The organism is uncultured Caldilinea sp. (genome assembly GCF_937128415.1).
Lineage (GTDB): Bacteria > Chloroflexota > Anaerolineae > Caldilineales > Caldilineaceae > Caldilinea.
The window spans coordinates 1-50,989 of sequence record NZ_CAKZMJ010000089.1 but is presented as its reverse complement, the minus strand read 5'-3'; the positions used below and the strand labels follow the sequence as shown (position 1 = coordinate 50,989).

The window sequence follows — 50,989 nt, the reverse complement described above, 5'->3', positions numbered from 1 at the left end:
GGAACCGTGCAAGCCCCTGGCTTGAATTCAAAACGATCGATCTGCTGACCACCCTTGGCCTGCACTCTCATCACCGCATTCGGGTCAAAAGTTCCTGCGATCGTATACACGAACAGGTCTGACTCACCGTTGGCAATGCCTGCGCCGACCGTCTCAAACTTAATGCTATAGAAGGGATTGTTGGTCGGGTTTTCGACCTTATACTGGCGGCCTGTCGCCGATGTGTAGATAGCTCCATTTGCCGGCGCGATTGCTTTCGATTCTTTCGACAGCTCAAAAGCCACGTGGCTCAGGCCGAATTTGCATCGATTGGTCACGCGCCAGGTCAGCGTCGTCGTGTTCTCCGAGGCGTTGTATAGGACGCTGACCAACTCGACTGTGTAGCATTCCCCCTGGCATCCCGCTGCATCGGGGACGAGGGCCTTTAGCTCAGCTGAGGACGCGGTTTGCACTAAACTGAAAGCTGTCGAGGCCCCGGCGTTTACGAGCGGCAAAAAGACATTTGTCGTCGCCGCAGCCTCGCGCACCGCTGTATCGGCGGGAGACGCCGGAGCATTTGTCACCGCCTGCGCTGCAGCAGGCGTCAGCATTGCCCACACAGCGACAAAGAATAATACTATAACCAGAACAAATGTTCTAATCATTTTTTCAGACACGCGCATACCTAAACCCTCCTGCCCTTTCATTCCAGCAGCCTGGACTAAAACTTACTTATTGTTTTGTTTGTGAGTATGGATGGAATTGTCGCGATGAACGGGCTACAGGGGCGGCGATGAACTCGGCGATGTTTTCCCGCAAATGGTTGGACTGAGTCGTTTCTTCACCATAACTTGACCGTTTACCACCTTACTCAAAATTTATCTACTGCCAGTTTACAAAAGAATTGGGTGAAGATAACTTTCAGCTCCCTGTCACGTTTTCTATTAATTTTTGCTTTCTGCGCGTTATCGGCGTCGCCACTCGAACCATTTTTTGAAGAGTTTTGCCACCAGCGGCGTCAGCCGCGTGCGATTGTAAGCGTCGGCCACTTTGCGGATGGCTTCCGCTTCGGTGGGATAAGGATGGATCACCGTTGCAAGATGGCGCAGGCCTAGCCTCCCGTGCATGGCGACGGTGATTTCGCTGATCAGCTCCCCGGCATGACGACCGACGATCGTGGCGCCCACAATGGCGTCACTCCCTTTCTTCACATGAATCTTGACGAAGCCCTCGACCTCGCCGTCGGTGCGGCTACGGTCGGTCTCTGCGAAGGCGTGCGCAAAAGTCTGCACGCGGGCGCCGGCTTTTTCAGCCTCCCAGTCGTACATGCCTACGTGGGCCACCTCGGGATCGGTGTAGATCGCCCAGGGAATGATGAGATCGCTCAACTTTTGCTTGGGGCCGGGGAAAAGGGCGTTCCGCAACGCCATGCGCGCGGTGGCGTCCGCCATGTGCGTGAATCGATGCGGGGAAGCTACATCGCCCGCTGCATAGATGTCTGGATTGGTGGTGCGCAGCGCGTCGTCCACTTCAATGCCTTGTTCGGTGTAGGCTACATTGGCCGCCTCCAGGTTCAGCCCTTCCAGGTTGGGCGTTCGTCCCGTCGCCACCAGGATTTCATCGACAACCTTCACGTGCGTTTCTCTATCGAGTCGATACACCAGCTGTCTGCCATCATCGACGGGAGCGATCTGGAGGATTTCAGCGCCCAATGCCAGCGCAATTCCTTCGCGCTCGAAAACGCGACGAAGCAACGCGGCGACGTCCTTGTCTTCGCAGCCTGACAGTCTCGGCAGCGCGTCGAAGAGCGTCACTTCGCTGCCGAAGCGACGGAAGGCTTGCGCCAGCTCCGCACCGACTGCGCCTGCGCCGATGACAGCAAGGCGCGATGGCAGGTCGGTGAGGTTCCAGATCGTTTCGTTGGTGAGATAGCCGGTCTCGGCCAGCCCCGGGATCGGCGGCGCGGTCGGTCGCGAGCCGGTGGCGAGCAAGGCTTTGCTGAAGGTCAATGTCTGCCCACTCACCTCGACGGCATGCGCTCCTGTAAAATGCGCTTCGCCGAAGAAGACGTCGACGCCTAGCCTGGCCAGGCGATGCGCCGAATCATGTTCGCCGATCTCGGCGCGCACGCGACGCATCCGCGCCATCACCTGGGAAAAATCGACGCGCACTTCTCCCACCTGCACGCCAAAGCGAGGAGCGCGGGCGATCTCTCCCGCCACCCTGGCCGACCGGATCACCGCCTTGGAGGGCACGCAACCGACGTTGAGACAATCGCCGCCCAGAAAACGCCGCTCGATCAGCGCCACTTTAGCGCCTAGCCCCGCTGCGCCGACGGCGGCCACCAGCCCCGCCGATCCACCGCCGATGACGATGAGATTGTATTTGCCGGAAGGTTTGGGGTTTTTCCAGTCGGGCGGACGAACGTTGGCGAGCAGCCGGCGATCGGCGTCGGCTGCTGCAGCTCCATCAGGATGCCCGCTGTAAGTATGTGGGATGTGATGCATGAAACGCTCCGCGCCAATCAATATGGATGACGATGTCTGCGTCAACCTGGTCTGCGTAAACGGTGAGGGGGCATGGTTTCACCCGTTCAAACGATACGTCAGTTGTTGGATGTGCTCTGTGGGGGAGTCTACGGAGCGGGCAGTGGAAGGGAAGCAAGGGGCCGGGGGCAAAAGCGAGCGTCTCGGAGAAGCCGCCCTCAGAGGAAATCAACTGCTCCACCATCCCTGTTTGCGCTCCTGGAAAAGAGATGCGTGCTTGGCAAAGGGACGGGAAGGCGATACGATATAGGCAGTCCGTGTTTTGGCGCAAAGGGGGAAAAGATGAAAGACAGATGCGCGCATCGCAGGTTGCTCTTGTGGGCTTTTATCGTCTCTATCTTGCTGCCCGGCTTTGCGTCGGCGTTCTCTTTCTCGAGGTCGAACAGCCCGATGTCGTCCGATGACTTGATCTTGCCGAATTCGCTCGATCCCGCCCCAACGCCTGTCCCACATCCGTTGCGCGATGGAATGATCAATCTTGCGCATCTGCAACACCTGACCGAGATCGTGGAGTGGAACGGTGAGCCGATCGCGCTTGTGCACATTTACTCCGAGGCGCCGAACTACGGGTGGGTGGACGCATCCGGCGAGGGGATCGCCTGCGTGGACGACGTCGCCCGCGCGGCGTTGGTTTATCTCCTGCACTACCGGCGCACCGGGGATGCCCATGCGCTCGAGCTGGCGCGTGCGGCGCTCAACTTCGTGCTCTACATGCAGGCTGAAGATGGAGAGTACTACAACTTTGTGCTGGACCGCAGCGGCGCCATCAACCGCGACGGCCCCACCAGCTTCAAATCCTGGAGTTGGTGGGCGGCCAGAGCGCAGTGGGCGCTGGCGAGCGCCATCTCCGTCTTTCGAGCGCTTGACCCTGACTACGCCTCGCGCTTGGAAGAGGCCTACCTGCGCGGGGAGGCTGCGCTGGCTCGCGCCATCGGGCCGGTCGGCGCCTATAATCAACTGCACGGCGTTCCCGTCCCCGCCTGGTTGATCGGCAACGGCTCCGACCTGAGCGCGCTGGCGGTGATCGGGCTGGCGACCTATTACGAAGTCAACCCGAACATTCGCACCCGCCACCTGATGACCAACCTGGCCAACGGCATCGCCAACTATCGTCTGGGCGACAACCGGCGCTACCCATTCGGCGCGTTTCCCTCCACGACCACCTCCACTGCGCTTTGGCACGCCTGGGGAAGCCATCAGGTGCATGCGCTGGCGCTGGCCGGTCGCCTGCTCGGTCGCCAGGATTGGATCAAGAGCGCCCAGGCGTCGGCGGATGGCTTTTATGTGCGCCTGCTCGCCACCGATTTTCTCAACGAGATGCTGCCGCTGCCGATGCGCCGCGGCCAGATCGCCTATGGCGTGGAGGTAATGACCGCCGGCTTCTGGGAGCTGTTCCAGGCCACAGGCGATGAAAAATATCTGCGATACGCCGGCTTGAGCAACGCCTGGTTTTTTGGCAACAACATGGCCGGCGTCGCCATGTATGACCCGGAGACAGGACGAACGTTCGACGGCATCGACGGGCCGACGCCCTTCCGCGTCAATCGCAACGCCGGCGCCGAGTCCACCATCGAGGCGCTGCTTGCGCTGCTCATGGTGGAGGATCATCCGTTGGTCACGCGCTATTATCAGGCCAGGCCGCAGCGTTCGCACGTCGGCCAGATTGTAGAGGCAGAAAACGCGCGTCGCATTGCCGGCGCCCCCGTCTACGGGCGTCGAGGCTGGACCGGAGAGGCGCGCTTTTCCAACGACCGCTTTTATGCGCTGCGCCGCGGGGATGCGATTTCGGCCACGCTTGAAATCGAGGAGGAAGGGCCGTACATCTTCTACGCATCACACCTCGTGCGCGCTGCGCCCAAACCGGAGCGAGTCGTGCAGGCAGCCCACACCGTCCAGCCCATCCAGATCGATGGCGACCTGGCCGAGTGGTCGGAGGCGCAGTGGGTGAGCGTCGACCGTCCGGAGAACATCCTGCGCGGCGCGAGCGCCTGGCCCGGAGCGGAAAAGGCCAGTTTTCGGCTCGCTTTTCTCTGGGACGAGGCGAATCTGTACGTGGCCGCCCAGGTGTTCGACGAGCAGCACGTCCAGCCGGAGGTCGGCCCTTCGGTGTGGCGAGGGGATGCGCTCTGGCTCTATTTCAACCTGCTCGGCGACCGTCGCAGCCTCGACGCCAAGCTGACGCTGGCGCAGACGCCGATGGGGCCGCAGGTCTGGAACTGGCGGGCGCAGGCGTTTCAGCCGCAAGCCAGGCTGGCCTGGGCGGAAACGGAGCACGGCTATCGCTACGAAGCCGCCATCTCCTGGAAGAGCCTGAACAACTTCGATCCTGCAAAGCGCTCCCGGCTCTATTTCGACGCCGGCATGGGATTTGGCCTCAGCGGTTTTATCAACTGGTCTGGGCTTGACCCCGATACGCCGTCCAACCTCCTGCCGCTGGAGCTTGTGACGAAGGTCGATCCGCTTCAGGCGGAAGCAAGCGCCCGAACTGTTTCTCCGCTGGACGTCGCCTTTTCAGTCGCTCTGACGCCGGCGGGGGAGGCGTCAGCGCAACCGCTTCATCAGGCCATCGTCGCTCAGGCCACCTCGCCCGATCGCGACTACCTCTGGCTTGACTTGGTGTTCGATGCGCCTGTGGACTTGAAGGCGGGCAAGTATGACCTGCGAGCGGCGTACGCCGGCCTCAGAGACGAGATGGAGGCCGTGCTCGACGCCTTCTGGGTGCTGCCTCGCCGCGCATGCAAGGTCTTTGATTTCCCCGCCGAACACGATCTCCGCACTTTGCGCCTCTGTCATGACTTGTGGGACGGCGAGACGCAGTGGGAGGAGCAGTAGGTGCCCTTACAGCGCAAAACAGGCAAAGCCTGGATAATCCAGGCGATGATGCGTTCCTCTTGGTGGGTCAAGCACCGACGAAAAGTGGCGGTTGCAGCCATTTGGGGCGGCGCGCTGGCTGCGTTGCTTTTTCTCATGCGCGCAAACGATCTGAATCTTGCTGAATTGGCGCTGAGCGTCGTCCTGTGGGGACAGGTCAGCCCGTTGGCGCCATGGGTGTATCTTCTCCTTTACGCCCTGCGTCCGTTGACGTTGTTTTCTTCGGTGGCGCTGACGCTTGCAGGCGGCTTTCTCTTCGGTCCGCTGTGGGGCGTCTTCTGGACGGTGATCGCCGCCAATCTTTCTGCGACTGTAGCCTTTTTTATCGGGCGCGCTTTGGGGCAGGAACTCCTGACCGAGGCCGCCACGGAGGGGATGATGCAGCGCTATGCGTCGCGCATGCGCCAGAGCAGCTTTGAAACGGTGTTGATCATGCGCTGCGTCTTTCTTCCTTATGACCTGGTGAGCTATCTGGCCGGGTTTTTGCGCATTCGCTACGGGCCTTTTTTGCTGGCCACGGCGCTCGGCTCGATTCCAGGCACCCTCGCTTTTGTGTGGATGGGCGCTTCGCTTGCGCCGGAGGACCTGTCTCGTCTTTTCTTGAACGGTGAGCTGCCTGGCCTCGACTGGCGAATGGTGGCGCTCTCCGCCGCGATGTTTGTAGTCAGCGTGGGCGTTTCTAAGCGTTTCAAGGGACGTGAAAGGTGGAATGCGTCTAAGGTTGTTTGACAAACTGTCTCGAAAATGGTTTGAAAATTATGCCGATGCTTGAGAAAAATTGCCAGTGTTTAATGTATGTTTGCAATGAAGGCATCACTCGTAGCAAAAAACAATTTATCTATGCAGCGCCTGAAGTCGTGTAATAGCGCGTTGTAAACTTGGAGCGCTCAATTTCGCCCGTTCCACATCCCATGTTTGGAAGACAAACTTTTGCAGCGCCGCTACATATTCTGGTCCGACGAGCGCAGACACACCCTTGGCTGGCGTCAACGCTGCACGCACAGATTTCTGGGGCGATTTACGGGCGAGATTTACCAACGCTTGTTTAGGATTGATTAAAGTTTCAGGCATCGTTGGGAGCAAGGTGGGTGAAACGCCGAGAAAGGCTGCTAATCCCTCCCGATCGGCCAGCAGCCAGCTTTCAATCATAGGGACAACGACGCGGAGCAGCAGGTTGGTGCAAGGTTGAGGAAGCCAAGTTGTCACCACCGCAGGCGGACACTCCAAACCAGTGTCTTTGAAGTCTACTAACATCAAAATTGGGTTTCCATAGCGCGCTTTCACCCCGAACCCTTGAGCTTTTAAGCGAAGATAATTGACGCCTTTCTTCCCAAAACTGTGTCCTGGTGTGTGTCCACAATGCTCGATTAACCGACGAGCGACGGTTTCATCTAATAAGCCTTCGACTAAAATGTCAACCACCAAAGTCATGGAAATTCGAGCACCATTTGATGTGCGTTGGCGGGCGCTGTTTTCGGCATCAGGACATCGGCTGCAGTCAATCCTGCGCTCATCGCTTGACGGTCTGCTTCATCAGCATGACGTAGCAACGTGCCTTGGGCGCTTGGCTCCAAACGGAGCACTTCTTCTGGAGCGATGCCAGGATCGCGGAGAATCTCTTCGGAGTGCGTAGAAATAATAATTTGACGCGGCGTCTTGCGGTTCCGGTTAATACGGTGAAAAATGGCCGGCAACTGACGCACCACTTCGGGATGTAGAGAAATTTCCGGCTCCTCTAGTAACAAAGGACCATCCCCTTCAAAGATGGTCCATAACAACCCAAGCAAACGCAGTGTGCCATCGGAGAATTGGCTTTCATTCTGTTTGGCTGCATGAATCCGCCAATGAGAATATTTCCCAATAAGATGAGGCGCGCCGGTGTCATCCATTTCAACGCTCAGATCCGTAAGCTGAGGAACGGCATGACGTAGCGCTTCGGCAATTTTGCGTAGTCGCGAGTCGCGCGTTTTCGATGGAGTTCGCCAAAGGCGCAATAAAAAGTCGCGACCAAAGGGGTCGTCCTGAATCGGAAGCGGCGAAAAACTGCGCGGGTCGCGCACAACCTGAGGCAAAAGATGCTGATATGAAATGGACTTGAAGAAAACAGCCACTTCGCGAAAATCCTGATTTGCCGAAATCTGCTCCAGTGCAGTCTGGGTTAATAACTCAGGATCTCGCTCATCAGCCTCATTGGGGCGCTGAGTAATGACTTTCTCATGGCGTTTTACGACTTCTTCACGCACCACCGGGCGACGGTTGTTGTCCTGATTGAACGAAAGGCGATATGTCCAGATCGGTTGATCTCGCTCCGCCAGTTGCATCTCGATATCTATGTTACTGTAACGCGTGGCAGCCAGGCAACGAATCATCGAAACGCCGCCGCGTTCGTCATCGACAGCTTTCCTTAGTCCATCGGTGGCCACATCGCGCAGGAACCGAAAGGCATCGAGCAAGTTTGATTTGCCAGATGCGTTTGGTCCGATGACAAAAGTGCGCAGCCTGAGGTCGGCCTCAGCTTCTTTGAAATTTTTCCAGTTTCGTAGTTTGACGTGACAGACATACATACGCAAAGCATATCATATCATATAATGAGAGTAACCACGATCTCACAGCACACCCGGAAAATCTAAGGGAGGTGGGCGCCTCATATAGGAGTCAAAAAGATATAGGGTTGATTAGACAAAACTATCTCATCCGATTATTATCGACATGTGGTCGATTTTCGTAAGCACTGGCTTCTGTGGGTTGCATTCGCCATCTTCCTGACGTTTGCAACCGGTCTGTTTTGGATGCAACAACGCGCCGCACGCGTGGCGATCGGCCCCCCACAGACGGTGCAAACCGTCAACCCCAAAGCAGGCGTTCATACACGGCTGACCGACGAAGTAGAAGAGTGGAAGATCAAACGCACGTTCGAGATGGTGCGCGAAATGGGCGCTCCCTGGATCGTCGAGTATTTTCCCTGGGCCTACATTGAAAGTGAACGCGGCCGCTACCACTGGGCGCACGCCGATATGGTGGTGAGACACGCGCGTCAGCAAGGGCTGCGCATCATCGCCAGGCTGGGGTTTGTGCCGGAATGGGCGCGACCGAAAGACACGACGCCGCTCTATCTGGATGAAGAGCATTTCGTCGATTTCGGGAACTTTGCTGCGAAGTTCGTTGAGCGCTATCGCGGCGACATCGAGCATGTCATTCTCTGGAACGAGCCAAACCTGGCGCTGGAGTGGGGCTATGCTGCGCCGGATGCGGTAAAATACACGCAATTGTTGCGCACCGTCTACCCGATGATCAAAGCAGTGGCCCCGGAAGTTCAGGTGTTGGGAGGCGCGCTGGCGCCCACGCTGGCGCCGCCGGGCAGCGAGTTCGGCGTCAACGACCTGTTTTTCTTGCAGGCGATGTATGACGCCGGCGCCAGGGACTATTTCGATATTCTGGCGGTTCACGCCTATGGGTGGCACTTCGATCCAGACAGCCCACCTCATCCGGAGGTGGTCAATTTCCGCCGCACCGAGCTGTTGCGCGCCATCATGGTCGAAAATGGCGACGGCGAGAAACCGGTCATGATCACAGAAGGGGGCTGGAACGACCATCCGCGCTGGACGCGCGCGGTTCGACCCGGGGAGCGGATCGCATACACATTGCGCGCCTATGAGATCGCGCAAGAAGAGTGGCCCTGGCTGGAGGCGCTCTGTTTTTGGGTCTTTCGATTTCCCTGGGATCAAAATTCCTATCAAGATTATTTCACCTTCGTGCGCACCGATTTTGAACCAAAACCTATTTATCGGGAGGTGCAACAATATCTGCGCGCATTCGCCCCTTGATGCAGCGAGGGCGCATCCTGTTCGTCGTGGCGGGCGTCGTCCTGGCGCTCGCGCTTGGCGGCGTTTGGTTGAATCAAGGCGTGCAAGAGGCGTTGCTCTTTTCTTTCTGGCGCAGCGACGGAACCTGGGAAGCGATTCAGCAGCGCGGCGCCTGGCGGGTCGGGCTGGATCCCAGTTTTCCGCCGTTTGAAATGTTGGACGCCTCCGGAGCGCCCATCGGCTATGACGTGGAGCTGGCGCATGCATTGGCGGCCAGCTGGGGCGTGCGCGCCGACATCGTCGCCGTCGGCTTCGACAGCCTGCCCGACGCCCTGAAAGCCGGCAAAATTGACAGCATTGTGAGCGCTTATCCCTACGACGAGCGACTGACTCAGGATTTCCTCTTTTCCACGCCTTACTTTGACGCAGGCCTACGAATTGCCGTGCACAATCGTTCAACAATCAACGAATTGTCCGATTTATCGGGAACTCGCGTGGGGGTAGAATGGGGAGGACTGGGTGATATGGTCGGGCGGCGTCTTCAGCGCGATGGGCTTGAGCTGACGCTGCACCCCTTCGAGACGCCGGAGGAGATGATCGCAGCGCTGGTCGAGGCGCACAGCGTGGAAGCGATTCTGATCGACAACGTGATGCTGCGGAAGGCGCAGGCTGCCGGCCTGCCGCTGCGCGCTGTGAATGCACCTCTGGAGAGCATCCCCTATGTGATCGTGATGCCCCGCAGAGCCTATGAATTGCAACGGCAGCTTGAAAACTCTCTCCACCAATTCAAGACCGATGGCAAACTAGACGAACTGGAGCGTCGCTGGTTTGCCGATCATGCGACGGAGGACGTTGCACCATGAGCAATGGCGCAGAAGTAAAGATTGGACTCGTCACCGACACTCATTACTGGCAACGCGACACGCCATATGTCACTTCTGAAGGGGCCGTACAACTTCAACCCTGGTCGGAGCAAATTTTGAACGCCTTGTTGGACGCTTTGCGCGCAGCGCAACTCGATCTGGTTGTGCACCTGGGCGATCTTGTCTGCGGCGGCGGAGGTTATAAGATGCCGGGCGAGGAATATGAGCAGGCGATGCGCTACGTTCACCGGCGTCTCCATGAACTCGACGTCCCCGTCGTCGCCTTGCCCGGCAACCATGATCTCTATCCAGGCAAGGGCGATCTTCGCGAATTTTACGGCTTATGGCAATATCAGGAAGGTCTCGGCAAAACGATCGATCTGCCGCAGGCGCAGCTTATTTTGCTCAACACCATGGGGCACTCGCCGGAGCAGATTCAAAGCGCCCCGGACGGCGACCCGGTCTATGGCATGGTCTCCCAGAGGGAGCTAAGACGTCTTGAGGAGCTACTGTTTTCATCTGACAGCCGACCGGCGCTGCTCTTCACGCATCAGGTGCTGTTGCCCTGGAACCATCGGAAGAGCTGGAAAGACTATTACGGCGTGCACAATGCGCAAGACGTGTTGAGTCTCATTGGCCGCTCGAAGCGCGTACGCGCCGTTTTTCAGGGACACGCGCATCGTCTGAATATTCAGGAATATGCTTTGCATTCAGGTCGCCGTTGCGTTTTTGCAACGTTGCCTGGAACCATCGAATACCCGGTGGCGTGGATGCTGCTCTCGCTTCGGGACGCAGAGGCGCGCCTTCAGCTTCAACGCCTTCCGCTTCCCGAGATTTGCGCCATCTCCGCCCGCAGCGGCGACGGTCAGCACTGGCGCGAAGGAGAGCCCGACTGGTGGGACTATCGATTTGCACTGTCGGTTTGATCGATAGTGATATAATAATAACGAGCAAAGAGATACAGCTGGGCGCCTTCCAGAAAGTTCCAGACTTTCTGGAAGGTTGTGTTTCACAATTAAAAATTATCCATTCACTGCCACCTTGCATGATGGAGAGGAGCAACCATTGTCTCCCATAAATCCTTTGTCTCCCGAAGCCTTAAGTCGTCGTTGCAACCCGGAGGAATTTCCTTTTGAAACAACAGAGGATCTGGACGGCGTCGTCGCCTTGATCGGGCAGGAGCGCCCGGTCAGCGCCTTGCGTTTTGGCGTCAAGATGCGCCGCCAAGGGTACAACATCTATGCACTGGGCCCTTCTGGGGTGGGCAAACACACGCTGGTGCGCCGCATTATCGAAGAGCGCGCTGCTCAGGAGCCGCCCCCTTCGGATTGGTGTTACGTCAACAATTTCAGCCAGCCCTACCGGCCTCGCATCCTGCGGTTGCCGCAGGGGCGGGGGCGAGAGTTCAAGCGCGACATGGCGCGCCTCGTCGAGGATATGCAGACTGCGCTCTCCGCGGCTTTCGAGAGCGAAGAATATCAGGCGCGGCGGCGCGCGATCGAAAGCGAATTTCAGGATCGACAACAAGCCACGCTCATGCAGCTTCAGGAACAGGCGCGCCAACGCGGCCTGACCCTTCTGCGCACGCCCGCCGGACTGGCCTTTGCGCCGTTGAAGGGCGACGAAGTGTTGACGCCGGATGAGTTCGAGAAGTTGCCTGAAGAGGAGCAAAAACGCATTCGCGCCGACGTCGAGGTGATGCAGGAGGAGCTGCAGAAAGTCATCTCGCAGGCCCCGCGTTGGGAGCGCGAGCTGCGCAATCAGGTGCGCGCGCTCAATCAAGAGATCGCCAGCATTGTGCTCAACGATCTGATCTCTGAACTTGCCGGCTCATACGCCGACATGCCTGCAGTGCTGGAATATCTTCAGGAGGTGCGGCGAGATGTTCAGGAGCATCTGAGCGACTTCTTGATGGCGGGCGAAAAACAGCGTCAGGCCTCCGATGGCGAAAATCCGCTGGCCCTCCTCGATAGCGTCTCCCCGCTGCGTCGCTATCAGGTCAATCTTCTGGTGGACTCCGCCGACGTCAAGGGGGCGCCTGTCGTCTATGAGAGCAATCCCACCTACACCAATCTCAACGGTCGCATCGAGCAGATGGCGCAGATGGGCGCACTGGTCACCGACTTCATGTTGATCAAGCCAGGCGCCTTGCATCGCGCCAACGGCGGCTACCTCATCCTGGACGCGCTGAAGGTGCTTTCCAACGCTTACGCCTGGGAAGGGCTGAAGCGCGCGCTGGAATTCGGTGAAGTGCGCATCGAATCCGTCCTCCAAATCCTCAGCCTCACCAGCACCGTTTCGCTGGAACCTGAGCCCATGCCCTTGGATGTCAAAGTCGTTCTTTTGGGCGACCGGCTGTTGTACTATCTGCTCTCTCAGTACGACCCGGATTTCAACGAGCTTTTCAAGGTGGCGGCTGATTTCGCCGACGAGGTGGAGCGCACGCCGGAGATGCACCTGGCCTATGCGCAGTTGATCAGCTCTATCGTGCGCAAAGAGGGGTTGCGGCCGCTGAACCGCTACGCCGTCGGCGCCGTCATCGACCACGCTGCGCGCCTCGTCAGCGACAGCGAGCGGTTGACGGCGCAGATTCAGGCCATCGTCGATCTGCTGCAAGAGGCCAACTACTGGGCGGCGGAGGCCAACGCCACAGTGATCAACGCCGAACATGTGCAACAGGCCATCGACGCCCAGATCTTTCGCCTCGACCGCGTGGCAAAATTGATTCAAAGCGAAATCCTGCGCCGCACCATCCACATCGACACCACCGGCGAGGTCATCGGGCAGATCAACGGCCTTTCCGTGCTGCAGCTGGGCAACTTCACGTTCGGCCAACCTTCGCGCATCACCGCCACCGTACGGATGGGGCGCGGGGACGTCGTCAACATCGAACGCGAAGTCAACCTGAGCGGGCCGATTCATTCTAAAGGCGTGCTCATTCTGGCCAGTTTTCTCAACGCCCGCTACGCGAGCGAACAGCCGCTAGCGCTTTCCGCCAGCATTGTCTTCGAGCAATCGTATGGCGCCGTCGAAGGCGACAGCGCTTCTTCGACCGAACTGTACGCATTGCTCTCCGCCATCGGCCGCATTCCGATCCGGCAGGGGCTTGCGGTCACCGGCTCGGTCGACCAATACGGACGCGTGCAGGCGATCGGAGGCGTCAACGAAAAGATCGAAGGCTTTTTCGATCTCTGCAAGGCGCGCGGCCTGACCGGCGATCAGGGGGTGTTGATTCCGGAGACCAACGTTAAGAACCTGATGCTGCGCAACGACGTGATCGAAGCCGTCGCCGCCGGCAAGTTTCACATCTACCCGGTTTCGCACATCGATGAAGGCATCGAGCTGTTGACCGGCATGCCCGCGGGCGTTCCCAACAAGCAGGGCAAGTATCCAAAGGGAACGGTCAACCGCGCCGTCATCGATCGCCTGGAGAAAATGGCGAAAAAACGCCGCGCGCTCGAAAGCAAAGAACAGGCGCAAAAGGAAGCCAAATCCGGCGCCAACGAGGAGACGCCCAAGTTGGAGTGAGAGGTGCTCAAGTGAGCTCTGGTCATTTTTTAGGAGTATACTGGATGAGCGGGCAAGAACGCGGCGAAACATCGTCGCCGGGATATATACTCGTGGCATTGGACGCCTCGCCCTACAGCGCAGCGGCGCTCGCCGCCGCCGCCGAAATTGCAGCCGCGTTGAACCTGGAACTGCGCGGCATTTACGTAGAGGACACCGATCTCCTGCATCTGTGTGGGTTGCCGTTTGGTTTTGAAATCGGCTCTTTCACCGCCAGGCCCCGCCGATTGGTGCAGTCTCATATCGAGCGCGAATTCCAGCTGCGGGCGGCGCAGTTGCGCAAGATCATGGCCGAGATCGCCGGCCGCCAGCGACTCTCCTGGTCTTTTAAAGTCGTGCGTGGGAGGGTGACCTCGGAGTTGCTCTCCGCCAGCTCCGAGGCGCACATGGTCAGCCTCGGACGCGTCGGCACGACGCCGGGCAAACGCATCGGCTCGACGGCCCAGGCCGTGGCGCGCAACACGCAGCGGCCCGTGCTCGTGCACGCACAGCAGCCGCTGAGCGGCCCATTCACAGTCGTTTACTTAGGAGATGCAGCTTCCGATCATGCCGTTCAGCTGGCTGCGCAGCTGGCGAGACCGCGCGGGACGAGCATTCGCATCCTGGCGTTGCCTCAATTTCGTCCGCAGGCCGACGAGTTCGCCCAAGAAGCGACTGCCGGCGGGCTTGAATGCAGCGTCACCACCGCGCCTTCGGCCGAAGCAATGATGACGTTGCTGGCGCAGCTCGAAAGCGGCGCCGTCATCCTGCCCGTTTCGGTTGCGCCGTGGCTGGACTCGCTTGCAGTGACCGCCATCGTGACGCCCTGAAGGGAACTTGTCACTCGGGCGCAAACGTCGCAACTCGCACCTGGCCGTCTCCTGCGAGAACAAGCCCGGCTGAAGTCACCGGCAAACGCAGCGCGCCCGCGCTCGCCGATTCATACAATCCGACCCAGACCTCATAGTCGCCCGCAGAGAGCGAGTCGGGCAGTGCGATTTCAAATCGGCTCAGGACGCGGTCCCCTGCGCGCCAGCGATGCGTCGGAAAGCGGTCGCCTGCGGGCGTCTGATCATATCCGCCCACGCGCTCTCCTTTAGCGTCGAGCACATGGACGAACGCCGTGTAGTCTGTCGCCGGCTGCCCCAGCGCCTCCCAGAGCAATTCCACGATCAACGTGCGGGTCTCGTCCTTCCACTGCACGGCGACTTGATCCAGTCGGATCACGCCGCCGAACTCGCTGCCCACCTCCTCCGCCGGCAGGCTGAGCTCCGGCGCGGTCGGCGGCTCCACCGTTACGACGCCGATGAAAGGCGTGATCTCCTCACCGGCAGAGTTGTATGCAGGCAGCGGCAGATAGGTTCTCTCCGCTTCAGTCGCCGGGTCGATGAAGCCTACGTAGAGCCGCGCCGCTAGCGGCGCCCACGAGTCGATGCGCCTGGTCACGCGCAGCAGATAGGCGTCGGCGTAGATGGCGCCGGGCGTCCAGAAGGTGGTGGGATTGCGCCCCCAGCCTGGATGGGTGGTCAGATTGGTGATTTCAACGCCGTTTTCATCCAAAAGCTGCAAAAAAAGCTGATAATCCTGCTCTAACGGCGCAGTGGTTTGCAAATAGAGCGTCACAGGCAGGCTCTCGCCGACGCGCACCCGCTCGGCGTCGAGGCGTAGGGCCAGCAGGCGCAGCCTTTCCTCGTCGCCGTAGCGCACGTCGAGCTGCGTTGCGCGGGCGTCGATGGTTGTCACAGGCGGTGGTGCGTAGTAGGCGTTGGGGAGCAGCCAGCCCAGCGCGTAGATCGACATCGCCCCCAGCACGCCCGTCACGCCGATGAGCGGCGGGCGTCGCCACAGCGCGGGCAGCCAGCGCAGCCAGAACTCGATCCCGACGACCAGGAGAATGGCGACGGAAGGCAGCGCCGGAAAGAGCAACCGCCCCTGGCTGCCGGTCGCCTGCAAAGTCCAGTAGAGCAACAGGACGGCCATCATGCCCAGCCACAGCCAGAGGAGAAGCAAGAGGCGGGGACTGAAGGGCGAAGAATGCGAAGCTGCATTGCGCAGCGATGCGACGGTCGCCAGCGCTGCGCCGCTCAGGCCGATGACCGTCACGACGTCCATTGTCCTGTAGAACCAATCCGGCAGCAGGATGTTGAACCAGCCGAAGACGCCCCAGGCCGAGTAGCGCAGGCCGTCGAACTCGGGCCAGAAGTTTTTCCAGGTCAGCGGCTCTTGACGTCGGCCGTTGATCTCCATCAGGTGCGAAAGCCCGCTCCAGTCGCCGTAAAGCGCAATGTTGCGCGCATACCACCAGCCTGCGATCAAGAGCGCCGGCAGGCCAGTGAAGAGCAGCGCCTCGAGCGCAAGGCGCGGCGTCCTGCGTCGCCAGGCCAAAAAGAGCGCAACCAGGCCGCTCAGCGGGATCAACCCCAGCCCCTGCAACTTGCTCAGCGCAGCGGCGCCCAGCGCAACGCCGAGCACAACCCACTCCCGTCGTCGGATCGGCTCCTTCTCCGCCTTTACGAGCAGCCGCGCCAGCCAGAAGAGGGTGAAGGCGCTGGCGGCAATCACGGCGTTGTCGTTGGAAAAGGAGGCGCTCAGAAAGAGAAACTGGGGGATCAGGGCGGCCAGCGCCGTCGCGCCTAGCGCCAGCGTCTTGTTGTGGGCGAAGGTGAAGGTCGCCAGACGATACAGGCACCACAGCGTCAACGCGCTCATGAGCAGCGACAGCCAGCGACCCACATGCAGCGCAAGATTGGCTCCCGTCAACGCACGCCAGCGGCCGGAATGGAGCATGAAGTTTTTGTTGCCAGGATAGAGCGGGTCGCCGATGTTGGCGCGCGGGTTGGGGATGGCGATCGCCTCGAAGTCGCTCTGGTCGATGGGCGCCGTCGCTGCGCCGGTGATCAGATAGTAGAGCGGCGCCTGGCTGCCCTCCTGCGCCCAGGGGCCGGGCGAACGAGGGTCCTGCACCGGCAGGCCGTTCCCCTGGGCGATATGGCGGGCGAAGGCGTAGTGAAATGGTTCGTCCGGCGTCTCGAAAGCAGGGACGACCAGGCTATAGGCGACGCCCAGGAGCAGGAAGAGCGCAAAAATGAGTCCGGTTGTTTTCATGGCGCCTCCGCCGGAAAGCGCGCCGTCACGCCATCCGCGCCGATTTCGCCGCCTTCGATGCGGGTGACCGGCAATTTCTCCCACGTTTCAGCGTCATAGACCTGTAAGGTGTAAAAGCGACGGACTCCTCCCGCGCCCGGTTCAGAGGGCGGAAACTCGACGAACTCCATGATCGTCTTGCCCGGGTCCCAATAGAGCGTCGGGATGTCGCCTTCGTATGGCTCTCGCTCCACCATGGCCAGCGTCTGCTCGGCGCCGGAGGCGTCCTCCTCGACCAGCCGCCAGATGTAGCGATAGCGGCGGTCGGGCTTTTCCAACACCTGCCAATAGAGGCGCACTTGCCAGGGCAGCCCCACCGCCGCCGGGTCGACGTTGACGTCATAGCCGGCCAGCCGGATCAGGTCGCCAAACTCGGCGGTGATGGGGTGTTGCACGGTTTCGGGCAGCGCCTCGAACACCGGAATTTTGGGCAGATAAAGATGGATGCGCAGCGAGGACTGGCTGAAGAGCTCGACGTCGCGCACGCGCAGGAAGTGCTCCAGCAGCCAGCGCTCGACGTCGCCCTCCAGATCGAAATAGGGGTGTGTGGTCGACTTGATCACCCAGATGCGGTCGAATTGCTCGCCCAGCTCCGCCAGCCAGGCAAAGGTGTCTTCCATGGGGCGGTTGAGCAGCGGCGCGCCGTAAACGCCCAGGCGCGCCCCGTGCGCAATCGCTTCGTGCACCGGCGCCATCGGCAGGTAATACTCGAAGATGCGCCACGAAGAGGGCGGGTAATAGAGCACCGCGTCGCCGGGCATGATGCGTCCGTCCATGATCTCGCCCAGCCGCGTATAGTCGTCTTTGTCATACTGTTCGAGTGTGTGGTAGCTGAGCGTGCTCCAGCCGACGCCGGCAAACAGGAGCAGCGCCAGCGGCCAGGGCGCCCATAGGCGCAGGCGACCGAGCGCCGCCAGCCCGGCGCCGACCAGCAACGTGTACGGCCCGACCAACATGCCCAGATGGCGCGAGTTCATGTACAGCGGTTGAAAGCGGCTCAGCGTCAAAATCAAAAATATCGGCGTCATGAGCACGACCGGCGTCACCCAACCGCCGCGACGCAGAGACTCCCATGAGCGCAGCCCCCATCCTGCGCCGATGACGGCGAGCGCCGCGAAGAGCAGGTCGAGCGGCCAGGCCAGCGCCAAATCGGCGCTCGGCCCCAGGCTGAAGGCGTTGACCAGGTCAGGGACGACGATGCGCGCCGTGATTTTGGGAAAGTTTTCGCCTGCGCCTTGACGGACGGCGTTCCACAGCGCGTAGCCGCCCACGACTGCACTGGCGAACGCGACGACGGCGATCGCAATCATCCCGGAGCGTACGCGATGGCGGAAAGACCAGGCCGCCAGGATGAGGAGATGGATGGCGATCAAAAAGACGGCGTAATAGTGCGTGAGTGCAAAAAGCAGCTCGACCAGAAGAAAGCCGAAGAGATGGGGGCGGCTCAATCTTTCCTGCTCCGTCGCCCTCAGCAGCAGATAGGTGGCGAGCAGCGCCAGCGCCGCCCACAGCGCGTAGGGCCGCGCCTCCTGTCCGTACCAGAGCAGGAAAGGGTTGACCGCCGCCAGCGCCGTCGCCCACAGGGCCGTGGCCGCGGGCGCAAGCGCGCGGCGCTCCATCCAGCGCGCCCAGAGATAGACGCCTGCGGTGAAGAGCGTCGCCGCCAGCGCCGAGCCGTAGCGCAGGACGAAGACGCTCTCTCCCGCCGTGCGGATCAACAGCGCCTGCAGCGCGAAATAGAAAAACGGATGTTGGTCAATGGTCCGCAGCTCGCTAAAGCCGTCCTTGATCACCAGCACGCCGAGCAGCAGATTGGGCAGATTTTCTTCTGCGCGCTGCAGGCTGAGGCTTTCATCCCACCACAGGTCTTTGGCGTCGAGAAGAATCACAGCATGCGCAAAGCTGAGCATCAACAACGCCAGGAGGAAAAGACGTCGCCAACCGGCGGCGCTCCTGTTCGCCGATCCGACGCCTATCTGATCCGATGAAGCGGGCTTCCCCGCCGACGTTTGCGCCATCACAAGCATATGAGCTTACATCGAAACCGTGGCTGCCGAAAATTTCACGCTTCACCGGAACGAAGATGTCTGCGCTGCTCCATCGACGTCTACGGCGAGCCTGGCGTGGTGAAGCTGGCCGCATCCCCGGGCAACCTGGCGCCCTCAACATAGGCCGGTAGACGCGTCAGGCTGTGCGGATCGTAGAGACCAACCAGGAGGTTGCGGGCCGATGCGAGCGGCTCTGCGAAGAGACGCTCATCTCGAATCACATCCCCTGGCGCCCAGAGCCGGGTCGGGCTAAGCCCAAAATTCGGAGGGCCGTCGTTTTGCGCAAGCAGCGCAGCGTTCGCGTCCGTCGCGTGGACAAAGATCGTGTAGTCGGTTGCCATTGCGTCGAGCGCCTGCCACCAGAGGACCACGCCGGCGATCTCGCTTTGCGCTGACGCGGCGGGCAGCCATTCGACCCCGATCAGCGCAGCGACGTCTCCGAACCGGACAGGCTCGGCCAGCAAATGTTCGGCGGGAGGCTGTAGAGGCGCCTGCGGGCGAATCACGACTTCGGATGCGATCGGCGGATCGTAAATTTGACCGGCGCGCAGGACCGTCAGCGGAGCCTCATTCTCACCGACGTTCTCCAGCAACCAGACGCCGAGCAGCGCACGCGTGGGGCCGTTCAAATCTGCGGCGGGCAACAGCCGGTAACGGTCGGCATACCAATCCCCCGCCCGCCAGCGTTGCGTCGGCGAAAGCCCCGCTCCAGGATAACTGTGTTGTTGATCGCTCACCGTCCAGGAAGGAGAGGTTGGGATCAACAACTGAAGAGAGACGGTGTAGTTTCGCTCAACCCGGCGCAGCGCCTCCCAGTACAGCGTGACCTCGGCGATTTTGCCGTGATACAGAGGCTGGCTCTCGACGCCGTGCAGGGCGATGGCGTCGCCGTAGAGGAGCGGCTCCTCGAAGCGGTTGAGGGCGGCGACCGCTGAATGGGTCAGCCGTTGCGCCTGCGGATAGTGGTCGGGAAGCCAGAAGAACGCAAAGGCAACGCCGAGCAGCGCCGGAGCCAGCGCGCTGAGGAGGGCGACGGACTGTCGCCGGCGCGCGCTCCACCAGCAGAGCCAGCCGCAAGCCGTCAACCAGGCCAGGCTTGGAACGATCGGCAGCAGCAGTCGGCCCTCTGGAATGACGCCGCCCAGGGGACGGATCGCCAGTGTGCGCGTCAGCAGGTAGACGCCCACCAGCGCAGCAGCCCAGATTGCGTGCATCACCGGCAGCGCAGGCGTCCATGTCGATATCGTTGCGTTGCGACGATAGAAGAGCCAGCCGGCGAAACCTGCCACGACGCCGGCCGCCGAAAGCGTATAGAGCCAGCCGGGCGCAAAACCGACGCCTCCGATGCTCCAGTCGAACCAAAAGGTGCGAAAGATCACCTCCAGATGGGGCGGGAGAAGAAGCAGGTCGGTGAGCGGCGCAGTGAGAATGGCCTGGATGGGCACGCTGCGCGAGACGCCGAACACATCCTCCCCGCGCAAGGCGTTGGCCGCCAGCCACAGCCCCCACAACGGCGCAAAGCCGGCGACGGACCACGTTGCAGCCAGGATCGGCTTTCGCCACCGGCGCGTTTTCATCCAGAGAAAAAAGGCGGAGAGAGGAATCAACAGCAGCAAGAAAACGGTGTTCGCCTTCGAAAGCATTGCAAGCCCCAGCAACACGCCGATCGCCGCAAACGAGCGAGGCGGGGCGTCCTGGAGCGTCAGGACTACGCTCCAGGTGACCACAAGGGCGGAAAAGGCGGTTGCGGCCAAGTCGTTGTTGACGGTTCCGCTTAGAAATAGAACCATGGGCTGAAACGCCGTCAGGCTGACGATGAGCAGCGCGTATGCGTCGGGCAGGATGCGCCGGGCGCCGATGTACATCCCGACCAGCCCCAGCAACCCCAGCGCAGTGGACGCCAATCGCGCCGCGTACAACGCAGGCAATTCGGAAGGCGTCATCGGAACGATGGGATTGAGGTTCCCGATACGCGTCGCCAGAAAGTGGGGGTTGGGCGGCAGCTCTGTGTCGAGCGGAGGATCGGGAAAAGGCCAGCTGAACAAAGCAGCCAGCGCGTAGTACAGGGGCGGCTGATGACGCTCATCGGCGCGCGTTGAGCTGTGTAAGTCCGGCAGGCGCCCTGTCTTGCGGATCAAGACGAGATGTTCGTAGTGCAGCGCCTCGTTGGGGCTGGCGAAGGCGGGCAACCGAAAGGCGATCTGTACGGCGCAGGCGCTGTAGATGAGCAGAACGATGAGGAGTGGCAAATGCCGTCGAGCCGCCCGCAAGGGGAAAGCAGGGGTTGGAACATCTGGCAAGTTATGCTTGAACGGAGCTGACGCCATATTGGTATCTCTCCAGGTGACGTCGGGCGATTTCTTCCCAGCCGAACTGAGCGCTGGCGCGGCGCGCATAATTTTGAAGCCGGGCGCGCAGGACAGGATCGTGGGCGAGGCGCAGCACAGCCTCCGCCATGGCGTCCGCATCGCCGATTTCGGTGTAAAGCACCTCGCGCTCATGCTGCAATTCAGGCAAGGGGGCGAGCGGTCGCGTTGTGACGATGGCGCAGCCGTTGGCAAGCGCCGCCATCAGCGTGCCGCGGCGCAGGCTGGCGCCGTCGGCGAAAGGCAAAAGCACGACGTCGCAAGCATTGAGGTCGGCGGCCACTTCGCTGTCGGGCTCGGCGCCTGTCCATTGCACCAGCTCCGATAATTGATATTTGCGAATCAGAGTTTCCACCTTGCGAAAGTAAGTCTGATTGGTCTGGTCGCTGGCGCCGATCTTGTCGCCGATCATGAGCAGTCGCACGTCGTTGCGCTTCCCGCGTAGACGGCGCAGCGTTTCGACCAGCTCCACGCCGCCTTTGCTCTGATTGAGGAAGCCAAAAAAGCCGATGACCAGGTGGTGATCGGCGTAGCCGCGCCGGCGACGGCGGGCGCGGCGCTCTGCTTCGGAAAGCTGCACGCTGACGATGTTGCTGCCGATCGGAATGGCGACGGCCTCGATGCGATGTTGGAGCAGCGCCAGGCGATCGGTCTCTGTGGTTGTGATGACCAGTTCCGCGCAACGCGCCGGAACTTCCGTCACCCAACGTCGCAAAAAGCGACCCGCCTTGGGAAAGAGGTACATCGGCAGCAGGTCATGATAGGTCCATGCCGTGCGCACGCCCTTGCGTTTCCAGAGACAGGGAGCGAAGTTGACGGCGGGATGCATGCCGTAGGCTGCCGTCTGATATTGCACGTGCACCCAATCGGCGCGCAGCTCATGCGCCAGTTCGGGCGCAATTTGCAGGATGCGCCAGTCCCATCGCTCGATGGCCGGCAACACCCGCACACACTCGTCAAAGTCGGTGCAGTGGGGCTGGACAGCGCGTTGCGAAGTCAGCACGCTGACGCGCGCGCCGAGATCATGCAGCGCCAGCGCCAGAGCACGCGTGTAATCGCCAACGCCGCCTCGCATGGGAGGGTATTCGCCGGTCACGAAGAGAATGTGCATCGTCTACGCCTGCAATGTTTTCGTCAATACGTAGCCGCGGTAGGGATGTTCGACAAAACCATGCTGCGCCAACAGGTTGATGGCGGCGGCCTGGTGGATACGCACAAAGACGATCGCTTGATCGAGCGATTGGTGGACGGCGTCATTGAGAATTCTGCGCAACATCCAGCGACCGATATGGTGATTGCGCCAGGGAGGATCGACCTCCCAGTGCACAAGATGCGCAACTTGTAGCGAACGTCCCTCCACCTCGACGGTGCACCGGACGACGCGCGCCTCGCCGATCAACTCGGTGCGTCGAAAGAAGACCTGATAGCGTCGGTCCGCGGAGGTTCCTCGAAAGACCAACGTCAGACCTGATTGCGGGACGCCCTCTTCCAAAAGCTCCTGGCGAAGGGTGCAGAAAAAACAGTAAAAGCGGTCCGTATATCGAAAATCTTCGGCGGTCAACAGTCGCACCTGGTCCGTCCAGTCGGACGGCAGCAGCCCAAACCCTCCTTGCCAGGAGGGATAGCCGGTGCTGGGGTGATACGCCTTGATTGCGGCGACTCCATGGCTTCGCCAGTAGGCATAGGCGGCGACGAGCAGACGACGCCCCACTTCGTCGCGCAGGGTTTCATCAGCGGGCAGCGCCAAAAAGCGCAGCAGCCCGAGCGGCTGGTAATCAGGGCGCTCCTGGCTTTCACTGTCCAGGCCGACGGCTGCATCGAGCAAGCCCACCATCTCCCCAACGCGCAGTGCAATGAAAACGGCGTGACTGCGCCAGCGCACCGGCAGAAGGGTCGGCGGCGCTTCGTTCAGAAGTTGGTCGGCGGCTTCGGCGGGCGTCATAGGCCGAGTGTAAATGGAGCCTGACAACGCAGGGTGAAGCAGGTCAAGCGCACGCTCGACGTCTTCCGACGTCAGTTCTCTGATCACCAGGGTGGGCGCAAACGGCAGCGTCATGGCGTCTGTCTGGAAGACGGATGAGATTTTTGGGCTTGCAGCGTCGCCAGCAACTCGCCCTGTCGTTCAACGGCGGGCAGCGCAGTTGCACGCAGCGTTTCCAGGTCAAGTAGACCGTTCTCTTGCAGAGGATGATAGGTGACCACGAGCCGCCGAGCGATCCGGCCACTTTCGTGCACAGCGTCAATCTGTCGAAATTCGATGCGAAGCCTCTGGATGGGCGAGTGCAGCGAAAGCCCCTGGTCGTCGAGCGTCACATGAGAGCGCCACTGCACGCCGAACGTCCACGCCGCATACAGGCAGCCGACCAGAAAAACCAACACGACCCAGTCGAATTGGCGCCACAGCGACCACGCGCACAAAGCGACGGCTAGCGCGCTGGCGCCGACGAGCGCAATATACAGCGAAGTCGCCCGATAGGTCAGGCTGGATTCTGGCGTCTGTCTCATCAAGGGTTCGATGCTGGAACAGGACCGGATGTTTTGGTTTTTTGCCGACGTACAGCTTTCCTCATCGCAATGTATTCTACCCGATCATGTCTTGAAGCGCCTGCCAGAAGAGACGCAGACTAAAAAACGCCAGCAGCAGCGCGCTGGCGAAGAGGAGTCGTCGATACCAATCATCGTTCAGATAGCGCCGTCCGCCGGCGACGGCGAAGGCGGCCAACGCTTTGCTGCCAACCAACAGGGCGTAAAAACTGGCCAGAAAAACGATCGCCAGGGCGGGTCTGTTTTGCCAGGCGCGCGTGAAGAGCGGTGCGCCGACGCCGATCCAGAAGAGCCAGGGATTCGGACTTAGAAAATTCACCATCACCCCGCGCCAGAGGTCGGCGACGGCGGAAGCCTGCGCAGCCGGGCCGGTTCGTAGAAGTGTTGCACTGCGTGCGTCGCGGGCGATCTCCCAGGCCAGGTAGAGGAGAAAGGCGGCGCCGGCCAGCGTCAGCGCTGTCTCTACGCCAGAGGGCAACGCCGAAACAAACAGCACCGTGAGCACGACGATCGGTGCATCGGTGATCAAGGGCGCCACGGCCACGCGCAGCCCGGCGGCCAGGCCATATTCCAACGTGCGCGTGATCACAAGCGTCATCAGTGGACCTGGGCTGACGCCGGCGGCGAAGCCCAGCGTCAGGCCGGCGAGGAGGTGGCTCATGGGCGATTCTCCAGGATTTCTCGATAGATGGATTCAATCCGATCGACGTGTTGTTCAAACGACGAAAAATCCACGCTTTGGCTTCGCATCGCTTCCAGCGTTTGAGGATGGTCCACGAGGCGCTGAAGCGCGTCGCTCCATGCCCTCACATCGCCCGCCGGCAACAGCAGCCCGTTGACGCCATCTTGAATCGCCTCCGGCAGAGCGCCCATTGCCGATGCCAGCACCGGAGTTCCGACTGCCAGCGCCTCATGTGCGACCAGACAGAAGGTCTCGTGCCAAAGGCTGGGAACGGCCACGGCGTCGGCGTCAGCCATGGCCCGCCAGACTTCTTGTCGGCTCAGCCTGCCTGGAAATGTCACTCGCGTGTCCGCCATCTGGCGCAGCAGTTGGGTGTAGTGTGGATGCGACGAAAGATCGCCGACAATCGAGAGGCGAAGATGGCCCTTCACATTGCGGAAGGCTTCCAACAGGATATGGACGCCTTTGTTGGGCGCCAGCCCGCCGACGTAGAGAAGGGCGAGTTCGTCTTGTTTGGGTCTGCGCTGCAGGAGCGTCGCGTCTGGCGGCGAAATCCCAAGTTTGACGGTCCGCAACTGTCTGTCAGGAATGCCGTGCTCACTGTGCCAGCGGCGCACGAAGTCGGACGGCGTCAACAACACAGCAGCCTGGCGGAGCAGTTTCTTGAGCCTGCGATTGCGATCTACAAGGAGCCCCCACAGCAGCGGCGCTCCTGCCCAGGCTGAACGCTTCCCCGTTCGCGCCACGGCGCAATGCGTGCAGTTGAAATACCCGCGTGGGCCATCGCAAGAGACATGGCTGTAATTGGTCAGCAAATTGGCGTTGGCGCAGATCCACCAGTAATCGTGCAGGGTGACGAGATAGGGAATGCCGACCCGGGTCAAATGTTCAAGCAGGGCGACCGGCAAGCCCATCAGATGTTGAACGTGCACGACGTCGGGTCTGAACTGCTTCACCGCCGTTTTCCAGAAGTTGAAAATGTCCGGCTGTCGCCATGTCGATAAAAAGCGCAATGAAGGGGAGAAGGCGCCGGCGGAAGCGCGAAAGAGGGTGACGGCGTCCTGTTGTTCTATTCTGAGCGCTTCTTTTCCAGAATAGGAGCGATGAAATACGGCGCTCTGCCAGCCTCGCCGCGAAATAGCCTGCGCCAGCGCTTGGGTGTAAAGCTCGACGCCGCCGACGAATTCCGGCGGATACTGGTGAACCAGGTGGAGCACCTTCATTGCGCCGGAGCTCCTTCGTTCGCAAGTCGGCTGTAAATATCTCGAATGAGCGGATATTTATAGTCCCACGTATGCTGGCGGAGCACTTTGGCGCGACCTGCTTCCCCCATCCGTCGCCGAAGCGGAGGATTTTCGGCAAGCGTCTGAATGGCTTCCATCAGCGCCTGCACGTCTCCAAAGGGGACTAACAAGCCATCTCGACCATGATCGACGACGGTGCGCACGCCCCAGGCCTGCGCTGCAATCACCGGTTTGGCGTAGGTCCAAGCCTCTAAAAAGACCATGCCAAAGGAATCGGTGCGAGAAGGCAGCGCCAGGATGTCCATGGCGTCGAGCAGATCGAGTTTGGTCGCATGGTCGACGCTGCCGAGCACGACCAGTCGATCGCGGTCCACCGCCGGCAGATCGTCTAAATAGCGACGGAATTGCTCGAGGATGGCGCCGGCGAGAACCAGGTGGACGTGGAAGCCTTTGCGCCACAGTGCGCGCACCGCTTCAACGACGTGCATCACGCCCTTGTCGTAGGCCATCGTGGAAAGCACGCCGACAATCGGCCCTTCCAGCCCATAGCGACGACGGAAGCGGGCGCCATCGCCTCCCTGGAGTTCGGCGAGAGTCACGCCCGGCCCGACCACGGCGATACGCTCGGCGGGCATCCCCCGGCGTTGGTAAAAAGCGGCCTCATCCTCGTTGTTCGCAAGAAGGAAGGCGCTGTTGACCACCAATTCCACCTGATGGCGCATGGTGTAGAACCGGCTCACGGCGTCTTCGCCCGGCTCTGAGCCGACGCCAAGATGCGTGAGAGGATAAATTACGAAAGGTGTTCGATTTTGATGGGCAAAGTGTTGCGCGGCGGCGATCAACGGCTCAAAGACGATCGTCATGCCGGCCACCAGGTCGAAGCGCTCCTGGGTTGTGGCAAACCAGCGAAAGAGTTCAGGAGTCCACGGCGTGAAGCGCGCCAACCGATGCAGCCACGGAGACGGCAGCGCTGGCGCGCGCGCCAAGGTCCAAAGCAAGCGCCGCATCGCAGGATAGCTTAACTGGGGCGCCGGAAGATGGCGCACCGGAAAGCGCAGGACGCGCACCCCCTCGACCACAGATTCCGCCTCTGGAATCCGACGCGCACTCGGATGCCAGAACAGCTCAAAGTCCCATGCGTCGGTGGTGACGACGGTGACGTCATGACCCTCGGCGACTAGGCGCTTGGATATGGCGGCCAGATGCAGTTCGGCGCCGCCCACGGCGGGAAGATAGCGCTGGGTTACATGCAGAATGCGCATGAGGTCGGTTCAAGGCGACGAATTAGAGAAGGGTGCATCGTCTATGAACATCGCCGGTGGCATAATCGTTGCGCCCAGAATTTTATCCGTTCGAAGCTTGATCGTTTTGCGCTCCGGGAGCGGTCAGGCGCTGGAGATGCCAGCGCAGCTGCGCAATTTCTTGCGCCTGCGCCCGGTTGAGAGCGACCAGTTCCTGCAGGACAACGTTGTACGCATCGTTGACTTGCGCCTGTCTGCGGACGACTTTGTTCGTGTAGAACAGCACCAGTTCGTGCAAGGCTCTGCGAATGCGATTCAACAGGCCGCCGATGATGGGAAGATGGCTCTGGCGCACCTCCATCTCAACGACGGTGGATGCGTCCTGGAGCGATTCGGCGAGCGCCTCCAGGGCATGGGTTCTATCGGGCAAGTCTGCGCTCGCTGCAGGGGCGAAATCGAACGCGTAGAAATGGGCGTAGCTCGAACCAAACGGCTGATCCGAAAGAGCTCCCCAGTCTGGCGGCGAGTCCGCCGTCGAGGGTGTATGTTGCTTGAGATGCGCCGCCTGCCGCACTTCTTGTCGCAATGCTTCCAGGCGCTCATTCAGCACCTGAATTAACGTCATCATCATTTCGTTGGCGTTAAACTGGGCGCTCACGACATCCTCAAAGGCTGGAGACTTCCCTTGCCCGAACAACTCGACGCGCGTGCGAGCCTGATATGCGCGCAGGCGTTGAATGCCTTCAGAGACGTCATCTTGCATCAGCGAATGTTGGAGCAATTCAAACTCTACAGAGTTCAGAATATCGGCGACCGTGACAGGACGTTTCATGATGTGCTCTCTGCTTTCTGGACAGGCGTTGGCTGGCTTTGCGCCATCGCAGCAGTTTCGGCAAGCACGCGGCGATAGACCTGTTCAAAGCCGCGCGCCATATGGATGTGTGTAAAACGATCCAGCAGTCGCTGTCGGCCGGCGACGCCATACTCATATAGCGTGCGCGGCGATTGCAACAGCGCCGCCATCGCTTCTGCAAGTTGCTCTGGGCTTTCCGGATCGACCAGGCGGCCGGTGACGCCGTCGTCAACCACTTCCGGAATGCCGCCGGCGCGACATCCGATCACCGGTTTGGCGTAGTTCATGGCTTCCAGATAGATCAGGCCGAACGACTCGTAGAGCGAAGGCGCCACGAAAAGATGGCAGCTTTGATAGAGCGTCTGCAATCTCTCCTCGGAGACTTCCCCCAAGAACTGGACGCTTGCAGTGCATTCCGGATAACGCTTTCGGAAATAGGCGGGGTAGCTAAGGCCGGTCTTGCGCTTGAAGCCGTCAGCTTCGCTGTTGTCGGCGCCCGCAATGATAAATTCAACGTGCGGTAGCCGACGCAGCACTTTTGGAATCGCAGTAAAAAGGTCTTGAATGCCTTTGCGCTTTTCGAGCCGCCCTACATAGAGCACGGTTAATTTGGCGGGCAAACGATCCAGTGGAAAAGGACGCGTCGCCTCGTCGGCGACAGCTTCAATTCCATGAGGAATGATTTGAATCGGGGCGGATTGATCGGACACTCGATAGACCTTTTGCAAAGCTATCGTGGTGGCAAACGAGTTGGCAGCAATGAGCGCCGCACGTCGGAGCAACGTCTCTTCGATTTCTCCCACCAACCGGGTATCGTCAGAAAAATCTCGTTCAATTTGACCGATCTGACGCTGCGCAGTTTGTGGACGCACCACCACCGGCAACATGCCGGAGACGGCGGTCACGAACCCATCCGCCTGCCAGACCGGTGTGTCAACGATCTGAATGTCATCGTTCAAGAGGAGGCGCTCCAGTCGCTCGTGCACAGCGTGGCTGTAGTTCAGCAAGTGGTGCACCTTGGGCAGATGGCGCAGATGAAGGTAACGGTTGAGGCGATACGGCACGCGATGCACATAGGCGCCGTCGTAGAAGCTGACGCCTTCCTGTTTGCCGTGCGTAAGCACATGGACGGTGTGCCCCAACTCGAACAGCCCTTTCGCCATTAAGTTGGTGTGTCTGCCAACCCCCTCATAGCGCTCCGGCGGATAATTGAAGCTCAACAACGCAACGCGTAGGGGCGGGTCCACCAGCGTCACGGTGGAGCGTCTTCCACTGACCGGGTCGACGGAAGGCTGGAGGGCGGAGTCCTGATTGAGATAGGGTTGGATGGGTTCTGTGCTTGTGTTTTCTTCGTGGTGCATTGATTGCGACAACAGCGTAGGGGGCCGAAACAAGGCGTTGGTTGCGCCGAGAAAAGCCCCTTTCGCTTCTAGCATGCTTGCTTTGAGCAATTGTCCTGAAGAGATTTTCTTGTGACGGTGCAAATCGACATTCCAGAGCCAATGACCATGGACAAAGTAGCCGATGCGCCGCAAAATGTCTCGGGGCGGCGCGCCCAGACTCCGTCCGTTGCGAATAGAGAAATAGACGGCGGCCTTGGTTTGAATCCACCATCTTCCCTGGAACGTAAACGCGACGCGATTGCGGCTCGATGCAGGCACGTGATAGACGGGCGCTTCTGCTGTGGGCTGTACGAGGAAACCGGCGCTGGCCAGCCGCACCGCCGCATCGGAGTCGTCGTACACCCATTCATAGAATTCATCGAACCCGCCGATAGCCATCAATGCGCTGCGGCGATAGGCCATATTAGCGCCCATCATTCGCATCGTCCAAAAACGCCCCAGCCCTTCAGGCGGCAATTTGTCGAGCAGTCCTGCGCGGACGTCATATTGCTCCGCCAGCGCAGAAATGATTCCCAGCCTATGTTGGATCGCAGAATGCGCGGGATGGACCAGATAGACTACGCCGCCGGTTGCGGCTATCAGAGGATTGGCGAATATCCGATTCAATTGCAAGAGCCAATTGCGAGAGGGCACGGCGTCGTCATCGATATAGGCGACAATCTCGCCGCGCGCAGCCCGCAGGCCAATGTTGCGCGAGACGCTCAAATTCGCCACCGGACAATGAAGGACGCGGAGCCGGCCTTCGTACTCTTTCAAAATATCAAGCGTGTGGTCGCGTGTCGGCCCAACCACAACGATGACCTCAAAATGAGGGTAGGACTGATGTTCGAGCGCCTGCAACAAAATTTTTAACGAAGCAGCGCGGTCGGTTGTATTGACAATCACCGAAAATGTATGTTCAACGTTGGGCATGGGCAAGCAATAGCTCGGACAATCGTCGGCGATACTCTTGCAACGTAATTTGAGTTTCTAGTAAATTCAGTCGATGATCGAGCACGCGGGCAAGATCTTCCAGGTTTTGGGCCTGAGCATCTTGTAAGGACCTCAATTGCATAAACTGATGAAGGTTGGCAAGGCCGAGGAATTGGTATACAGCGTATTGAATCCTTTTGTAGAGAGGGAGAGACGGATTGCTCCACAAGGGTTGATATAGCTTTTCGATTTCTCGGCGTTGCGCTGCAAGCGCCTTGAAACTGGCCTGGATTTGCTCGTGAATTCGTGCAAGTTCTCGCTGCCATTGCTCAAATTCCAACGTTGAAGAGCCATCATTGTCTGTTTGGGGCAAGGTCAATTGCTCACTGCGTCGATATGCTGCGTAGTAGATTTCCGCCATGCCTGTTTGCAGCAAACGCTTCAGCGGTGGAGGGAGAGCGCTATTCCCGTCCACGATCCGTTGTTGGAAAATCTCCTCTAGATGTTGGCGAATGGATGCCGAAGCCAGGGCGCGGCCGATCGACTCGTGAAAAGAGGGTTCCGCTGCGGCGGCCTTGACCTCTGCGTCGACGAATTCAATCAGCTCCGCCTCTGAAAACTGTTTGCAGATGAAGCGATAGCGAGATTGATGTTGGTTGGCGGTGTGACGAATCGGTTCGCGAAGCCATTCCCGGCTGCTGAAAAGATGGCGTCCACGAGTGCGCACGGAGAGATAGGTTTCGAGCCCTCGACGTCGCGCGCGATAGCAATAGTCGCTCTCTTCGTAATAGGCGGGATAAAACTCTTCGTCCATGCCGCCGATCGTTTCCCAGGTGGCGCGACGGATGGCGAAGAGCGCCCCGGTCACATAGTCAACCGCTACATCGTTCGCTGGCGTTTCAGTGCGGTGACGGCCATAGCCGAGAGGGCGCGTGATAAACGCGCCGGCGTGGTTGATGGCGCCGTTTGCATCTTCGAGCACGGCGCCGACGATGCCGCAATTGGCCTGCTCTCGGAAGGTGGCGTGCAACCCATCCAACCAGCCGGGAGCAACCAGACAATCCTGGTTCAACAGGACAAACACTTCGCCGCTGGCAGCCGCCATGCCGACGTTGACGCCGCCGGCGAAACCTAAATTGACAGGTTGGGGGAGCAGTTTCACCTCTGGAAACTGAGAGCGGATAAGCGCTGCGCTGCCATCGATGGAGGCGTTGTCGACGCAAATCACCTCCAGCCCATGTTCGCCCGCATGCGTGAAAACGGCGCGTAAACACTCCGCTAGCACAGCCTCCCCGTTCCAGACCGGGATAATGACGCTGGTTAACATAGCATCGGATTATATCACACAAGAATTTTTGACAGCGTTTCCGAAAGCGGTCAATTCTACATTGCGTTGCAGAGGCAAGCAACCCAAGGGCGAGGCTTTCGAACTCCCCTTGGGCTGCTGTGTCGCATTTAGCGGCTAATCAAAGGAGCGTAAACGAAGAGATCGGTGGCAAACGCTGTAGTTTCGGCAGAGAGAATGACATTGCCATTTCCATCAAGCCCGCTGACAAGCACTGTGTAGGCTGCATAATTCGTCAGGCCGGTTAAAAGCGCGCCATCAGCATCGCCTCTGAGACGAACAGGCTGATTGCAGGCGAAACCATCCGGAGGATTCGCCGACGGCGGGCATTTCACCGTCATCTGATAGCTTGACACCCCGATCTGCGCACCCCAGTGCACTCGAACGCTGTTGGACGCCGTCGGAAAAGCTTTCAGGCGGAAAGGCGCCGCTTCGTAGGCGCCGATGTCCGGAACGCCGTAGCGTGGACTGTTCTCCACATCCGTCGTTTCGTCGCTCCCTTTTGCCCGATCCACCGCCGGCGAGGTTGCAGGAATGCGGAATGGATTTTCGCCTGTAGGATCGTTCAGGAACAGCGGATCCTGCAGAATGGAGGTTTCCATGCCGTTGATCGAACCGACCTGAGAGGTGTTGATGTTGCCGGCGTTGCCAAAGAAGAGATTATTGGACAGATTGGCCGTGTTGGATGGCTTGACGTGCAGCGCAGCAAAGCCGGCATCGGCGTGATTGGCGATAATGTTGTAGCGGATGTCGGCCGGTTTCGGTCCTCCGGTCGCTCCGTCGCTCATGACCAGGATAGCTGCACCCTGAAGGGGATTGGTCAACATACGGTTGCCGACGATCGTATTGTGGCGGAGCGTCGCCGTCACGCCTTGAAGCCACACGCCGCCGCCTCCGCCCCCCATCGCAGATCCTTGACCGGCCGCAACTTTGTTAAAGGCGATCACCGAATTTTTGACCGTGGCGGTCGGTTCGCCGTAGAAAATGTTCTGCAGATACAGTCCGCCGCCGCCCGCAGGCCCCTGCGCGTTGCTTCCATTTCCACCTTGCGAAGTGTTATTGAGAATTTTGCAGCCTTCGAGCCAGAGCGTGCTATGAATGGTCTCGATCGCCCCGCCGGCTGACATGCCGCCGTTGGCGGCGTCGCCTCCTTGAGCGAGATTATCCGACAAGCGACAGCCGATGATGCGGACCGTCGCCGTTTCATAGACGCCGTCGCCGTTAAAGTCTTCGCCAGGAGCTCCTTCAATCTTGATGGCGCCGCCGAATGCGCCGCCGGCGTTGACCGCTGCGTTGCCGCCGATGCTGCGGTTGCGTTGGGCCGTTATGTTCCACAGGGTCACATCTGCGTAGCCCATGATGGTGGCGCCTGCGCCAAAGGCGTCGGCTGTCTGCGAATCGGAGGTGCGGCCATTTCCTGAAGTGCTTCCTGCCTGGGAGACGTTGTCATAGAACTCAAGCGCAGAGCCCTCTGCTCCTGACCAGAGGATATACAGGCCGGCGCCGAGAGCGTATCCTCCACGCACGCGGCCGGAGCCGCCTTCCGCCCGGTTATGGACGAAGACAAGGCGCTCGAGCTGGGCGCGCGTGGGCGCAGTCCGAAGGGCCAGGCCGCCCCCGGATGCACTGCCGCCATATTCGTTCTGAGCGCCGCCGCCTTTGGCGACGTTGTTCTCAAAACGCAGGTTGCGAAGCACGACGGTCGCCCGGTCTGTCAACATGCCGCCGCCAAATGCAAATGTCTGGGCGTCGCCTCCGCCGGACGCCCCTTGAACGTACCCTCGGCGAATGGTGAAACCCTCCATTTCGACGCCGGCCGCCAGAGGGTTCTTCGGCTCGGTTCCCTGCACCCAGACCCCGCGCACCCGATTTTCGCCGTCGATCACGGTTAGATTGGCGGCAGGGTTCGCCGACACCCAGTCGCCGTTGGCGTATCCTCCACGCAGCTTCACCTGTTTGTTGACGATGCATACGACCGCCTTTTGCCCGCCCAAATAACGTTCACAGGGGTTGTCGACGCCGGTGTGGGTGTAGACGCCGGCGGCAACCAGAATGGTGTCGCCGCTATTGGCCTGGTTGACGGCATGTTGCAAGGTGCGGCAGGGCGCCGTCGGGTTTAAGCAGTTATTGCCGCTGTCATTGCCCGTTTGCGCGTCTACATAGAGCACTCTAGCATGGGGTTCGTAACCTGGTTGTGCATAGGAAGAGATGGGCGCAAGAGCCAAAGCGATGGCGAATGTGCAGAATGCAGCGATGCTCTTCTTGTGAAATGATAATGATCCTGTCATGTCACTCTCCATTCACATGCAGCCTCCACTCCACAGGATATTGCGATTTGCTCTTCAAGTCTTGAGGCGGCTGGCTGAATTCCTCCCCCCCCCCCATATTTGACCGATTCGGTATGAGGACGGTTCAGGCGTCGCTCGCAATTCATAGAAGGCGGAGTGAATTTGCATTGCCTCGGAAGCAAGACGAGCCAAGGGGGCAGACATTACGTAATTCGAAAGATGGACTGCGGTTGCTGCGTAGCAACCACCAGCATGCGCGTCTCGCCGAGATAGCGAGGTTGTGAGAAGTATTTGAACCCCGCCGTGCGCAGCATGCCGAGCACGCACGCCTCGTCTGGAACCCACCAGTTTGAACTGTCGCCGTTTAACTCATCCTTTTCGATAAATTTCATGAAGCCTGAGGTGCAGGGCGTGACGACCGTGCGTCCAAAGGGCCCTTGACGCACGTGGACGATGTTCCTGTAAGCAGGTGAAATCACTTCCGTCTCGACGACGATGGCGTCATTGCACAGGCCGGCCACCTGCTCCAGCACGCCGAGTGGATTTTTTAGATGGTATAAGATGCCGGTGAAGAGCACGACGTCGAAGCGTTGCCCCAGCGTGTGAAGTTGAAGCTGGTCAATGTCGGCCTGCCGATAGTCTATATCGAGCTTCCAAATGGCTCGACAGGCTTCTGCCTGTTTCAAGTACCTGTCGTCGAAGTCGACGCCGACCACCCGACCTGCGCCTTTAAGCTTGGCCTGGATGCAGAAGTAGCCTGCATTGGTTCCGACGTCAAGCACCGAGGCGCCCTGAAAGCCCTCCGGCAACATCGTCTCCACCGCGCGCCAGACGTAGTTGTGAAGCTGCAAGGTGGGTAAGGTGTAAACCCCCTGGCCCAGATAAATGCGCTGATACCAGTAGGGAAAGGAGTTGACCAGCGCAATCAAGGACTCCCGATCCGGTGGATGCGGCGGCTCGACCTCTGGCGCTGGAGAAAGGAGCGGCGGCGCTCCATCTGGGCGTCGAACCGCCCCTCTTTTGAATGCATTGCCGATTGCGTGCAGAAGTCTCATGGCGCTCTCCTGAATAAATAAGACTTGCGGCGGGCTTCGACCTTGAACCCAACATCATTAATAACCTTATAATGTAGCGCAAATCGCTCGAACCAACTCCACCTGAAGGAGGCGAATCGCCGCTTTTCGCCCTACGAATTTCAGCCTGGATCTTTGCGCTGCAGCAGATGAACGGTGCGTCCTTGCCAGACAAAGCTGGATGTTTCTACGTATCGATCGAAAAGAAAGGGGCGAATTTCCGGCCCGGTCGAAGAGAGGTCTTGCAGGTCGTCAATCCACACTACAAAGTCGGGCGGATGCTTGTCCAGTTCGGCAAGCCAGCGCTCGCGGATGTGGGGCTGCATGAACCAGGGATAGTGCATCATCCAGAAACGAGGAGGAGTCCGTTGGAGGACATAGTAGGCGTTGCTGACCGCCTCGTTGTCCGGAACGAACACCAGCGTACTTTCTGGAGGGAGCGCAGGTTTCAGCAATTCCGCCAGTTCACGCGGGTCATCGAATTTCAAGAGTCTGGGCTGGCCGGCGCCGACCATGCCGGGCCACGACAGGAAGGCGCCATAGATTCCCCAAAAGACCAGAAGCGAGGCGACGAAAGTGCGGAAAAGACGCGCGGCGGAGGACGGCGCTGCTGCGCTTGCCCTGACAATATCTGCGCTCACAATCGCTGACATCGCAGCCACAAACCCAAACGCCGCCGCCCAGTGCGGAGGAGAATAGCGAGGATATAAAAAGATCAGGCTGCTCAAAGCGCAAATCAGCAGCCAGAGCCGCAGCCGTCGCTCCTGAGCGGAAAAAAAGTCGGACATCGCAAGCGATGCGACAAATGGAACAACCAACAAGAACGCCGGCCAGATGGCGAGCATATCAAAATGCGTGGGGAGCAGAAAGCCTAAGCGAGCATAGCCGCTTGTCAGGTTGAACAGGACAGTCCACTCCACCAGGGCGGTCAGATTGCCGCCGATCGCCAGATAAAAGGCGATGTATGAGAGGACAGGCGTCGTGATCCCTGTAAGAAAAAGGAAAAGCGCCCTGAGCACGGAACGCCGATCGCCCTGAAGACGCCAGAAAATCAGACCCAGCCAGATCAGAAAAACAGGGACGAGGATAGCAGCCTGCTGTTTGAACAACAGGCCGATTCCGACCAACGCACCGCTGAAGGCGACTCGCCAGAGATAGCGTCGCTCCAGGGAAAAGGCGCTCAACGAAAGGAAAAATCCAAAAAACACCGGCGCCAGCGCCAGGTTATACCAGAATGTCGTCAATCCGAATCGAACCGCAAACGCCCAAAAAAAGGCAATCCCCGCTGCAGCCGCCCAAATTCCATAGCGCATCCACAGCCAGCTGCTCACCAGAACGAATAAAAGCGTCAACGTCGTCCCATGCGCCAGTCGAAGCGCCAGAATGCCATCATTCCCAACCAGGCTCTGCACCCACGCCAGCAGATGCGGCAACAGAGGACTATGTTCATCGGCAATGTGAAGAAAAGGGATGAATCCTTGATTGAGCAGCCATGGCTGAAGCACCATGCGAGGGTCTGCCGTAATGGGAAGGCGCGTGGTGAAAAAAATGGCCAGTGGGGCGCACACGCCGATGAGCAGGAAAATGCGATGCATGGATTGCGCTGTGTTCGTTGTTGGACTAATGCGCAGGAAGAATCTTCACCCAGTCGAGTAGAAAACCCAACGCCCGGTTATCGCCGCTTAGCCCCAGTTCAGCCGGTGTAAAAGTCTCTGTGGAAAATTGAATCTGAATCGAATCCGTCGCCGGAAGTGCAGAGTACGGCGCGCGAAAAACATAGGTTGTCCACTCTTCGGTCGGTGTGAACGCGCCCAGCTCATACTCGCCAATCTTGACGGTCACCGGAGCAGGGGCCACCATTTCAGGTCGATAGATCATGGCCCGCACCTGAATCTCCAGGAGGGGTTCTTCCCCTGCCTTGCCATTGAGGCGCGGGAGCGGCGTCGTCAACTTTGCCACATCCTTGGTCCAACGCATGGTGGGCGCGCCGGGCATATATTCCTTGCTCCAAAAGCCTTCATCCAGGTATGCTCCATCCACCGAGCCGACATCCACCTCGATGCTATCCAGCCCCTCTCTTGCACTCTCCGGCGACAGCACGTCGTAGATCTCGATCCCATAATGGACCGTTTGCGTCACCGATGGAAAGTCATCGTATGTGTTCATCAACATCTGCGTGGTGAAAGCGTAACTGCCGGCTGGTCGCAACGCCAGATGGTTGCGCACCGTCGCCGGAATGGGGTCGACCGCCAACAGTTGGATCGGCCGCCCCTGCGCCTCGGCGCGCCCCAGAAGGGCGTCCAAAAATTGGATGACTTCCTGCTCGTGTTGCGACAAAGCGGTCGGGTCATCTTCCTTTGCAGAGGGATCGCCGGTGCGCACCGTCGCCACCGGATGGGCGAAAATCGAGTGCAATGGAATGCCAAAGGCGTCGGAGAAAAGACTCTGGCTTGGCTCGGCGAACAGCACAATGGCGTCCTCTTTGATCTGCTGGCGAAGTCCATACAGCTGCGCCAGGGATCCCGCATAATCGCGCGCTCTGACAACATAGCGATCCTGATAGACAAGGCCGCCGACCAGCGCCGCCACCAGAATTCCGCGCACGGCGAGCGTCGCCCATGGCCTGGAGAATCGCGGAAGCGCAACGATGGCGTAGGCGGCGAAGATCCACAGCATCGGGATCACGATCGGCACGTAGCGGCGCATGGCGTAAATGTGATAAGGCGTGTTCATGATGTTGTAAACATACTGGAACGTAGTGAGCACGCCGATGCCGAGCACGACCGCCAGTCGCGCCAGCCGCTCGCGCACGACGATCATCGCCAACCCCATTGTCGCCAGCGCAATGCCCAGCGGAGTCAGATACCAACCCATGCGCAGCCAGTTCTGCCCGTTCAAAATTGGGAATTCAACATTGCCGGGCCAGGCGACGGCTGTGCGCGGCGGTTCCAGAATCGGACGCAGGAAGTAGGCGTAAGCGCTCAGGGCGACGATCAGGATCGCCAGCGTCCAACGCACGGAAGTCGAACGCTCCAGCTGCCGAAGTTGGAAACGGAATCGCTCCGGCCCCAGCGCAAGCGCCAGACCGAGGACGCCGAGGAGGCCGATCGCCGCTCCGGCGACGAGCCAGGGCGCGCGAACGAGCAGTCCGTACACCGAGAGGTAGGTGTTCCAAAAGTAGGGCCAGGTAAAGAGCCAGACGACCAGAATCATCTGCACAACGAAGATCGAAAGCGTGAGCGCAAAGGCGCTCCATCCTGCATGCCAGCGCCGTTGCCAGGCGATCCAAACGAGGCTGGCCGCCACGATCGCCAACACCAACGGAAGGTCGATGCGCGTCAGCAATGCAGCGCCCAGGGCGGCGCCGCCGAACGCGCCCCACAGCGGCGACGCCTGTGCGTCATCCCAGAGCGCCTGAAAGGCCAGGAAAGCTGCTAACAGCAACAAGAGCGTGAGCGGTTCGGTGGTGGGATAGCGGGCGAAAAAGATTTGAGTGCTGGTGATGGTCAAAAAAAGCGCCGCCAGCAGGGCGACCGATCGCCCGAACAGCCGCCGCGCCAAAAGGTAGAGCGCGGCGATTCCTAACACGGCGACGAGCGGAGTGACGTAGAAGCCTGCTCGCACGCCGCCGACGCTCATGGCGACGCTCAAAAGAACGGGATGATACGGGAAAAACTGAGGTCTGGAGATCGCCGCATCCTCGTCGTCGATGTACCAGCCGACGAACTGCAGATGACGCGTGAGCATTGGCTGCGGCTGAGTGCGCAGCGTCACTTCTTTGTGCTCCGCCAGGAACCGGTTCCATTCGTCCTTTTGCAAATAAGCGCCGGTGCGCGCCGTCGCCGCAGCAATGTTGATATAGCTGCCTGCATCGCTGCCTCCCAACACGTACTCATGAGGCCGCAGATACAACGCCGCGCCGATCAACATCAACCCGAGAAGACCTATCTCGCTCCATCCACCCCATGCACATCGAAGCCGAGGCGCCTGTCGTCGCAAAAAGACCACGCCGAGCAATACGCCGTCGAGCGCCAGCAAAAGCAGCGCCACCCACCTCAATGCATACGCTCCAATCAATGCCAGCGTCGTGGCGAACCACCCTACTACGACCAGAACGCTCACTGCAGAGACGAACAGCCGCAAAACGCAGTCCGGCTCCTGCTTGTTCACCCTCAATTGTGGCGTCAGATAAAAGAACGCCACCAGCAGAAATCCGGCGACGCTCAACGCAAAGAGAAGAATTTCGACGAACGGGGCCTGGATCGATGTCATAGTTTTTCCGCCACAATGGTGGGCTCTATGGTCGGCGTGTGACGCCAGGTGGCCGGGATGTGGACGACGCCCTCCTCGGCGCGCCCGCGTGGGCGCAGAACGTCGAAGGGGTACATGCGGTGGTGATGGTCGATGGCGATCGTGGAGTTGCGATTGTAAATCGCCACGGTTAGCTCATAGCGGCCGGGATTGAGCGGCAGAGAGTCGATGCGATATTCCATCACGCCGCTGCCCTCGATGGCGTCGATATGGTAGCCTTCGTCGACCGAGTTTGGCCCGTTCACATGGGCGCCGTCCTGGCGATAGATGGCCAGGCCAAACGTGGGGCGCAGGATGCGCTCGCGGCACTTGTAATGCATGCGCACGCACAACGTCGATCCCTGTCGGAATTGATCGACCACTTCGCCTTTTTCGTTGCACAGCTCGACGCGCACGATTTCGGCCTGATGCGTCCCCCAGCGCCGCTGCTCGCTCGGTGCTGGATGCTCTGGAGCCCTTTCTTCGGCGGCAGCCTGCTCGGCGCGGCGTTTGGCGTAGTAGAGTTCATTGGTGTAGGCCAGATAATCGTCGACGACGTCGGCCGCCGGCCCGTCGGCGCGGACGACGCCGTTCTGCAGCCAGATGGCCCGGTCGCACAGCCGTCGAATGTCCTCCAGGTTGTGCGACACGAGGACAATGGCGACGCCGGCCGCCTTCATCTCGTAGATGCGCTGCAGACATTTTTGTTGGAAAATCTGATCGCCGACCGTGAGCACCTCGTCGACGATCAGGACGTCCGGCGAGGTGTGAATCGCCACGGAAAAGCCCAGCCGCACGTACATGCCGGAGGAGTAGTGTTTGACCGGCGTGTCGATGAAGTCCCCGATCTCGGCGAATTCGACGATCTGATCCAGTTTCCGGCGAATCGTGGCGTTGTCCATGCCGTAGATCGAGCCGTTCAGGAAGACGTTTTCGCGTCCGGTCAGGTCGGGATGGAAGCCTGCGCCAAGCTCCAGCAAGGAGGCGATGCGCCCGTTGATGCGCACGTAGCCGCTGGTGGGCGGCAACACGCCGGTGATCACCTTCAACAATGTGCTCTTGCCGGAGCCATTCTGCCCGAGAATGCCGATGCTGTCGCCCGGATAGACCTGCAACGACAGATTGCGCAGCGGCCAGAAATATTCGGGCTGCGAACGGCGGCGTTTCCACAGCCGAATGAACACGTCCTGAAGGGAGCGCTCGTGCTCGCGTTGCAGACGAAAACGTTTGGAGACGTTGACGACCTCGATCAACGGTCGGTCGGATTCTGTAGTCTGGCGCTTTGCGTTCATGCCGTCCAGCATTATCGATCTGCACCACATCTCGTCATGGATGGTGCACCAGCGGCAGGTGAATCAGGTCTGTGGCGAAAAAAAACAGGCGCGACAGCCGATTGTTCAAGGAATGCACGTCTGTGATGCCGGCGCCCGGCGCGATGACCGCCACAATTTCATACGTTCCTGGGGCGACGTTGGGCCATACGTATTCAAAGGTGCGGCTATCTCCACAGCCCTTCAGCGCGCCGGAAAATTCGGCGCCTGTCAAGAGCGCGCCGCCTTGGTCGGGATCGCCCAGATAGAGGCGCAGCGTGAAATCCTTGGCGGAGATCGTATTGCCGGCGTTGCCGACGTCGACCTGAATCGTCACCGTGACCGGCCCGTTGCTTGCAAGTGGAGCCGGGGGCGTAAAACGCATATCCGTGATGAGCAAGTCTGTCTTGCTCGTCAGTTGGGCGGTGTAATTCGCATAGGCGTCGCCCATCGGGGAGCGTTGATTGGCCAGATCGGGGTCGAACAGGTAGCCGTTAAACCCTTGCCATTGACCGTTCACCAGTTTAGCTTTGTCGTTGACGCTGTACCATGAAAAATGCTGCACCAGGCGATAGCCGTCGGCGGGATACCCAATCTTCAGGTCGGTTGCGTTGAGCAGATAGTCAAAGGTGCGCGTCATGTAGGCGCTCACCTCTGCAGGAGAAAATGGTCCATAGCCGGGATAGTCCGGCATTAACACTCCGTACTCCGTGATGTACAGCGGCTTATTGCGATAGCCGTTGCGATACATCCAGTTGCGGAAGGCGACAATTTGTTGCCGAAACAGGTCAAAATCGGCGTTTCGGTCTGTTGTTAGCGCCCACGCCCCTTCAGAGGACACGCCGCGAGGGATGTCGGCGCCCCACTGCCCAGGCTGCTCATTCAAAATAAACGCATGAATGCCCCAGGCGTCCACCTCCATCTCGGCGCCATAGGCTTCTCGATGCGCCGCCAACACCTGGTCGAGATATCTCAGGCGCAGCGGGCTGGCCTGCACGATGTTGCCCGCCACCAGGAGAGCGGCTGGATCCGCCGCCTTGATGGTCTGACGCAGCTCTCGATAGGCGCGCGCGTATGCTGCAGGCGTCAAGTCGTCCTGATAGACAATGCGGTCTGGCTCGTTGCCGATCAACCAGAATGAACCGGGGTTGGCCTGCGCGATAGCCGTGATGGTGGAAAGGCTAGGGCTGACCGTGTAGTTCGTGGTGTTTTTATCAGGTTGCTTGAGACGCACCATGCGCAATTGCCGCATGCCCGAGGGCTTGGCTGCTGCGTCTGCGGTGTAGTCGATGAAATAGCCGGCCTTCAGTGACCCGATGCCACTGATGGACGCGAGGTTGGGCTGACCGTGATGATTGACGCCAAACCGGCACAGCGGCTCCGTCGGCGTGGCCTGAGCCGGCGTCGTCGTGGAAAACATCAACGCAGTCGTCAGACAAAAAGCGATGAGCGACGCCCGGACACTCCTGATTTTGGATCGCTTGCGAAGGGGGATCATGGTGCACTCCTCCTAACTATGAGACGTTGTCTCTACAGGCTGCTTCCGGCAACAAAAGCAGGCTGTATCGCCATACAGCCTGCTTTGCATCTGTTCTTCAGCCATGCTTAGAACCCAACATGCGTCCTATATTACCACAGGATTCCCTCTCAAGGTAGAAATCCTTGAAAAGAGGACGCAAGATCGGGGGCGCGCTATCGTTGTAGCATCGGCAAGAAGAGCCGTTTGGGGTCGATGATGACAACCGAGCTGCCCGTCTTGCTTGCTCCGATCGCCCCTTCGCTGTCCACAGAGACCCAATAGCGATAGACGCCCGGGTTCAGGTTTTCCCATTCGACCTCGACGACGGTGTCGTTGACGGCGCATCCTTCCAATCCAGCCGGCACCGTCGCCTGGCCGATCAGTTGCGTCATGCCGGCGTCTCGATAGAACTTGACCTGGAAGGGGGCGGTCGTCGGTGTGTTGCCGTTGTTGCGAATGCTGACGCGTAGGATCGCCGTCCCAACGCCGCTTTGAGCATCGGCGTCCACCAGATCGGCGAAGACTCGATCGATCACCAGGTTCGGCTGCGTGGTTGTGGCGGCGATCAAATCACGGTACTTTCGGCCCATTTGCGTAAGATTGTTGCTGACCGGGTCGATCAACAGGCTCGGATTGCCGTCGATGAAGGCGCCCAGGTCGCCGTCATCCAGCAAGAACCACGCCCACTGCTGCACCAGTCGATAGTTGTCCAACGGATAACCGAGATTCGCGTCCGTGGCGTTTTCCAAATAGCGGATCGACTCCTCCATGAACCTGGTCACCCGCTGCGGCGTGAAGCAGTTGCCGTATTCATCCTTGGTGGCGATGCACTGTCCGTTTGCGTCCACTTTGTACTGATGCAACAACGACCATTCCGTCAGCAGCAACGGCGTGTTCTGGTAGCCGCGCGCTTTCATCCAGCTGCGCATGGCGATCACTTGTTGCGCAAATAGATCGAGGCTGTCATGTTCGTAGATGCAGTAGTAGTCATCGCGCTTGCACAGCTCCAGTTGTTCCGAAAGGGGGCGCCACCAATGAGGCAGTTTCATGGCGATGGCGGGATCTGTACCGTTGGCGACCGATGCGAAGACCGGTTTGCCCGAGTCCGGTGGGACGGCGCCGTCCCCCGGGCGCACATAATCTTCGATGCGTTCCGGGAAGATATAGGCGTGGAAGGTCCAGACGTCCACCGGCATCGGCGCGCCGTATTTAGCGCGGTAGGCGTCCAGCACCTTGTCGAGATATTGCAGGCGCCCCGGCGTGACCAGAACCAGCCCCGACACCGCCACCTTGGCGGTCGGGTCTTTCTGCTTGATGAAGTGATAGGCGTCATGATAGGCGTCGGCATAGACTTCCGGCATGAGGTCATCCTGCCAAAAGACGCGGTCCACCTCGTTGCCGACGATCCAGACGGCGCCGGGATTCGCCTGAATCTGCTGACCCAAACCGCTGTTTGTCAAGGAGGGCCTCGCTGAATAGGTGGGAAGCCGATTGCCGTTTGCATCTCGATTTTGCTTCAACCGGATCATCGGCGTGTGCGAGACATTGGAAGGCACCCAGCTCGGTTTGCTCGGCCCGAAGGTGACGACCCATCCGAGCTTCATCGGAGCAATCTGCGAGGCGCCCTTCTGCGAGGCGGTGACGCCGTAGCGACAGTTGGGCGCTGTGGCGCTGGCTTCGAGGATTGGCTCCGGAGCATCTGCATCCAGGTCACCGCGCAGGTCGATGTAGACGTCGGAGGCTGCGCTTGCCGTGCTCGGGATCAGCAAAAGGCACGCCGCCAATAACAAGAGGGCCAAAGCCAGGGACGAAAGGTGGGGTGTGCGATTTTTGGTTAGGATTTTCTTCATTGCAATACTCCTTTGCATTTCTACAGTGCGAAAGCAACGCGCTCACGGACCGTCTTGATCATGGCTCTGCGACGTCTCGGTTTTGACCCGGAGGCAATGAGTGCGAAAGCAATGCGCTCACGGACCGTCTTGATCATCCTTCAGATCGATAATCCATAGCGGGGCATGACGATTCCCCAGATGATCACAACATTAATGATGACAGCAACAATGATCAAGGCTCCGCTAAGCAGGATCTGAGGACGCAGACGCCGTGGCGTCATGCAGAGGAGACCACCCGCAACCAGTGCGCTTAAAATGGGTAGCAGACTTTGGAGAAATCGAAATTGCGGCTGGAAGACCGCTGTGTTGATGCGCACGTAAGAGGCCATGGCGCCAAGAAACCAGATGAGTAAAACCATCGCCAGCAAATTGCGTTCAGACGGGGCGCTTCGCCACCAACATACAGAGCCGATCAGCGCCAGGCTAAATACAATGCTCCACCATACATAGGCCGTTGCATCCGGCGCCGCCACATTCATCCAGCCGAACCTGACCCAACCCGAGCTCAGGGTCAATCGCCCGACTTCCAACCAGTATTCTATTTGAAAGACCCGCTCGTTAATTGCGCTAAATGTTCGGGCGCTCGACCAGAAATTGGCTCGAATTGTCGGCGTCAGATGCACCAATGTCGCGGTCGCAGTCCACACAATCAGCGTAGCGATTGCGCCTCGCACCAGTGCGCGACGTTGTAGCGAAAATCGGACAAATTCCAATATCCAGACTGCTGCAACTGCGCCGACTACAAAGAGCATCGTCACTTTTGTCAGCGCCGCCAGGGCTGAAAGCGCCGCCAACGCCAGGTAGCGGTCCGGTTGTCCAACGCGCAGCAACACCGCCAATGTGATGGCGGCGAGGGCTGTGGCCAGCACATCGTTGTTGATCGCCCGGCTCAGAAACAGAAACTGCGGCCAGCCCGCAATCCAAACGCCTGCAACCAGGGCAATCATCGGAAATTGGGGAAACAGGAGATGCGACGTCGCCATCGTCGCCCACACGACCGTCAGCCCCAGCAGAACTGAGACGACGCGCACGCCGGACACGACGGCCGGCTCCTCGCTCTGCAGCAGCCGCTGTTTGTTCGGATGCAGGAACATCACCCCAGTTTCTCCGAACGCTTCGTTGTATTCTGGAAAGTCCACAGCCAGCGGACTCCCCGTCGCCGCGCCGATGACCTTTTGCAACAATCCCGCCCCTACGTAATAAAGGGGCATGTGGTAGCACATGCGGCCGGACAAAGTGACGCCCGGTTTCCACCACTCCCCCTGCGGCTTCGGATCGACGATCGGCAAGCGGTCGTATAACGCCACCTGCTGGATGCATTGGATATGCCCTGGCTCATCGGGGCTCTCACCCAGCGGAATCGCCAGGAAATAGAGCGTCGCCAGCATCAGATAGAGGATCGACGGCGGCGCCGCCAACAGCAGCCAGCGCTTGCGAGGCAAGAACGATGTCCTTTCGTGAGCTAACGCGCCACTACAGGCAAATAGGTCTTAAGCGCATAAGGAGGCGCTATCGCATGGAGTGCAGACGCGCTTGCGTCCGCCACCCAGACGATTTTGTTTACAGGCTCCAGCGCCAGTGAAGTCAACACGCTGTTACTTGCACCAACCCCAACCCTATGGATCAGCTGCATGTTGGAGCTGTCAATCTGTACAACCTCCCGATTGGCTCCATCGAGCGCCCACAGGAAAGTTTGGCTTGATTCAACCACCAGAAGAATGTCAACCAAATCGGCGGATTCTAGAGGATAGGACTGCCAGATCCATGTCGCCAGTGTGCCATACATATAGACTGCTAATTTAGGCAGCTCTTTCGTAGAGATCCAAGGCACCCCGCTGCTTGTGGCCGCCAGTCCTCTCACTGCGCCAGCCCCGGCGCCGGGCCGATGATCGACAATCGAAATAGGAACGATGTCGTTGAAGGCAGGCCGATACCCGAGCAACATTTCGACGCCGGGAGCCGTCATCCAGATAACCGAAGTCGAGGTGGCGTCGATTCTGTCGAGGCCGGCGTTGGCGTAGCCGACATCGATTTCCTGAATGACGCCGCTGGAAGGCGTCAAGAAGGCAACTTTGTCTGTTTTGCTCTCGACAAACCAGACGCGGCCATCGGGCGCGACATCGATTCCGCTTGGCTGGCTCGCCGGGGTCGGGATTTCATATTCGGTGATCACGCCGTCGGCAATTGAAAGGCGGCCGATGCGATTTCCTCTTCTTTGCGTAAACCAGACGTTGTCGCTGTCTACGGCGAGGCGATAGGGTTCACTGTTCGGCGTCGGAGGCGAGTAAAAGGTGTATAGATATTGTTCGATGGGCCCCGAAGCAAGGATTTCCAGAGAACCTATCTTATTGGCGTCAGGCAAGGTGAACCATATTTTTCCGCCGCCAACTTTTACGTCGAAAGGGGCTGCAGGAAGAGGAAACGTCTTCACCGTCGACGTTACTGCGTTGGCTCCCTGCGGGAAGAGCAGCGCACCGCCTGCGATTGCGGCTCCACACAGGAGCGCCAGCGATTTCCACAGCCAAAGCCGCAGGAATTTTCTAAATCTTTCTGAACGTTGCGCTCTCGATGCGAATGCCAACTTCAACATGTCAAACCTCTTCGCTGAAGTTGCTGCTGTATCGAACAAAGAACCAGTAACCGCTCACCAGAACGAAAAGGGCGGTGATCGAAGTGCGCAGGAAGAAATCAATATCCGTTCGATACCCCCAATACAAGAGGTCTCGATACATGTTGATCAGAGAGGCCATCGGATTCAGAATATACATCAGGCGTTGAACCTCGAGGGTGACGCCAAACGCCTCGTAAGCCACCGGAAGCATCGACGCCGAGTAGAACACCGGCGTCAAGAAAAACCAGGCCAGCATGATGACATCCATGATGAGCAACGTGTCGTGGTAGTAGACCTGCAACGTGCTCAAAAAGAAGACGAGACCCAGTGTAAAGGTCGTTTGAATCAAGATCACGACCGGCAAAAGCCAGATCCAGGGGCTTAATTGAATACCGAAGATGAAGATCAGTGCGAATAAAACGAGCAAGGCGAGCAAAAAGTTGATCAGATTGGCCAGGATTGTGGCGATCGGAAGCACTTCTGTCGGGAAGTAGACCTTCTTGATCAGATGACCATTGGCGACGACGCTGTTCGTCCCCGTCATGATGCTGGCGGAGAAGAAATTCCAGGGCAAGATGCCGCTCAACAGGAAGACCGGATAATTCACAATGGCGTGGTCGCGAAATAACAGCGGCGAGATGATCGTAAAAACCAGCATCATGCCCAAAGGATTCAGCAGGCTCCACAAAAATCCAAGCACGCTGTTGCGATAGCGCGCCTTCAGATCGCGCACGACCAGGTTGTAGATGAGAAAGCGGTAGTGCGCAAGGAGCGCAATTCGCTTCCCGAAGGAATGCATAAATGGAGCGGCTCCGGCCGACTCGGCTGGCGGATGTGCGAACTGCCTGTTCATATGCTTCGCCCTGAACTTCGATTTAGCGTTGGTCAACGGATCGGATTTGGGGAGAGGAGGTTGCGCTTCGCCTGTAGCCTCCCAGGGCTTCCATGTAGACGTCTACAATCTGATGCGCTGCGTGGTTCCAGTCATACAGCTCGGCGGCGCGCTGGCGGAGTTGGCCGCCTAAATGCTCTTGTAGCTCCCTATCCGCCAACACGCTCAATAGCTTCTCCGCCAGGCTTTCCGCGTTGCCGCGTTCAGCGTACACGCCCCATGCGCCCAGGTATTCGCGCGCCACCGGCGTGTCGAACGCCACGGTCGGTAAGCCCAGCGCCATGTAGTTGAGCAGCTTGCCGGCGCCTTCGGTCAGGCTCAACTTCGGGGCGACGGCGACGTCGCCCAGCTTGAGATAGGCGGGCGCCTGTTCATAGGGGATGCGCCCTGTGAAAACAACTCGATCGGCGACTCCGAGTTGTTCCGCCTGGCTGCGATACATCTCGATGCCCGGAAAACCCATCAGCAACAAATACACGTCCGCGCGTCGAGCTCTGATATGTCGCATCGCCTGCAACAACAGATCGGTGCCTTGATAGGGGGCGAGAAGCCCCAAATAGACGATCACGGGCGCGTCCGCAGGGATGCCCAGCCGTTGACGTTCGGCGCTGCGCTGCGTTCGCTCCGCTTCCGTCAGCGGCGCAAAGGTCGTTACGTCCACGCAGTCCGGCAAGGGACGGATGCGGTCAGGATCGCAGCCGAATTCCTCGACCAGAATCCGTTCCGCATTGTTGGAGCTGGTCAGAATCAGCGGGACCGTGTGGTCGATCCAGGTCTCCAGCTTGCGCAGCGGTGCATAAAATAATCCGTCCCGCCGCAAGAAACGATGGTCGATCATCTCCTCGGTGAGGCTGCCCTGAAAATCGAAAACCACCGGCAGCCCAAACATCCGCCCAAGCACCAGACCGATCAACGCCCCCTCGTGCAGGTGGGCGTGAATGACGTCGAAGCGCTCCTGCAGCAAAATCTGCAGGGTTTTGGCCCCCAACAAAGCATCGAAGGCAATTTTATGGCGACTCGATCCCACTTCGTAGTGCTGCCGCCAGGGGATAGGCAGCGTGCGCCGGATGTCCAGATCCGGCAGATTGCGGCCGTTGCGGTAAGTCGCGATCGTGACGCGATGACCCAGCCGCTGCAACGCCCGCGCCTCTTCGAGGATGCGCACATGACATCCATAGTCGGCGAAGAAGCTGGTCGGCGCAATCATCAACACCCGGAAGGTGCGTTCATTCACTGGCGTTTCCGTCTCCATGCTGATACAGCGACTTTTTCACCCAAATTCTTTATCGCACAGTTCGCCGCAGACCGATTGTAGCGCACCGGCCGAAGCGCGCCCAAATCATTCCGAAGGTTTATTCAGGAGAATGCGCCGCAGCGTCATGAAATCGCCAGCCGTTAGTACGCCTGTCACCCAACAGAGCGTTGCATAGGCGACGGCTGAGAGCACGACGTTCACCATCCACGAAAACGGTGAAATGGCCGCCAGCACTCCCGATAGGAACGTTGCAATGAGCATGCCCCCCTTTTTATCGACAGGGCTGGCAAACTGATGCGCATGCAACCACCACACACCGAGCAGCGCACCGGTTGCGCCCGCCAGAACGACGGCCAGACCGGCGCCCGCCACACCCGCCAGCAGCGTCAAACCGGGCAGAAAAACCAGCGTGGCGATAATGTGGGCGCCGCTGATCCACAGGCTGGCGCGCAGACGGCGCTCGATCATGAAGACTGTGATTGCATACACTTCCAGCAGGAACAAAGGCGCCGCCCAGATCAACCACCGATACACCTCCGCCGATGCACCGTAATCGGCCCCGAAAAGCGTCTGCAGAATGCCTGCGGCTGCTCCGAAGCTGATCGAAGCGGCTGGCAAGACGATCAACAGGCCAAAGCGCAAGCTCAGGATGCGCAGTCGCAGGTAGCGCTCCTGGGAGTGACGGTGCAGCCGACTGAGCGTCGGATAGAGCGCGCGCCAGAAGCTCTGGATGAGTTTCATCAGCACGCGCACAATGTTGTAGGCCGCGCTGTAAATGCCGGTCACCGCAGGCCCGACGATGACGCCCAACAACAGAATGTCCAGCCGTTGCAGGAGGACATCCGAGAGCGCCAGGCCGAAAAAGGGCGTTGTCTGACGCAAGAGCGTGCGCAGATTGACGGAGACGGGCTCTTGAGGAAGCGCCAGCAACCGACTGCGGGCGAGCAGCGCCAGACACAGAAGCGCCGAGATCGCCTGAGTGACGATGATGACCCCGATCAGCGCCAGCTCATCGCCGCCCAGCCAAAGCACGCCCAGGCTGATCAGCAGGATCAGCGTGTTGATGGTCACCTCAACGCCCATCACCAGCTCCATGCGCTCCCCCGCCTGAAAGAGCGTCTGCGTGGCCGACGTGACGGCGTACAAAGGCAAGGACGCTCCGACGAGCCACAGCGAGGCTGCCGTCACCGGCCCAAACGGTAAGGCGATGCTCAGCCCGATCAAAGCTAGCCAGACAAGGAGGCTGGTCAGAAACTGGATGCCAAGCAACCAGCGGAAATAGGCGCGGCGATGGGTCGGGTTTTGCGCCAGATCGCGCACGAGCAGCGTGGGAAGACCAAGCTCGGAGATGACCTGACTGACGTTGAGGTAGGCCAGCGCAATGGTGTAGTGTCCCAAGCCCTCGACGCCGAGCCGCCGCGCAATCAACACCTGCAGCACAAAGCTGATGAGGATGCGCCAGAGGCTGGCTCCGGTGAGCGCGCCGGTGTTGATCAAGACGCGCCGTCCGGTGTGCATGACGCCAGAGCCGGGCGACGTCGAGGAGGCCGGTTGAACCATATTTCGGATTGTAGCACTGCGGGCGCAAACCGAAGAATCGCCGATGCGTTCGGTGCAAAACGGCTATTTCATGTGGAAACGTCGACTTTTGGGCGGCCGGCCGGTCAGCAGAAACGTGCGCAAATTCTCCCAACGATACAGACGTCGACGCCAAACGAAGAGCGCCAACGCCAGCAGGCCGCCCAATTCCCATCCCCACAACTCAGGCCGCCGCGTGAAGGCGTACCAGTACGCCTTGCCGATCTCGGTCTGTTCGGAGCCGCGCTTGCCCCACACATGGAAGCGCCACCCGCGCAGCGGCCAGTAGAAAGTGTCCGGAAACATCCACAGACGATCCAGCAGGGCGTGCCCCAAAAACGCTGCGGCGTAGACGGCCAGGCGCCGAAAGCGTCCCACCGTCAACCAGAATACAGCCAGGTTGAAGAGCAAGGTGTGTGCGAAGAGCACTGCGGATTTATAACGCCGGTAGAAGTGGGCTGCGGCCATCGGCTTGTCGATCAGGTCCGGGCCGGTTGCAGCGACGGCGACCAGCCGGTAATCGGCCTCTTGCGCAACGCCAAGCCAGTCCTGCGCCAGGTCGAGGGCGAGCCAGGTGTATGCAATGTGCGAGGTGGGCAACATCGGGTGCTGTCTCTTCGTTGTTTGTGGTTTTCAGACGCCGCGCTCCTCGCGGACGTATGGCTGCCCCAATGCCGCCGGCGCACCGATGCGTCGGCGCATCTCGCTGCGCGCGCTGATCAGCATCAGGAGGATGACGAACAGATAGGGCAGCATGTTCATGAAGTAGCCCAACTGAGGATAGGCCAGGAAGAAAGGCAGGTTTTGTGAATCAAGCGGCAGGCGACGGATGGCGCCAAACAGATAGGAGCCTAACGCCGCACGCAGCGGATCCCAACTGGCGAAGATCAC

The 50,989-nt window shown here is 59.6% G+C and carries 36 protein-coding genes and 1 pseudogene; 7 read left to right on the top strand and 30 right to left on the bottom strand.

Annotated features, from left to right (window positions below):
- Together Q0367_RS17265 and Q0367_RS17260 are read right to left on the bottom strand one after the other, a co-directional pair.
- The coding region (locus Q0367_RS17265) for a hypothetical protein (protein ID WP_298983776.1) at window positions 1-662 on the bottom strand (662 nt) is incomplete at its 3' end.
- Between the two features lie 282 nt (window positions 663-944).
- Window positions 945-2,486 (bottom strand): mercuric reductase, encoded by a 1,542-nt coding sequence (locus tag Q0367_RS17260; protein WP_298983774.1) that lies wholly within the window; start codon window positions 2,484-2,486, stop codon window positions 945-947.
- A gap of 321 nt (window positions 2,487-2,807) precedes the next feature.
- On the opposite strand from Q0367_RS17260, the gene Q0367_RS17255 reads away from it, so the two are divergent.
- Window positions 2,808-5,357 (top strand): sugar-binding protein, encoded by a 2,550-nt coding sequence (locus Q0367_RS17255; RefSeq protein WP_298983772.1) that lies wholly within the window; start codon window positions 2,808-2,810, stop codon window positions 5,355-5,357.
- A 45-nt stretch (window positions 5,358-5,402) separates the two neighbouring features.
- Complete coding sequence (locus Q0367_RS17250) at window positions 5,403-6,125, top strand: TVP38/TMEM64 family protein (protein ID WP_298983770.1); 723 nt, start codon at window positions 5,403-5,405, stop codon at window positions 6,123-6,125.
- 105 nt (window positions 6,126-6,230) lie between these two features.
- On the opposite strand, the gene Q0367_RS17245 is transcribed toward Q0367_RS17250, so the two are convergent.
- On the bottom strand, window positions 6,231-6,827 hold the full coding sequence (locus Q0367_RS17245) for a hypothetical protein (protein ID WP_297633419.1): 597 nt from the start codon (window positions 6,825-6,827) through the stop codon (window positions 6,231-6,233).
- Entirely contained in the window at window positions 6,824-7,960 is a 1,137-nt protein-coding gene (locus tag Q0367_RS17240) for an AAA family ATPase (RefSeq protein WP_297633421.1), read from the bottom strand. The genes Q0367_RS17245 and Q0367_RS17240 overlap by 4 nt, the downstream gene beginning before the upstream one ends.
- A gap of 225 nt (window positions 7,961-8,185) precedes the next feature.
- Here Q0367_RS17240 and Q0367_RS17235 point away from each other — a divergent pair, with 225 nt between their 5' ends.
- The 5 genes from Q0367_RS17235 to Q0367_RS17215 all read left to right on the top strand — a co-directional run bounded on the left by Q0367_RS17235 (window position 8,186) and on the right by Q0367_RS17215 (window position 14,438).
- Window positions 8,186-9,220 carry a beta-galactosidase gene (locus Q0367_RS17235; RefSeq protein WP_297633423.1) on the top strand — a complete coding sequence of 345 codons (1,035 nt, stop codon included), beginning with the start codon at window positions 8,186-8,188 and terminating at the stop codon, window positions 9,218-9,220.
- Window positions 9,220-10,062: an ABC transporter substrate-binding protein gene (locus Q0367_RS17230; protein WP_297634042.1), complete on the top strand. Its 843-nt coding sequence runs from the start codon at window positions 9,220-9,222 to the stop codon at window positions 10,060-10,062. The genes Q0367_RS17235 and Q0367_RS17230 overlap by 1 nt, the downstream gene beginning before the upstream one ends.
- Complete coding sequence (locus Q0367_RS17225) at window positions 10,059-10,988, top strand: metallophosphoesterase (RefSeq protein WP_298983768.1); 930 nt, start codon at window positions 10,059-10,061, stop codon at window positions 10,986-10,988. Before Q0367_RS17230 ends, Q0367_RS17225 begins: the two co-directional genes overlap by 4 nt.
- A 139-nt stretch (window positions 10,989-11,127) precedes the next feature.
- Window positions 11,128-13,590 (top strand): Lon protease family protein, encoded by a 2,463-nt coding sequence (locus tag Q0367_RS17220; RefSeq protein WP_298983766.1) that lies wholly within the window; start codon window positions 11,128-11,130, stop codon window positions 13,588-13,590.
- 44 nt (window positions 13,591-13,634) lie between these two features.
- Window positions 13,635-14,438 carry a hypothetical protein gene (locus Q0367_RS17215; RefSeq protein WP_297633429.1) on the top strand — a complete coding sequence of 268 codons (804 nt, stop codon included), beginning with the start codon at window positions 13,635-13,637 and terminating at the stop codon, window positions 14,436-14,438.
- Window positions 14,439-14,448: 10 nt separating this feature from the next.
- Here the strand turns inward: Q0367_RS17215 and Q0367_RS17210 are convergent, their stop codons facing one another.
- The 26 genes and pseudogenes from Q0367_RS17210 to Q0367_RS17085 form a co-directional block, all read right to left on the bottom strand.
- Window positions 14,449-16,713 (bottom strand): DUF2142 domain-containing protein, encoded by a 2,265-nt coding sequence (locus Q0367_RS17210; protein ID WP_297633432.1) that lies wholly within the window; start codon window positions 16,711-16,713, stop codon window positions 14,449-14,451.
- Window positions 16,710-18,770 carry a glycosyltransferase family 39 protein gene (locus Q0367_RS17205; protein ID WP_298983763.1) on the bottom strand — a complete coding sequence of 687 codons (2,061 nt, stop codon included), beginning with the start codon at window positions 18,768-18,770 and terminating at the stop codon, window positions 16,710-16,712. The genes Q0367_RS17210 and Q0367_RS17205 overlap by 4 nt, the downstream gene beginning before the upstream one ends.
- 89 nt (window positions 18,771-18,859) lie before the next feature.
- On the bottom strand, window positions 18,860-21,049 hold the full coding sequence (locus Q0367_RS17200; protein ID WP_298983761.1) for a glycosyltransferase family 39 protein: 2,190 nt from the start codon (window positions 21,047-21,049) through the stop codon (window positions 18,860-18,862).
- Between the two features lie 52 nt (window positions 21,050-21,101).
- The gene (locus Q0367_RS17195) at window positions 21,102-22,277 is read right to left on the bottom strand and encodes a glycosyltransferase family 4 protein (protein WP_297633438.1); all 1,176 of its coding nucleotides are present in this window, start codon (window positions 22,275-22,277) and stop codon (window positions 21,102-21,104) included.
- Between the two features lie 3 nt (window positions 22,278-22,280).
- Window positions 22,281-23,222 (bottom strand): N-acetyltransferase, encoded by a 942-nt coding sequence (locus tag Q0367_RS17190; RefSeq protein ID WP_297633440.1) that lies wholly within the window; start codon window positions 23,220-23,222, stop codon window positions 22,281-22,283.
- On the bottom strand, window positions 23,219-23,671 hold the full coding sequence (locus Q0367_RS17185) for a hypothetical protein (RefSeq protein ID WP_297633442.1): 453 nt from the start codon (window positions 23,669-23,671) through the stop codon (window positions 23,219-23,221). The genes Q0367_RS17190 and Q0367_RS17185 overlap by 4 nt, the downstream gene beginning before the upstream one ends.
- Window positions 23,672-23,747: 76 nt before the next feature.
- Entirely contained in the window at window positions 23,748-24,371 is a 624-nt protein-coding gene (locus Q0367_RS17180; RefSeq protein WP_297633444.1) for a LysE family translocator, read from the bottom strand.
- The gene (locus Q0367_RS17175) at window positions 24,368-25,615 is read right to left on the bottom strand and encodes a glycosyltransferase (RefSeq protein ID WP_298983757.1); all 1,248 of its coding nucleotides are present in this window, start codon (window positions 25,613-25,615) and stop codon (window positions 24,368-24,370) included. The genes Q0367_RS17180 and Q0367_RS17175 overlap by 4 nt, the downstream gene beginning before the upstream one ends.
- Complete coding sequence (locus tag Q0367_RS17170; protein ID WP_298983756.1) at window positions 25,612-26,898, bottom strand: glycosyltransferase family 4 protein; 1,287 nt, start codon at window positions 26,896-26,898, stop codon at window positions 25,612-25,614. The genes Q0367_RS17175 and Q0367_RS17170 overlap by 4 nt, the downstream gene beginning before the upstream one ends.
- Window positions 26,899-26,980: 82 nt before the next feature.
- Complete coding sequence (locus Q0367_RS17165) at window positions 26,981-27,709, bottom strand: hypothetical protein (protein WP_297633450.1); 729 nt, start codon at window positions 27,707-27,709, stop codon at window positions 26,981-26,983.
- Entirely contained in the window at window positions 27,706-30,045 is a 2,340-nt protein-coding gene (locus Q0367_RS17160) for a glycosyltransferase (RefSeq protein ID WP_298983753.1), read from the bottom strand. Before Q0367_RS17160 ends, Q0367_RS17165 begins: the two co-directional genes overlap by 4 nt.
- The gene (locus Q0367_RS17155) at window positions 30,032-31,372 is read right to left on the bottom strand and encodes a glycosyltransferase family 2 protein (RefSeq protein ID WP_298983751.1); all 1,341 of its coding nucleotides are present in this window, start codon (window positions 31,370-31,372) and stop codon (window positions 30,032-30,034) included. The genes Q0367_RS17160 and Q0367_RS17155 overlap by 14 nt, the downstream gene beginning before the upstream one ends.
- Before the next feature lie 128 nt (window positions 31,373-31,500).
- Window positions 31,501-33,678, bottom strand: a complete 2,178-nt coding sequence (locus Q0367_RS17150; RefSeq protein ID WP_298983749.1) for a hypothetical protein — start codon at window positions 33,676-33,678, stop codon at window positions 31,501-31,503.
- Window positions 33,679-33,881: 203 nt separating this feature from the next.
- The gene (locus Q0367_RS17145) at window positions 33,882-34,733 is read right to left on the bottom strand and encodes a bifunctional 2-polyprenyl-6-hydroxyphenol methylase/3-demethylubiquinol 3-O-methyltransferase UbiG (protein ID WP_298983747.1); all 852 of its coding nucleotides are present in this window, start codon (window positions 34,731-34,733) and stop codon (window positions 33,882-33,884) included.
- Between the two features lie 140 nt (window positions 34,734-34,873).
- Entirely contained in the window at window positions 34,874-36,346 is a 1,473-nt protein-coding gene (locus Q0367_RS17140) for a hypothetical protein (protein ID WP_298983745.1), read from the bottom strand.
- Between the two features lie 25 nt (window positions 36,347-36,371).
- Window positions 36,372-39,023, bottom strand: a complete 2,652-nt coding sequence (locus tag Q0367_RS17135) for a glycosyltransferase family 39 protein (RefSeq protein WP_298983743.1) — start codon at window positions 39,021-39,023, stop codon at window positions 36,372-36,374.
- On the bottom strand, window positions 39,020-40,333 hold the full coding sequence (locus Q0367_RS17130) for an ABC transporter ATP-binding protein (protein ID WP_297633468.1): 1,314 nt from the start codon (window positions 40,331-40,333) through the stop codon (window positions 39,020-39,022). The genes Q0367_RS17135 and Q0367_RS17130 overlap by 4 nt, the downstream gene beginning before the upstream one ends.
- A gap of 34 nt (window positions 40,334-40,367) precedes the next feature.
- Window positions 40,368-41,771 (bottom strand): glycosyl hydrolase, encoded by a 1,404-nt coding sequence (locus tag Q0367_RS17125; RefSeq protein WP_298983740.1) that lies wholly within the window; start codon window positions 41,769-41,771, stop codon window positions 40,368-40,370.
- A 272-nt stretch (window positions 41,772-42,043) separates the two neighbouring features.
- A complete protein-coding gene (locus Q0367_RS17120) occupies window positions 42,044-43,720 on the bottom strand; it encodes a hypothetical protein (RefSeq protein WP_298983739.1) in 1,677 nt (558 codons plus the stop codon).
- Window positions 43,721-43,860: 140 nt separating this feature from the next.
- Window positions 43,861-45,204, bottom strand: coding sequence for a glycosyltransferase family 39 protein (locus Q0367_RS17115; RefSeq protein WP_298983738.1), 1,344 nt, complete (start codon window positions 45,202-45,204; stop codon window positions 43,861-43,863).
- 20 nt (window positions 45,205-45,224) lie between these two features.
- Window positions 45,225-46,352, bottom strand: coding sequence for a hypothetical protein (locus Q0367_RS17110; protein ID WP_298983737.1), 1,128 nt, complete (start codon window positions 46,350-46,352; stop codon window positions 45,225-45,227).
- Window position 46,353: 1 nt separating this feature from the next.
- Window positions 46,354-47,172 carry an ABC transporter permease gene (locus Q0367_RS17105; protein WP_297633478.1) on the bottom strand — a complete coding sequence of 273 codons (819 nt, stop codon included), beginning with the start codon at window positions 47,170-47,172 and terminating at the stop codon, window positions 46,354-46,356.
- Window positions 47,173-47,248: 76 nt separating this feature from the next.
- On the bottom strand, window positions 47,249-48,499 hold the full coding sequence (locus Q0367_RS17100) for a glycosyltransferase family 4 protein (RefSeq protein WP_298983734.1): 1,251 nt from the start codon (window positions 48,497-48,499) through the stop codon (window positions 47,249-47,251).
- A 105-nt stretch (window positions 48,500-48,604) separates the two neighbouring features.
- Entirely contained in the window at window positions 48,605-50,080 is a 1,476-nt protein-coding gene (locus Q0367_RS17095; RefSeq protein WP_298983732.1) for a flippase, read from the bottom strand.
- Between the two features lie 63 nt (window positions 50,081-50,143).
- Window positions 50,144-50,701 carry a metal-dependent hydrolase gene (locus tag Q0367_RS17090; RefSeq protein ID WP_297633486.1) on the bottom strand — a complete coding sequence of 186 codons (558 nt, stop codon included), beginning with the start codon at window positions 50,699-50,701 and terminating at the stop codon, window positions 50,144-50,146.
- Window positions 50,702-50,731: 30 nt separating this feature from the next.
- Window positions 50,732-50,989: pseudogene (locus tag Q0367_RS17085) on the bottom strand (ABC transporter permease); the annotation flags it as partial.

Coding starts and splice junctions, on each gene's coding strand:
- Q0367_RS17190 (WP_297633440.1), bottom strand. CDS start 23,222: ATGACGCTGCCGTTTGCGCCCACCCTGGTGATCAGAGAACTGACGTCG.
- Q0367_RS17255 (WP_298983772.1), top strand. CDS start 2,808: ATGAAAGACAGATGCGCGCATCGCAGGTTGCTCTTGTGGGCTTTTATC.
- Q0367_RS17240 (WP_297633421.1), bottom strand. CDS start 7,960: ATGTATGTCTGTCACGTCAAACTACGAAACTGGAAAAATTTCAAAGAA.
- Q0367_RS17210 (WP_297633432.1), bottom strand. CDS start 16,713: ATGAAAACAACCGGACTCATTTTTGCGCTCTTCCTGCTCCTGGGCGTC.
- Q0367_RS17260 (WP_298983774.1), bottom strand. CDS start 2,486: ATGCATCACATCCCACATACTTACAGCGGGCATCCTGATGGAGCTGCA.
- Q0367_RS17225 (WP_298983768.1), top strand. CDS start 10,059: ATGAGCAATGGCGCAGAAGTAAAGATTGGACTCGTCACCGACACTCAT.
- Q0367_RS17120 (WP_298983739.1), bottom strand. CDS start 43,720: ATGAAGAAAATCCTAACCAAAAATCGCACACCCCACCTTTCGTCCCTG.
- Q0367_RS17095 (WP_298983732.1), bottom strand. CDS start 50,080: ATGGTTCAACCGGCCTCCTCGACGTCGCCCGGCTCTGGCGTCATGCAC.
- Q0367_RS17185 (WP_297633442.1), bottom strand. CDS start 23,671: ATGAGACAGACGCCAGAATCCAGCCTGACCTATCGGGCGACTTCGCTG.
- Q0367_RS17235 (WP_297633423.1), top strand. CDS start 8,186: ATGCAACAACGCGCCGCACGCGTGGCGATCGGCCCCCCACAGACGGTG.
- Q0367_RS17135 (WP_298983743.1), bottom strand. CDS start 39,023: ATGACATCGATCCAGGCCCCGTTCGTCGAAATTCTTCTCTTTGCGTTG.
- Q0367_RS17170 (WP_298983756.1), bottom strand. CDS start 26,898: ATGCGCATTCTGCATGTAACCCAGCGCTATCTTCCCGCCGTGGGCGGC.
- Q0367_RS17175 (WP_298983757.1), bottom strand. CDS start 25,615: ATGAAGGTGCTCCACCTGGTTCACCAGTATCCGCCGGAATTCGTCGGC.
- Q0367_RS17150 (WP_298983749.1), bottom strand. CDS start 33,678: ATGACAGGATCATTATCATTTCACAAGAAGAGCATCGCTGCATTCTGC.
- Q0367_RS17195 (WP_297633438.1), bottom strand. CDS start 22,277: ATGCACATTCTCTTCGTGACCGGCGAATACCCTCCCATGCGAGGCGGC.
- Q0367_RS17180 (WP_297633444.1), bottom strand. CDS start 24,371: ATGAGCCACCTCCTCGCCGGCCTGACGCTGGGCTTCGCCGCCGGCGTC.
- Q0367_RS17140 (WP_298983745.1), bottom strand. CDS start 36,346: ATGCATCGCATTTTCCTGCTCATCGGCGTGTGCGCCCCACTGGCCATT.
- Q0367_RS17145 (WP_298983747.1), bottom strand. CDS start 34,733: ATGAGACTTCTGCACGCAATCGGCAATGCATTCAAAAGAGGGGCGGTT.
- Q0367_RS17215 (WP_297633429.1), top strand. CDS start 13,635: ATGAGCGGGCAAGAACGCGGCGAAACATCGTCGCCGGGATATATACTC.
- Q0367_RS17250 (WP_298983770.1), top strand. CDS start 5,403: ATGATGCGTTCCTCTTGGTGGGTCAAGCACCGACGAAAAGTGGCGGTT.
- Q0367_RS17130 (WP_297633468.1), bottom strand. CDS start 40,333: ATGAACGCAAAGCGCCAGACTACAGAATCCGACCGACCGTTGATCGAG.
- Q0367_RS17110 (WP_298983737.1), bottom strand. CDS start 46,352: ATGTTGAAGTTGGCATTCGCATCGAGAGCGCAACGTTCAGAAAGATTT.
- Q0367_RS17205 (WP_298983763.1), bottom strand. CDS start 18,770: ATGGCGCAAACGTCGGCGGGGAAGCCCGCTTCATCGGATCAGATAGGC.
- Q0367_RS17160 (WP_298983753.1), bottom strand. CDS start 30,045: ATGCCCAACGTTGAACATACATTTTCGGTGATTGTCAATACAACCGAC.
- Q0367_RS17125 (WP_298983740.1), bottom strand. CDS start 41,771: ATGTTTTCCACGACGACGCCGGCTCAGGCCACGCCGACGGAGCCGCTG.
- Q0367_RS17245 (WP_297633419.1), bottom strand. CDS start 6,827: ATGACTTTGGTGGTTGACATTTTAGTCGAAGGCTTATTAGATGAAACC.
- Q0367_RS17105 (WP_297633478.1), bottom strand. CDS start 47,172: ATGCATTCCTTCGGGAAGCGAATTGCGCTCCTTGCGCACTACCGCTTT.
- Q0367_RS17165 (WP_297633450.1), bottom strand. CDS start 27,709: ATGAAACGTCCTGTCACGGTCGCCGATATTCTGAACTCTGTAGAGTTT.
- Q0367_RS17155 (WP_298983751.1), bottom strand. CDS start 31,372: ATGTTAACCAGCGTCATTATCCCGGTCTGGAACGGGGAGGCTGTGCTA.
- Q0367_RS17230 (WP_297634042.1), top strand. CDS start 9,220: ATGCAGCGAGGGCGCATCCTGTTCGTCGTGGCGGGCGTCGTCCTGGCG.
- Q0367_RS17090 (WP_297633486.1), bottom strand. CDS start 50,701: ATGTTGCCCACCTCGCACATTGCATACACCTGGCTCGCCCTCGACCTG.